Source organism: Limnohabitans sp. TEGF005, assembly GCF_055394835.1.
The window spans coordinates 514,550-572,220 of sequence record NZ_AP029226.1 but is presented as its reverse complement, the minus strand read 5'-3'; the positions used below and the strand labels follow the sequence as shown (position 1 = coordinate 572,220).

The 57,671-nt window shown below is 58.5% G+C and carries 49 protein-coding genes (2 of these 49 running past the window's edge); 8 read left to right on the top strand and 41 right to left on the bottom strand.

Annotated features, from left to right (window positions below; genetic code table 11):
* Both ACZ5RG_RS02725 and galU read left to right on the top strand, forming a co-directional pair.
* Positions 1–2,445, top strand: the 3' portion of a protein-coding gene (locus ACZ5RG_RS02725) for a valine--tRNA ligase (RefSeq protein ID WP_464447721.1). The gene continues 588 nt to the left of window position 1, outside the view; 2,445 of the gene's 3,033 nt are visible here — the last part of the coding sequence; its start codon lies beyond the left edge, outside the window; it ends in the stop codon at positions 2,443–2,445.
* A gap of 25 nt (positions 2,446–2,470) precedes the next feature.
* Positions 2,471–3,355, top strand: a complete 885-nt coding sequence (gene galU / locus ACZ5RG_RS02720) for a UTP--glucose-1-phosphate uridylyltransferase GalU (RefSeq protein WP_312259594.1) — start codon at positions 2,471–2,473, stop codon at positions 3,353–3,355.
* Here the strand turns inward: galU and ACZ5RG_RS02715 are convergent, their stop codons facing one another.
* From ACZ5RG_RS02715 to cysM, 3 genes are read right to left on the bottom strand one after another with little or no spacing between them, the layout of a single operon-like run.
* Positions 3,356–3,583, bottom strand: coding sequence for a sulfurtransferase TusA family protein (locus ACZ5RG_RS02715; RefSeq protein WP_315234808.1), 228 nt, complete (start codon positions 3,581–3,583; stop codon positions 3,356–3,358).
* The gene (locus ACZ5RG_RS02710) at positions 3,583–4,140 is read right to left on the bottom strand and encodes an NUDIX hydrolase (protein ID WP_019431314.1); all 558 of its coding nucleotides are present in this window, start codon (positions 4,138–4,140) and stop codon (positions 3,583–3,585) included. Before ACZ5RG_RS02710 ends, ACZ5RG_RS02715 begins: the two co-directional genes overlap by 1 nt.
* Before the next feature lie 14 nt (positions 4,141–4,154).
* The gene (cysM, locus tag ACZ5RG_RS02705) at positions 4,155–5,057 is read right to left on the bottom strand and encodes a cysteine synthase CysM (RefSeq protein WP_298600695.1); all 903 of its coding nucleotides are present in this window, start codon (positions 5,055–5,057) and stop codon (positions 4,155–4,157) included.
* A gap of 489 nt (positions 5,058–5,546) precedes the next feature.
* Here cysM and ACZ5RG_RS02700 point away from each other — a divergent pair, with 489 nt between their 5' ends.
* A complete protein-coding gene (locus ACZ5RG_RS02700; RefSeq protein ID WP_464447720.1) occupies positions 5,547–6,824 on the top strand; it encodes an O-antigen ligase family protein in 1,278 nt (425 codons plus the stop codon).
* A gap of 204 nt (positions 6,825–7,028) precedes the next feature.
* Here the strand turns inward: ACZ5RG_RS02700 and ACZ5RG_RS02695 are convergent, their stop codons facing one another.
* The 13 genes from ACZ5RG_RS02695 to ACZ5RG_RS02635 form a co-directional block, all read right to left on the bottom strand.
* Entirely contained in the window at positions 7,029–7,871 is an 843-nt protein-coding gene (locus ACZ5RG_RS02695) for a GSU2403 family nucleotidyltransferase fold protein (RefSeq protein ID WP_464447719.1), read from the bottom strand.
* 132 nt (positions 7,872–8,003) lie between these two features.
* Positions 8,004–8,774 (bottom strand): YdcF family protein, encoded by a 771-nt coding sequence (locus ACZ5RG_RS02690; protein ID WP_464447718.1) that lies wholly within the window; start codon positions 8,772–8,774, stop codon positions 8,004–8,006.
* 241 nt (positions 8,775–9,015) lie between these two features.
* Positions 9,016–9,492: a WbuC family cupin fold metalloprotein gene (locus ACZ5RG_RS02685; protein ID WP_464447717.1), complete on the bottom strand. Its 477-nt coding sequence runs from the start codon at positions 9,490–9,492 to the stop codon at positions 9,016–9,018.
* Positions 9,493–9,504: 12 nt separating this feature from the next.
* The gene (locus tag ACZ5RG_RS02680; protein ID WP_464447716.1) at positions 9,505–10,074 is read right to left on the bottom strand and encodes a hypothetical protein; all 570 of its coding nucleotides are present in this window, start codon (positions 10,072–10,074) and stop codon (positions 9,505–9,507) included.
* A gap of 58 nt (positions 10,075–10,132) precedes the next feature.
* A complete protein-coding gene (locus tag ACZ5RG_RS02675) occupies positions 10,133–10,789 on the bottom strand; it encodes a hypothetical protein (RefSeq protein ID WP_464447715.1) in 657 nt (218 codons plus the stop codon).
* Positions 10,723–10,986, bottom strand: coding sequence for a Wzz/FepE/Etk N-terminal domain-containing protein (locus tag ACZ5RG_RS02670; RefSeq protein ID WP_464447714.1), 264 nt, complete (start codon positions 10,984–10,986; stop codon positions 10,723–10,725). The genes ACZ5RG_RS02675 and ACZ5RG_RS02670 overlap by 67 nt, the downstream gene beginning before the upstream one ends.
* 17 nt (positions 10,987–11,003) lie before the next feature.
* On the bottom strand, positions 11,004–11,552 hold the full coding sequence (rfbC, locus tag ACZ5RG_RS02665; protein ID WP_464447713.1) for a dTDP-4-dehydrorhamnose 3,5-epimerase: 549 nt from the start codon (positions 11,550–11,552) through the stop codon (positions 11,004–11,006).
* Between the two features lie 124 nt (positions 11,553–11,676).
* Complete coding sequence (gene rfbA / locus ACZ5RG_RS02660) at positions 11,677–12,549, bottom strand: glucose-1-phosphate thymidylyltransferase RfbA (protein WP_464447712.1); 873 nt, start codon at positions 12,547–12,549, stop codon at positions 11,677–11,679.
* Between the two features lie 268 nt (positions 12,550–12,817).
* Complete coding sequence (gene uppS, locus ACZ5RG_RS02655) at positions 12,818–13,540, bottom strand: polyprenyl diphosphate synthase (RefSeq protein ID WP_464447711.1); 723 nt, start codon at positions 13,538–13,540, stop codon at positions 12,818–12,820.
* A 491-nt stretch (positions 13,541–14,031) separates the two neighbouring features.
* A complete protein-coding gene (nusG, locus tag ACZ5RG_RS02650) occupies positions 14,032–14,583 on the bottom strand; it encodes a transcription termination/antitermination protein NusG (protein WP_298599974.1) in 552 nt (183 codons plus the stop codon).
* 199 nt (positions 14,584–14,782) lie between these two features.
* Positions 14,783–15,082 carry an H-NS histone family protein gene (locus ACZ5RG_RS02645; protein WP_464447710.1) on the bottom strand — a complete coding sequence of 100 codons (300 nt, stop codon included), beginning with the start codon at positions 15,080–15,082 and terminating at the stop codon, positions 14,783–14,785.
* A gap of 585 nt (positions 15,083–15,667) precedes the next feature.
* Positions 15,668–15,952: a GIY-YIG nuclease family protein gene (locus ACZ5RG_RS02640; protein ID WP_464447709.1), complete on the bottom strand. Its 285-nt coding sequence runs from the start codon at positions 15,950–15,952 to the stop codon at positions 15,668–15,670.
* Between the two features lie 456 nt (positions 15,953–16,408).
* Positions 16,409–17,713 carry a hemolysin family protein gene (locus tag ACZ5RG_RS02635; protein ID WP_298599968.1) on the bottom strand — a complete coding sequence of 435 codons (1,305 nt, stop codon included), beginning with the start codon at positions 17,711–17,713 and terminating at the stop codon, positions 16,409–16,411.
* A 440-nt stretch (positions 17,714–18,153) separates the two neighbouring features.
* Between ACZ5RG_RS02635 and ACZ5RG_RS02630 the strand changes: the two genes are divergently transcribed.
* Positions 18,154–18,981, top strand: coding sequence for a symmetrical bis(5'-nucleosyl)-tetraphosphatase (locus ACZ5RG_RS02630; protein WP_464447708.1), 828 nt, complete (start codon positions 18,154–18,156; stop codon positions 18,979–18,981).
* Positions 18,982–19,078: 97 nt separating this feature from the next.
* Here ACZ5RG_RS02630 and ACZ5RG_RS02625 read toward each other — a convergent pair whose 3' ends face one another.
* From ACZ5RG_RS02625 to ACZ5RG_RS02510, 24 genes are all read right to left on the bottom strand, one after another.
* Complete coding sequence (locus ACZ5RG_RS02625) at positions 19,079–19,717, bottom strand: Smr/MutS family protein (protein ID WP_298599964.1); 639 nt, start codon at positions 19,715–19,717, stop codon at positions 19,079–19,081.
* Between the two features lie 92 nt (positions 19,718–19,809).
* Positions 19,810–20,214: a group II truncated hemoglobin gene (locus tag ACZ5RG_RS02620; protein ID WP_298599962.1), complete on the bottom strand. Its 405-nt coding sequence runs from the start codon at positions 20,212–20,214 to the stop codon at positions 19,810–19,812.
* A gap of 205 nt (positions 20,215–20,419) precedes the next feature.
* The gene (locus ACZ5RG_RS02615) at positions 20,420–22,942 is read right to left on the bottom strand and encodes an ABC transporter permease (protein WP_464447707.1); all 2,523 of its coding nucleotides are present in this window, start codon (positions 22,940–22,942) and stop codon (positions 20,420–20,422) included.
* A 67-nt stretch (positions 22,943–23,009) separates the two neighbouring features.
* Positions 23,010–23,888: a formate dehydrogenase accessory sulfurtransferase FdhD gene (locus ACZ5RG_RS02610; protein WP_464447706.1), complete on the bottom strand. Its 879-nt coding sequence runs from the start codon at positions 23,886–23,888 to the stop codon at positions 23,010–23,012.
* Positions 23,889–23,971: 83 nt separating this feature from the next.
* Complete coding sequence (locus ACZ5RG_RS02605) at positions 23,972–24,331, bottom strand: hypothetical protein (RefSeq protein WP_464447705.1); 360 nt, start codon at positions 24,329–24,331, stop codon at positions 23,972–23,974.
* Between the two features lie 14 nt (positions 24,332–24,345).
* Positions 24,346–25,542, bottom strand: coding sequence for a formate dehydrogenase subunit gamma (locus ACZ5RG_RS02600; protein WP_298599954.1), 1,197 nt, complete (start codon positions 25,540–25,542; stop codon positions 24,346–24,348).
* Between the two features lie 17 nt (positions 25,543–25,559).
* Positions 25,560–25,784 carry a hypothetical protein gene (locus ACZ5RG_RS02595; RefSeq protein WP_298599952.1) on the bottom strand — a complete coding sequence of 75 codons (225 nt, stop codon included), beginning with the start codon at positions 25,782–25,784 and terminating at the stop codon, positions 25,560–25,562.
* Positions 25,785–25,786: 2 nt separating this feature from the next.
* Positions 25,787–26,389 (bottom strand): formate dehydrogenase FDH3 subunit beta, encoded by a 603-nt coding sequence (gene fdh3B / locus ACZ5RG_RS02590; protein WP_298599950.1) that lies wholly within the window; start codon positions 26,387–26,389, stop codon positions 25,787–25,789.
* Positions 26,390–26,399: 10 nt separating this feature from the next.
* Entirely contained in the window at positions 26,400–29,360 is a 2,961-nt protein-coding gene (locus ACZ5RG_RS02585) for a formate dehydrogenase subunit alpha (RefSeq protein WP_312259613.1), read from the bottom strand.
* 46 nt (positions 29,361–29,406) lie between these two features.
* Complete coding sequence (locus tag ACZ5RG_RS02580) at positions 29,407–29,613, bottom strand: formate dehydrogenase (RefSeq protein ID WP_464447704.1); 207 nt, start codon at positions 29,611–29,613, stop codon at positions 29,407–29,409.
* Between the two features lie 214 nt (positions 29,614–29,827).
* A complete protein-coding gene (locus tag ACZ5RG_RS02575) occupies positions 29,828–31,783 on the bottom strand; it encodes a TRAP transporter large permease (RefSeq protein WP_464447703.1) in 1,956 nt (651 codons plus the stop codon).
* Complete coding sequence (locus ACZ5RG_RS02570; protein ID WP_312261897.1) at positions 31,780–32,406, bottom strand: TRAP transporter small permease subunit; 627 nt, start codon at positions 32,404–32,406, stop codon at positions 31,780–31,782. Before ACZ5RG_RS02570 ends, ACZ5RG_RS02575 begins: the two co-directional genes overlap by 4 nt.
* A 74-nt stretch (positions 32,407–32,480) precedes the next feature.
* Positions 32,481–33,599 carry a TRAP transporter substrate-binding protein gene (locus ACZ5RG_RS02565; RefSeq protein ID WP_312261898.1) on the bottom strand — a complete coding sequence of 373 codons (1,119 nt, stop codon included), beginning with the start codon at positions 33,597–33,599 and terminating at the stop codon, positions 32,481–32,483.
* A 146-nt stretch (positions 33,600–33,745) separates the two neighbouring features.
* Entirely contained in the window at positions 33,746–34,372 is a 627-nt protein-coding gene (locus ACZ5RG_RS02560; protein ID WP_298597170.1) for a TorD/DmsD family molecular chaperone, read from the bottom strand.
* 10 nt (positions 34,373–34,382) lie between these two features.
* Positions 34,383–36,533 carry a 4Fe-4S binding protein gene (locus ACZ5RG_RS02555; RefSeq protein WP_464447702.1) on the bottom strand — a complete coding sequence of 717 codons (2,151 nt, stop codon included), beginning with the start codon at positions 36,531–36,533 and terminating at the stop codon, positions 34,383–34,385.
* Entirely contained in the window at positions 36,460–37,152 is a 693-nt protein-coding gene (locus ACZ5RG_RS02550) for a DUF3306 domain-containing protein (RefSeq protein WP_298597167.1), read from the bottom strand. The genes ACZ5RG_RS02555 and ACZ5RG_RS02550 overlap by 74 nt, the downstream gene beginning before the upstream one ends.
* Entirely contained in the window at positions 37,149–37,706 is a 558-nt protein-coding gene (locus ACZ5RG_RS02545; protein ID WP_312261902.1) for a DUF3305 domain-containing protein, read from the bottom strand. The genes ACZ5RG_RS02550 and ACZ5RG_RS02545 overlap by 4 nt, the downstream gene beginning before the upstream one ends.
* A gap of 30 nt (positions 37,707–37,736) precedes the next feature.
* Complete coding sequence (locus ACZ5RG_RS02540; protein WP_464447701.1) at positions 37,737–39,221, bottom strand: sensor histidine kinase; 1,485 nt, start codon at positions 39,219–39,221, stop codon at positions 37,737–37,739.
* A gap of 75 nt (positions 39,222–39,296) precedes the next feature.
* Positions 39,297–42,083 carry a formate dehydrogenase subunit alpha gene (gene fdhF, locus ACZ5RG_RS02535; protein ID WP_464447700.1) on the bottom strand — a complete coding sequence of 929 codons (2,787 nt, stop codon included), beginning with the start codon at positions 42,081–42,083 and terminating at the stop codon, positions 39,297–39,299.
* Positions 42,080–43,804 (bottom strand): NADH-ubiquinone oxidoreductase-F iron-sulfur binding region domain-containing protein, encoded by a 1,725-nt coding sequence (locus ACZ5RG_RS02530; protein ID WP_464447699.1) that lies wholly within the window; start codon positions 43,802–43,804, stop codon positions 42,080–42,082. Before ACZ5RG_RS02530 ends, fdhF begins: the two co-directional genes overlap by 4 nt.
* Before the next feature lie 122 nt (positions 43,805–43,926).
* A complete protein-coding gene (gene boxA, locus ACZ5RG_RS02525) occupies positions 43,927–45,219 on the bottom strand; it encodes a benzoyl-CoA 2,3-epoxidase subunit BoxA (RefSeq protein ID WP_464447698.1) in 1,293 nt (430 codons plus the stop codon).
* 337 nt (positions 45,220–45,556) lie between these two features.
* Entirely contained in the window at positions 45,557–46,984 is a 1,428-nt protein-coding gene (gene boxB, locus ACZ5RG_RS02520; RefSeq protein WP_298600789.1) for a benzoyl-CoA 2,3-epoxidase subunit BoxB, read from the bottom strand.
* A gap of 88 nt (positions 46,985–47,072) precedes the next feature.
* On the bottom strand, positions 47,073–48,740 hold the full coding sequence (gene boxC / locus ACZ5RG_RS02515; RefSeq protein WP_298600786.1) for a 2,3-epoxybenzoyl-CoA dihydrolase: 1,668 nt from the start codon (positions 48,738–48,740) through the stop codon (positions 47,073–47,075).
* Between the two features lie 158 nt (positions 48,741–48,898).
* The gene (locus ACZ5RG_RS02510; protein WP_298600783.1) at positions 48,899–49,813 is read right to left on the bottom strand and encodes a helix-turn-helix transcriptional regulator; all 915 of its coding nucleotides are present in this window, start codon (positions 49,811–49,813) and stop codon (positions 48,899–48,901) included.
* 208 nt (positions 49,814–50,021) lie between these two features.
* Between ACZ5RG_RS02510 and ACZ5RG_RS02505 the strand changes: the two genes are divergently transcribed.
* The 3 genes from ACZ5RG_RS02505 to ACZ5RG_RS02495 all read left to right on the top strand — a co-directional run bounded on the left by ACZ5RG_RS02505 (position 50,022) and on the right by ACZ5RG_RS02495 (position 55,443).
* Positions 50,022–51,593, top strand: a complete 1,572-nt coding sequence (locus ACZ5RG_RS02505) for a 3,4-dehydroadipyl-CoA semialdehyde dehydrogenase (protein ID WP_464447697.1) — start codon at positions 50,022–50,024, stop codon at positions 51,591–51,593.
* 80 nt (positions 51,594–51,673) lie between these two features.
* Positions 51,674–53,233 (top strand): benzoate-CoA ligase family protein, encoded by a 1,560-nt coding sequence (locus ACZ5RG_RS02500; RefSeq protein ID WP_298600777.1) that lies wholly within the window; start codon positions 51,674–51,676, stop codon positions 53,231–53,233.
* A 209-nt stretch (positions 53,234–53,442) separates the two neighbouring features.
* A complete protein-coding gene (locus tag ACZ5RG_RS02495; protein ID WP_298600774.1) occupies positions 53,443–55,443 on the top strand; it encodes a methyl-accepting chemotaxis protein in 2,001 nt (666 codons plus the stop codon).
* 120 nt (positions 55,444–55,563) lie between these two features.
* On the opposite strand, the gene apbC is transcribed toward ACZ5RG_RS02495, so the two are convergent.
* On the bottom strand, positions 55,564–56,652 hold the full coding sequence (apbC, locus tag ACZ5RG_RS02490) for an iron-sulfur cluster carrier protein ApbC (RefSeq protein ID WP_464447696.1): 1,089 nt from the start codon (positions 56,650–56,652) through the stop codon (positions 55,564–55,566).
* An 83-nt stretch (positions 56,653–56,735) separates the two neighbouring features.
* Between apbC and ACZ5RG_RS02485 the strand changes: the two genes are divergently transcribed.
* Positions 56,736–57,671: the 5' portion of a patatin-like phospholipase family protein gene (locus tag ACZ5RG_RS02485; protein WP_464447695.1), read on the top strand. It continues 255 nt past the right edge of the window; the window shows 936 of its 1,191 coding nt (coding positions 1–936); it begins with the start codon at positions 56,736–56,738; the stop codon falls past the right edge of the window.

Genomic DNA, 57,671 nt, shown 5'->3' with positions numbered 1-57,671 from the left:
AAACGCCTGGTCAACTGGGATCCGGTGCTGCAAAGCGCGGTGTCTGATCTGGAAGTGGAAAGCGCCGAAGAAGACGGCTCGATGTGGCACATCCGCTACGACCTGGCCGATGGCTCTGGCAGCCTCACCGTGGCCACCACCCGACCCGAAACCCTGCTGGGCGACGTGGCCGTGATGGTGCACCCCGAAGACGAGCGCTACCAACATCTCATCGGCAAGCAAGTCAACCTGCCTTTGTGCGGTCGCACCATCCCGGTGATTGCCGACGACTACGTGGACAAGGCCTTTGGTACCGGCGTGGTCAAGGTCACGCCCGCGCATGACACCAACGACTACCAAGTCGGCCAGCGCCACAAGCTGGACATGATCTGCGTGCTCAACCTCGACGCGACGATCAACGACAACGCCCCCGAAAAATACCGAGGCCTGGACCGCTTTGTGGCCCGCAAAGCCGTGGTGGCCGATCTGGAAACCGCAGGCCATTTGGTCGAGGTCAAAAAGCACAAACTCATGGTGCCCCGCTGCGCCCGCACCGGCCAAGTGATCGAGCCCATGCTGACCGACCAGTGGTTCGTGGCCATGAACCAGGTCGGCAAAGGCGACGCCACCGGCAAGAGCATCGCGCAAAAGGCGATTGATGCCGTGCAATCGGGCGAAGTGAAATTCGTGCCCGAGAACTGGGTCAACACCTACAACCAGTGGATGAACAACATCACCGACTGGTGCATCAGCCGCCAACTCTGGTGGGGCCACCAGATCCCAGCTTGGTACGACGAAGACGGCAAGGTGTACGTGGCGCGTAACGAAGCCGAGGCGCAAGCCAAAGCTCCGGGCAAGACCCTCAAGCGCGACGAAGACGTGCTCGACACCTGGTATTCCAGCGCACTGGTCCCATTCAGCACACTAGGTTGGAGCAATGAAGAAAGAACCAACAACGCAGCTGACGAGCGTGCCGGACTCGGACGCAGCGACATTGCGAGCGAAGCGAGTATGAGCAAGACCGGTTCCGGCACGCTCGCCAGCGGAACAAACGTCAACGCACAAGCCAACAACAGCCAAAGCGATTACGACCTCTACCTCCCCAGCAGCGTGCTGGTCACCGGCTACGACATCATCTTCTTCTGGGTCGCCCGGATGATCATGATGACCACCCACTTCACAGGCAAAGTGCCCTTCAAACACGTCTACATCCACGGCCTGGTGCTTGATGCGCAGGGCAAAAAGATGAGCAAGTCCGAAGGCAACGTGCTCGACCCGGTCGACTTGATCGACGGCATCACGCTCGAACCCCTGCTCGACAAACGCACCCAAGGCCTGCGCAAACCCGAGACCGCGCCCAAAGTGCGCAAGCAAACCGAAAAAGAATTCCCCGAAGGCATCCCGGCCTACGGTGCCGACGCCCTGCGCTTCACCTTTGCGGCACTGGCCTCATTGGGCCGCAGCATCAACTTTGACTCCAAGCGTTGCGAGGGTTACCGCAACTTCTGCAACAAACTGTGGAACGCCACCCGCTTTGTGCTGATGAACTGTGAAGGCCAAGACTGCGGCCTGAAAGAACACACCAAAGTCGAATGCGAAGTGGGCGGCCCGGTGCACGGCTACCTGGCCTTCAGCCAAGCCGACCGCTGGATCAGCTCGCAACTGCAACGCGTAGAAGCCGACGTGGCCAAAGGCTTTGCAGAGTACCGCCTGGACAACGTGGCCAACACGATTTACGACTTTGTCTGGAACGAGTTTTGCGACTGGTACCTCGAAATCGCCAAGGTACAGATGAACACCGGCGACGATGCGCAAAAACGCGCCACGCGCCGCACCTTGATCCGCACGCTCGAAACCATCATGCGTTTGGCCCACCCGATCATCCCGTTCATCACCGAAGAACTTTGGCAAAAAGTGTCGGTGGTGGCAGGCCGTCCGGGCGAATCGGTCAGCATCGCGGCCTACCCCGTCAGCCAGCCCGAGCGCATCGACGCTCAAGCCGAAGCGCATGTGGCCAAGCTCAAGACCTTGGTGGACGCCTGCCGCAATCTGCGCGGCGAGATGAGTGTGTCCCCCGCCACCCGCATGCCCCTGTACGTGCTGGGCGACACCAGCTTCATGCAAAGCGCAGCGCCTGTACTGCAAGCGCTGGCCAAGCTCAGTGAAGTCAAGGTCTTCACCGACGAAGCCGAGTGGGCAGCCGCTGCACAAGCTGCGCCCGTGGCCGTGGTGGGCGAAGCCCGCTTGTGCCTGTTCATCGAAGTGGATGCGGCCGCAGAAAAAATTCGCCTGACCAAGGAAGCCGCTCGCCTGGAAGGTGAAATCACCAAAGCCAACGCCAAGCTGAGCAATGAAGCCTTTGTGGCCAAGGCACCCCCTGCCGTGATCGACGAAGCCAAGAAACGCGTGGCCGACTTCACAGCCACAGTCGAAAAAATCCACCAACAACTGCAACGTCTGGGCTGATCGCCTGCACAACAAGGACAACACCATGAGCCACAACATGATTCGCAAAGCCGTATTCCCGGTAGCCGGTTTGGGCACGCGCTTTTTGCCCGCTACCAAAGCCGCCCCCAAGGAAATGCTGCCGGTGGTCGACAAACCCTTGATCCAGTACGCCGTAGAAGAAGCCTACAGCGCGGGCGTGCGCCACATGATCTTTGTCACGGGCCGCAGCAAGCGGGCCATCGAAGACCACTTCGACACCGCCTACGAACTCGAGAGCGAACTCGAAGCCGCCCACAAAGACGAACTGCTGGCCTTGGTGCGCTCGGTGCAGCCCGACGACATGGTTTGCGCCTATGTGCGCCAACCGCGCTCGCTGGGCCTGGGCCATGCGGTGCTGTGCGCCGAAGCCATGGTGGGCAACGAGCCCTTTGCGGTGCTGCTGGCCGATGACCTGATGGTGGGCTTGCAAGGCGGGCCGTCGGTGCTGAGCCAAATGGTGGCGGCGCACACGCAGCAAGGCCGCTCAATTTTGGCGGTGCAGGAAGTGCCGCTGGAACACGTCAAACGCTATGGCATCGTGGCGGGCGAATCGGCAGGCAAGCAACTGATGCGTGTCGAAAAAATTGTGGAAAAGCCCACCCCCGACAAAGCCCCTTCGCGCATGGGCGTGGCGGGCCGCTACATCCTCACGCCCGGTATTTTTGAAGAAATCCGCAACCAGCCCACGGGTGTGGGTGGCGAGATTCAGCTGACCGATGCCATCGCTCGCTTGATGCAACGCGAAGCGGTCTATGCCTTCCAGTACGAAGGCAAACGCTACGACTGCGGCAGCAAAGAAGGTTTTCTAGAGGCCACAGTTGAACTGGCCTTGCAGCACCCGCAAGTGGGTGCATCGTTCCGCGAATACCTCAAAGGCCTGAGCCTCTGATCAGCGACGTTTGAGCGCAAACACAAACGCCGTCGCGGTCTTTTCCTGCATCAGCAAATCGTTGCCGGTCTGCCGCGCAAACGCCTCAAAATCGCGCCAGGCCCCAGGGTCGGTCGCGATCACCTTGAGCACCTGGCCGCTGGTCATGTCATTCAAGGCTTTCTTGGCCTTCAAGATGGGCAATGGGCAGTTCAGGCCGCTGGTGTCAATTTCTTTGTCGATGTGCATCATGTGTCCTGATTCGCTTCCTGACTTTGCGCAGCACGCTCTTCCCATGTCATGAAGGTGGGCTCGATGCCGATGGTGCGCAACCAATCCCCCAAGGCATAACCGGTCCCCGCAGGCCAGCAAATCAGGTCCTTGAAGTCAAACATCTTGTACTCGGCCAACTCGGGCGACAAACGCACATCGCCCTCGGCCACTGCGTGGTAAGCGATGATCACCTGGTTCATGCGCTGAAAGTCATACGCGCCAATCAACTTGAGCGCCGAAACCTTCAAATTGGTCTCCTCGGCGATCTCACGCGTGATGCCTTCTTCGGGCGTCTCACCTGCCTCCATAAAGCCGGTGATCAATGCAAACCGACGCCCCGGCCAGGCGGCATTGCGGGCCAGCAAAATCTGATCGCCCACTTGCACAATGCCCGCCAAAACCGGCGTGGGGTTGTTCCAGTGGGTAAAGTCGCACGCCGTGCAACGCAGACGCAAGGTCTCGCCGCCGTCTTCCATTTGCGAAATCCAAGCCAAGGGCGTGGCGCACTGCGGGCAAAAACGAAATTCAGCCATGGTGCATCCTGGGTTCAGGCGGGAAACACGCCCGTAGACAAATAGCGATCACCGCGATCGCACACGATGAACACGATGGTGGCGTTTTGCGCCGTCTTGGCCACTTGCTGCGCAACCCAGCAGGCACCGGCGGCCGAGATGCCGGCAAAAATGCCTTCGGTGCGGGCCATTTGACGGCAAGTTTCCTCAGCATCGCCCTGGCTCACATAAACCAACTCGTCCACCTGGGTGGGGTCGTAAATCTTGGGCAGATACTCTTCGGGCCATTTGCGAATGCCCGGAATGCGCGAGCCCTCGCTGGGCTGGGCACCAATGATGCGGATCGCAGGGTTCTTTTCTTTCAAAAACCGCGACACCCCCGTGATGGTGCCGGTGGTGCCCATGGCGCTCACAAAGTGGGTGATCTTGCCACCGGTCTGCTCCCAGATTTCGGGGCCGGTGGTCTCGTAATGGATGCGCGGGTTATCGGCGTTGGCGAACTGGTCGAGGATGCGACCCTTGCCCTGCGCGGCCATGTTGTCGGCCAGGTCGCGGGCGTATTCCATGCCGCCGCTTTTGGGCGTGAGTATCAACTCGGCACCAAACGCCTTCATGGTCTGTGCCCGCTCGATCGACAAGTCCTCCGGCATGATCAAAATCATGCGGTAACCCCTGATGGCTGCGGCCATGGCCAACGCGATACCCGTGTTGCCCGATGTCGCTTCAATCAGTGTGTCACCGGGCTTGATCTCACCGCGCTCTTCAGCCCGGCGGATCATCGACAAAGCAGGCCGGTCCTTGACTGAGCCCGCAGGGTTGTTGCCCTCCAGCTTGCCCAAAATCACATTGCTTCGCGCCGCCCTGTCGGCAGCCCCCAAACGCTGCAAAGCCACCAGCGGTGTCTTGCCAATCGCATCTTCAATGGTCGGATAAATCATGACCATACTTTGCCATAACTTGAATGCCCCAGTTCAACACCCCCAACCCCAACTTGTCACCCCCGAACCCCCAACTTGTCACCCTCGCCCCTCAACTTGTCACCCTCGCCCCTCAACTTGTCACCCCCGACTCGATCGGGGGTCCATGCCTGCTACCTTCGACCACCATGGATACCCGCATGCGCGGGTATGACAAACATTTGTCACCCCCGACTCCTACACTTGTCACCCCGAACCCTCAACTTGTCACCCCATCCCCTCAACTTGTCACCCCCGACTCGATCGGGGGTCCATGCCTTGTCTGCCTTCGTTCATCCTGGACAATAATCGGAATTTAGTTCAAATTAATTACTTTATTCATGAGCAGAGGCTCGCTACAACTAAAGACCAATGCAACAATCAATCCTCCTGCTCTGCGGGCGAATGCCTTTTAAAATTCTATTGCTCTGTACTGCTGCACGTCATTAATCAAACTCACGCCCTCGAAACATGTACGCAGCACTCCAGCATCGCGCCAATCAATCAGCACAAATCTTTCTGGTGGGCATTTTCTTTTGCTTCCCGATTTCCCTAGCCGCCACCAACATCCTGATGGCGCTCATGCTCGTCACATGGCTGCTAGCCGGTCAATTCAAAGCCCGGTGGCACAGCGTCAAAAGCAACCCCATCACCCTACCAGCGCTCTTGCTTTATGGACTAGTCATTGCGGGCACAACTTACAGCACGGCCAGCGGTGCCGAGATGCTGCAACACCTGAACAAATACAGCAAATTCCTGTTTGTTCTGCTTGCCATCACTTTGCTGCAAGACCCCGCATGGCGTCAGCGTTGCTGGCGAGCTTTCGGTGTGGCGATGCTTTTCACCCTGGTTTCGGTCTACGCCAACATCTGGTTTGACCTGCCTTGGTCGGTCACGCACAACCAAGGCTGGGGTGTGGACCACACCGTCTTCAAAGACTACATCGCGCAGGGCATCATGATGTCGCTGTTTGTCTTGTTTTGCATTCATCAATTCCTGCGAGTCTCCACACCTCTACAACGGATTTTGTGGGGCGCATTGGCACTGCTGGCGCTGGTCAGCATCACGCACCTCGCTGCAGGCCGCACGGCCTATTTGGCCTTGTTCCTCAGCCTATTAATTTACGGCATCACCCGAATCACCAGCCGCAAAAAATGGCTGTTCATGGGCCTGGCTGGTGTCCTGGTCGCATTGCTGGTCAGCTCATCGGCCACGTTGTCAAACCGCGTGCAATTGGTGGTTACAGAGACACAAGCTTTTTTGTCAGGCCCCAAGGACGGGTCGGTACAGCACATGAAGACATCCACCGGAGCACGCCTGGCCATGTGGCAACTGTCTGCCGAGCAAATCAACCAGCGGCCACTCATCGGATCGGGCACGGGTTCTTACCGCCACATCGCCAAGCAAGCCTTTCCTGACTCCGCGCTGTGTAGCATTGCCTGCGTGCACCCTCACAACCAATTTTTGTTTTTTGGGGTCGAATACGGCTTGCTGGGAATTGCCGCATATTTGTTTTACTTTTATCGCCCCTACCGCTTTGCCAGTGCCTTAGGCACACCTCACAAAGCATTGCTGTTGGGCTTTTTGGGTATCTTTTTTGTCGACAGCATGGTTCATGGTGCACTATGGCTTGCCGTAGAAAGCCATTTCTTCACATTCATGATGGCGCTTTTCATGGCGACTGCTACTGCGTCCAAACCAACAGCGACACAGTCGCCACAAGCGGCCTGCTCCATGCCCTGCGGCTGAACGGTGGCTCACCCTCCCTGTGGCCGAATGTGTGCAGTGGTTCCAGCCCTCATTCGCGAGCAGGGGCTCGCTCCCACAAACACAGCAAACCAAGACCTCAATAAGAGCCCGAAAACGACAAAAGAGCCGTAAGGCTCTTTTGTACGCAAACAATTGGGATCTAACGCCGATTCATTTCAATTGCGCCATCGCCAGTGCGACGGCTTAAATATCAAGCAAAGGGCACAATTTGCGAGCATCCCCATGCAGTGAGGTCAGTGTGGTTTCGAACGACAGATGCGGCATTTCAGCCTGAACAAGCTTGGCTACAGCTTGTGCCTGTTCTAGGTCACGTGGCTTTTTTATGGGCTCCCGCTCAGGAAGCCCCGAAAGCCAAACTTTATGCATGGCAAAAGCGCGCGGGTCTGGCACCCGCATGGGTACCGGCCAGCCGTCCTCATCGATCGCGACCGCATCGAGCTTGGGCAAGTTCAACAACCACTGAAGCCCCGGCACTTCGGTTGCCACCAAATCTGACTCAGCGAAGGTGATGTTTTCTGAGTCCTGCATGCCACGAGGTGCAACCACCAAATCCACCATGAACTGGCCCGCATTTGCAGCGCGATAGCCATTTTCACGAACACATTCAAACGTCTTATCGGCTTTTTTCAGCAAACCCAGCAAGCCTTCTCCATCCAATTTATCCGACACGACCGTCATTTTTTGCCTCGCATCGTAGCGCAAGTCGACATCCCCAGAGGCCAATAATTCCAACACAAAGTGCGCGCCACCCGCCGCTTCGTAGGCGTACAACGCCTGAGTTCCAATCACCGTAAAACTGTCATGAAGACCCGCGCGATCGAGTTCACGTAACACCCGAGCCACGACGCGCGGAACGCGATTCAAACGCAAGGCCTTGTTCAACCTGGCCTGCTCTTGTATTTTTTCCGTGATCAATTTCAGGCGCTCTTGTGCCGCAACTCGCCCCTCAGAAAACGCGGCCAACAGCGCCTCTGTTTCCGGCCAATAGCCTTCACGCGAAGTTTTGCCGGAAACAACCAAATGCATTCGCGAGTAGGGGCTCGCTCCCACGTCATTCGCAACCCCCGCCCCCCCGCATTCGTCACCCCCAACTCTTGTATTCGTCACCCCCAACTCCTGTATTCGTCACCCCCGACTCGATCGGGGGTCCATGTCTGCTCACCGCGTCACCCGATAACCCCCCAACCCCAACCACTCATGCAAAGCCGTTTGCCACAGCAGCAAACTGCGCGCCAATGAATACTCAGCCCACAGCGTGGCATCGCCTGTTCTGAAGTCCACCGGATACGGCGTCACCTGACACCCCACCGCCTCAAACTCGGGCACAGACCGGGGCATGTGCCAGGCCGAAGTCACCAACAGCCAAGGCTCTTGGCAACGTTTGCCCAGCAACGCGGCCACCTGTAGAGCGTTTTCTCGGGTGGTGCGCGAGCCGCTTTCCAGAATGACTCGGCGCATGTCCACGCCCTGCTGCACATAAAAAGCCTTGGCCAATTCGGCCTCGCTCACGCCCTTAGCCAGCAAGCGCCCCTCACCGCCAGAAAAAACCAATTGCAATTGAGAATGCTGCCGCATCAGCCCCACCGGCACAGACATGCGCTCAGCCGCTTGGCCCAAAGGCACCTGGCCATGCGCCATATAAATGCCAGGGTGCTCAGTGGCACCGCCCAGCACGATCACACCGACATGACGACCGACAGCCTCTGGCGTCGGCACAGGGTATCGGTTTTCCAGCGGGCGCAGCAGCGCATGCGGCAAAGCCTCGAAACCCAAGAGCCCCAACACCACCAAACCGCTCCACAGCATGCGAACAGCAGCCCGCCGCCAACGCGCGGCACCACTCAGCAAGCCCAGCGCCACAAACCACCACACAGCCAGCCAAAACATGGGCTGCGTGATGGCCGACATCAACTGGGAAAAAACAAACATCTGGACCATTTCAAAGCGCTTAAACGACGAAAGAGCCTTTCGGCTCTTTTGTCGTCATTCTCCCCCTGCACCCGTCACCCCCGACTCGATCGGGGGTCCATGTCTGCCGCCTTCGACCACCATGGATACCCGCATTCGCAGGCATAACAAAAAAGGCCGTGGGTATAAAAAAAAGGGATCCGGGCACAACAAACATTTTTTAAGCCACTCCACGTTTACCGCCCACACTCAACAGAGTTACCTAAACCAATGTGCGCAAATGCTGCAGATAAGTTGCCGCCGCAGCCGTGCCGGCAACAGGCGCCCAAGAGGCCATGTCTTTTGGCTGTGATGGATCGAATGGCCCAGCCTTTATCTCTAGCAAAACAGCCCCAGGAACCAGTGCAACGACGGTGTGCCAAGTACTCGATGAAACCTCTACCGCTGCAGTCACATCGGCGCCATAGGCCTCTGAGCCAAAACGCTGCACAAAAGTGATCTGCCCCACATCATCAAAAGTAATCAGCGCCATCAGCCCACGTACAGCCATTAACAACTCTTCACGCGGTACAGATGCATGTCTGTGCGGCTGAATATAGCTGTCAGGTTCAATGGCGTTGAACAACCGTTGGCACGCATCTAGGTAGCTAGTGTGGATATTTCGGTGCTGCCGCAAACGTCCAGAGACCTTCGCGTCTTGCACCAGCCCATCCAGATAAAGCGCATCGAATATTTTCATCAGAAATCTTTATCAAGCACTCAAGGCCGTCACGATTTGCCGCACTGCTTGCTCAGACGAAAACTGTCGGTTAAACAATTGAACGCACCGCCCACTCATCTGTGTATCTACTTCCACTGCATCTAGCAAAGCCAGTGAGCGCGATTCCAATTCGTCCAATTGGTAAGATTCACACACTTGGCCCACACGCTCAGTACGAATCAACTCAGCCAAATCGTTGCCTGCATTTACGTTAGCCAGTACAGGTATCACGCCAACACGTTTGGTGATGTCTTCGGCCACGCCAAACAGGAATGCTGGCATGCCTGCAAACAGGATGGGGGTGAGCATTTCTTTCACGTCTGGGGGTGTTTTGGCCCAAGCCACGATGAGGCCCAACACGATGGGCACACCGCCTACGCGGGGGGTGGGCGCGGTATGGAACTTTTGTACGCCGTCGGTGAAGTCCATGGTCAGGGCACCGTGCCAGCGCTTGGTAATGACCAGAAGAACGCACAGCAGGAATGTGCTGACAAGGCCCCAGGCTGCGGCGTGCAAAGTGGGGGATTGGAAGACGCCTTGGAGGGCGTTGAGGGGGTTCATGGGTTTAAGTCATGAATACCCGCGTTCGCGGGTATGACAGTTATGTGAAGGATGACAGTTACTGGGCTTTACCCAAAGCTTTGCGCCAAGATGCTTGCAGGGCGTTGATCTTTTGGGCTGACTCTTCGTTTTGGCTCGCGCTGCGCAGGGCTTGGCAGATGAAGACGAACAAAAGCAGGGCAAAGCCTGCAGCCAATGCGGAGATGATGGCGACGAGGCTGCGTTTGGGGGTGGCGTGTTTGGTGGGAAGCGTGGCTTCTTGGACCAAGGCGCTGGCGTCAAGTCCTTGGAGTTGTCGTTCAATTTCAATTTGAGCGTTTTGGCTTTCTTTCACCACACCGATCATTTGGGCATAGCCTTGCGCCACTTCTGATGCACCAGTACTGCCTGCAGTATCGAGCTTGCGGCCCAAAAGTTGGGCGGTTTGGGTCGCTTCTTTTTCGCGAACTTGCGCTTGGATCAATTGCTTTTGCAGGCGCAACTTTTCACTGTCGCGAGGCTGGCTTTGGGTATAGGTTTGTTGCAACACGGCTTGGGCCAGGGCTTGGGCGGCTTGGGGTGTGTTGGCTTGTGCCGTCAAAGTCAGAAGCTTGTCTTTGACGTTGATGTTCGCTTTGACTTGCTCTTTGAGCTTTGCGCGGGCATCGTCTATCGGTATTTGAGGGGTATAGCCCAAACTGTTGGCAATCGGGTCGAGCACGGCGGCGCTGAGCATGATGCTGGCAGTGATGGGTCGGCCTTGAGGATGGCGGTGCTTTCGTAGGTTTTGGGCCAGAAAGATGCAGCAGCCAGGGCCAGCAGGCCGGCCACGATGGGGCCGATGACGAGCAGGCGCAGGTTGTCGACGATGGTTTGCAACAGGTCGAGCAAGCTGATTTCGTCATCTTCGGAGAAATGGGGGGCGTCGGTCATTTTTATTGGGATAACGGTTAGAAAAGTTCTGCTTCGGCCAATGGTTTGGCCGCTTGGTCTTTGGCAGACAGCTGCGGTTGCAAGCCCGGGGGCCAGGTGATGCCGATGGCAGGGTCGTTCCAGGCGATGCAGCGTTCGTGCTGGGGGGCGTAGTAGTCGGTTGTTTTGTACAAAAAGTCTGCGCTGTCTGACAAGACCACAAAGCCATGCGCAAAGCCGGGGGGCACCCAGACTTGTTTGTGGTTGTCTTCGGTCAGCTCGATCCCGGCCCATTGGCCAAAAGTGGGGGAGTTTTGGCGGATGTCGACCGCCACATCAAACACCGCGCCGCGCACCACGCGCACCAGTTTGCCTTGGGGTTGCTGCAGTTGGTAGTGCAGGCCACGCAGCACGCCTTGGGCGCTGCGGCTGTGGTTGTCTTGCACAAATTGCACGTCCAGGCCCGTGGCTTGGTTGAAGTCTTGCTGGTTGAAGCTTTCAAAGAAGAAACCCCGCGCATCGCCAAAGACCTTGGGCTCGAGGATGAGCAGATCGGGGATGTGGGTGGGGGTGACGGTGTAGGGCATTAGAGAAAATGGTCATGCCCGACTTGATCGGGCATCCATGGTTTTAAAGGCATAGATACCCGCATTCGCGGGTATGACAGGAAGAGGCGGGTATGACTGGGAGAGGCGAGTATGACGGTAAAAATTATTTGAGCAGGCTCAGCAAATATTGCCCATAGCCGTTTTTGGCCAGGGGCTGGGCCAGCTTTTGCAGGCTCTCAGCGCTGATCCACTTTTGGTGGAAGGCGATTTCTTCGGGGCAGGCGACCATGAGGCCTTGGCGTTTTTGCAAGGTGGCGATGAAGCCAGCAGCATCCAGCAAGCTGTCATGGGTTCCGGTGTCGAGCCACGCGTAGCCACGGCCCATGATTTCGACATTCAACTGGTTTTGCGCCAAATAGCGTTTGTTGATGTCGGTGATTTCAAGTTCACCCCGAGCAGAGGGCTGGATATCTGCAGCGATGCCGCAGACTTGGCTGTCGTAAAAGTACAGGCCCGTGACGGCGTAGTTGCTTTTGGGGGCCTTGGGCTTTTCTTCGATGCTGAGAGCCCGTTGCTGGTCGTCAAAGTCGACCACGCCGTAGCGCTCTGGGTCTTGCACATGGTAGGCAAACACGCTGGCACCAGTGCTGCGCTGGTTGGCGTTGTTGAGCAACCCCACCAGGTCGTGACCATAAAAGAGGTTGTCACCCAACACGAGGGCACTGGGTTCGTTGCCCACAAAGTCTTTACCGATGATGAAGGCTTGAGCCAAGCCATCGGGGCTGGGTTGCACCGCATATTGGATGTTCATGCCCCATTGGCTACCGTCACCCAACAGGTCGGCAAAGCGCGGGGTGTCTTGCTGTGTGCTGATGAGCAGCACATCTTTGATGCCCGCCAGCATGAGCGTGGTCAGCGGGTAATAGACCATGGGCTTGTCGTACACCGGCATGAGCTGCTTGCTGACAGCTTGCGTCACGGGGTACAGGCGAGTGCCGGAACCGCCAGCGAGGATGATGCCTTTGCGATGGGTCATGGTGGGTATGTTGAGGGGGGCAGGCAGGCTACCGCAGTCCGGCAAGGTGTTTTGCAGACTTTGTCCTGTGCAATTGGCTTGAGCTTAGGCGCAGTTACTGACGCGAAGCTTGGCAAATTGGGGGTTTTAGACAGCCTTCGATTGTATTCTTAAGAACAATAGAGACTCGCTGGAAAATACTCAAAAAGAATGTATTGATGGAAAATTTTCGGGGACTTCAGGCGTTTTTTAACGGGTTAACCCGTAGCAGTCCTGACCCGTACCGGCTTCAAAGCGGTGCAGACGAGCCGAAGCGGCGGTCACGGTTGGCGAACCAAGCGATGGCTTCTTTCAGACGCGCTGGCGAGAAGTCTGGCCATAGGTCGTCTGTGAAAAACATTTCGGCGTAGGCGGCTTGCCACAGCATGAAGTTGCTGATGCGCGATTCGCCGCCTGTGCGGATGAGCAAATCGACTTCGGGGGCGTAGGCCGTGCTGAGGTAAGGGGCCAAGGTGTCTTCGGTCATGGCTTGCAGGTTTTGACCGGGGTGGGCTTGCTGCCAGGCTTGGGCGGCTTGAACCATGTCCCATCTGCCGCCGTAGTTGGCGCAGACCGTGAGGGTGATGCGGGTGTTATCGGCGGTTTGCTGCTCAGCACGATCAATGAGGTCTTGCAATGCGGGCGCAAAACGACTTTTGTCGCCCACCACTTTGAGGCGAACACCGCTGTCGTTCATGCTGTTGACTTCTTTTTGCAAGTAAGACATGAACAGGCCCATGAGGCTGGAGACCTCTTCTTCAGGGCGTTTCCAGTTTTCGGTACTGAAGGCGAACAGGCTCAAGTGGTCCACTCCCATTTCGGCGCAGATTTTGACGATATCGCGCACTTGCTTGGCCCCAGCAGCATGCCCAAGAGCAGCAGGCATAAAGCGCCTTTTGGCCCAGCGGCGGTTGCCATCCATGATGATGGCGATGTGCTGCGGAAGGGGGTTGTGCAAAGCGGAGTTGGTCAAAGCGTGGGACGGATTTGGACGATTGCAGATTTTATAGGCATAAGCCCAGCCATTGGCGAAATGGTTAGCAGGTTCGACAACTCTGCTTTGTCACGCCCGACTTGATCGGGGAAACAGTGGCCAAGTACAACAACTCTACTTTGTCAGCCCCAACTTGATCGGGGGATGATAACTACGTAAAACAACTCTGCTTTGTCACGCCCGACTTGATCGGGGGTCTATGTCTTCGGCTGCCATGGATACCCGCATTCGCGGGTATGACAGTTAGGTGCGGTATGACAGTTAGGTGCGGTTTGACAGTTTGGTGCGGTATGACAGTTAGGAGCGGTATGACAGTTGGGAACGTTTATGAAAATGAGCGCACGATCCAAACAACACCGCTGTCATTCCCGCGTAGGCGGGAATCCATGCAAAACCGCCGTCATTCCCGCGCAGGCGGGAATCCATGCAAAACCGCCGTCATTCCCGCGCAGGCGGGAATCCATGACCTGTCAGGTGTTGACTTCGACCTGGTGGTGCTCAAGTTGGACGACCGTGGGTCGGCCCAAAATTTCCAGCAAGACAGCGACGCGTTTGCTGGAGACGCTTTGAATCAGGCCTTCGACGCCGCCAAGGGCGGTGTGTTTGAGGCGCACAGTTTGGCCGGCTTTGAGGTTGCTGAGCTCTTGCAGAGTGGCATGGTGACGGTCTTGTTCGAGTTGACGAATGCGTTGCACGAGGTCGTCTTGAAGCATGGCAGGCTCAAAGCCGAAACGCACGATGGTGGCGATGCCTTTGGTGCTGCGCACCGCCGAGATGCTTTGCTCGGGTTTGCTGGGCCTGAACAGGATGTAGCGCGGGAACATGGGTTCAAACAACGCGACCGGCCCTTGTTCTGTTTTTTTGAACTTTTTGTAGAGTGGCAAATAGGCCTCAAAGGCTTGCTGCTCAAGGTTGACTTGGGCGATTTGCTCTTGGCGGGGTTTGGTGTAGGCGAGATACCAACGATCGGATGGCGGGGCGTCGCCAAACAGCGTGTCTGGGGTGAGCGGGTTCTGGGTCATTGGTGTTTTCTGACTGTCTGTAATTTGAATTTTGAGTATCGGAACACTCTACCCCGAATGAATGCGATAAAAAAACAAAGCCCCGCATGTGCGGGGCTTTTGTGCATAAACCAGCAAGAACAGCGATTGAACCAATCGAGGGGCTGATTCGCCTGCTTATATGGCCAGCCGATAACTGGTCAGCAGCTTGTCTTGGGTATCAGGCAATGACAAATGGGGTGCGGTCTTTGCCGTCGATCCATTTAGGGGCTTTGCCACGGCCTGTCCAGGTTTGGCCTGTTGCAGGGTCGCGGTATTTTGCGGCGACTTTGCTGACGGTTTTGGCTGCACCCGATTTGGTAGTACGGCCAGGAAAGACGTCTTGAACGGTCAGACCGAATTCAGCCACCAGTTCGCGCACCTTGGCAACGGCGCTGGAGATTTCGCTTTGGCGAGCTTGGGCAATGGCTTGCTCCAAGGCTTCACGTTGAGCCAGTAATTCTTTGTAGCTTGCAGTCATGGTACATCCTGATTTAAGTATAAGAGTTGTGAATATACACCAAAGATCGTGTTGGTAATATTGAATTTAGATATACACACATTTCTTTAATTTCATGGACATGCTTGCCTGAATTTTCAATGTGGTCATTGTTTTGAGTTGATGGTTAATTTCATTTTTTATGAGTGACATGAGCAATAAATCACTTTTGTTGTGCGCTGCGCTTGGCGGGCATGGATACCCGGTCAAGCCGGGTATGACGAATTAAGAGCCAAGCATGAAAAACTAAGCGCCGGGTATGACGAATTAAAAGTCGGGTATGACACATCAAGGGGTGAGCATGACAAACGAAGTGCCGGTCTAAAGCCTCTCTTTTGTCACCCCCGACTGGATCGGGGGTCCATGCCTTCTGATGTTATGGATACCCGGTCAAGCCGGGTATGACGAATTAAAAGTCGGGTATGACACATCAAGGGGTGAGCATGACAAACGAAGTGCCGGTCTAAAGCCTCTCTTTTGTCACCCCCGACTGGATCGGGGGTCTACTTCTTTTTGTTCGTCACCCTCGACATGATCGGCGGTCTAGGCTGTTCACTTGGTTATTAATTACAAAATGGATTCATAAAGATCGACCCAATGGGCATTTTCTTTTTCGATCAGGGCAATCTTCCATTCGCGCTTCCAGTGTTTCAAGCGTTTTTCGTAAGCGATCGCTTCTTGAACGCTGTCGGTTTGATCAAACCAAACCAGATTAGTCACACCATAACGCTCAGTGAATCCATCGACGGTATGTTGCTTGTGTTCATGAGTCCGGCGAATCAAATCATTCGTGACACCCACATACAAAGTGCCATTTTTTTGACTTGCAAGAATGTAAACAAAATAAGCCATGCCTCAGCGTATTTTAAATTTGAGCGATACACAAGAGATGGATACCCGGTCAAGCCGGGTATGACACATTAAGCGCCGGGTATGACATACAAACAACCGACTATGACAAACGAAGCGCCGAGATGATGCCCCGCTTTTGTCACCCCCGACCTGATCGGGGGTCCATGCCTTCGGCTGTTATGGATACCCGGTCAAGCCGGGTATGACAAATTACGTGCCGGGCATGACAAATTAATGACCGGGTATGACATATAAACAACCGACTATGACAAACGAAGCGCCGAGATGATGCCCCGCTTTTGTCACCCCCGACCTGATCGGGGGTCCATGCCTTCGGCTGTTATGGATACCCGGTCAAGCCGGGTATGACAAATTACGTGCCGGGTATGACAAATCAAGAGCAAGGGATGACTTATCAAAAGGTGTCAACCTCTGGCAGGACGGGTCAGCGACAACTTATGAAGCGAGGGACTCGGGTTTTTGTGAGGCGGCTATTTTGTCGATTCGGCGGCCGTCGAGGGTGACGACTTCAAAGCGCCAGTCGGCCAGTTCGATGACCTGTCCTTGGCTGGGCAGTTGGCCCAGGGCGTACATGAGCAGGCCGGCAAGGGTGTTGTAGCGGTTTTTGTCTTCCGCCGGCAGTTCTTTGATGTCCAGGCGAGCTTTGAGTTCGTTGACGGGCATGATGCCGTCGAGCAGCCAGCTGCCGTCTTCGTTTTGGGTGGCCCAGGCGTCGGTTTGGGTGTCGGGCTTGAGCTCTCCCGTGATGGCTTCTAGCAAGTCAAGCGGGGTGAGCAGGCCTTGCACTTCGCCGTATTCGTCGACCACAAAGAGCATTCGACTCGATTGGTCGCGCATTTGTTCGAGCAGCTCCATGCCGGTCAGGGTTTCGGGCACAAAGTGGGCGGTTTGGGCATGGTTTTCGAGCGGGCGTTCGTCCCCATGCGGCAGCGCCAGCAGGTGTGAGAGGCTGATGACGCCAATGATGTGGCCCAACCCGTCGCGGCAAACGGGATACCAGGAGTGGTTGCCTTCATCGCGCATTTGGTTGATGCGGTCCATGGCTTGTTGCGGTGTGAGGCTGGCTTCGAGCCACTGGATGTCGCTGCGCGGCGTCATCATGGAGGTGAGCGCACGGTCATCGAGGTGGAACACGTTGCGCACCATTTGGTGTTCGTGTTCTTCGATGAGTCCGGCATCCACGCCTTCGACCAGGCTGGCCGTGATTTCTTCTTCGGTCACGGCGCGACTGCCTTTGCTGTCGATGCGCATGAGTTTGAGCATGCCTTGCGTGGACAGCGAGAGCAATTTGACAAAGGGGCCAGCTGCTTTGGCCAGCCAAGCCATGGGCCGCGCCACCAAGCGGGCCACGGCTTCGGGGTAAAGCTGGCCGATGCGCTTGGGCACCAGTTCGCCAAAGATGATGGTGGTGAAGGTGATGAGGGTCACGACAATGGCGGTGGCCGTGATGGCAGCGACCGGTTCAGTCAGGCCCCACTGCACGAGGTTGAGGGCCAGGCCGGCACTGAATGCGGCCTCACCCACGATGCCGTTGAGTACCCCGATAGAGGTGATGCCCACTTGTACGGTGGACAAAAACTGGGTGGGTTCTTCGAGCAGTTTGAGGGCAGCGTGTGCGCCTTTGTCACCCGCCTCCTCCATGGCAGCCAGGCGGGCCTTGCGGCTGGAGGCTAAAGCCAGTTCTGACATGGCAAACACCCCGTTGAGCAGGGTGAGGAAAGCGATCAATAAAAAATCCATAACCGCCATTGTGCCAAGAGTGGCGAAGGCCATTTGTGGCTCCGACTGGATCGGGGGTCTGTGGCTTCGGCTGTTGTGGATACCCGCATTCGCGGGCATGACAAATATCTCGTCACCCCCGACTGGATCGGGGGTCTATGGCTTCGGCTGTTGTGGATACCCGCATTCGCGGGCATGACAAATATCTCGTCACCCCCGACTGGATCGGGGGTCTGTGGCTTCGGCTGTTGTGGATACCCGCATTCGCGGGCATGACAAATATCTCGTCACCCCCGACCTGATCGGGGGTCTGTGGCTTCGGCTGTTGTGGATACCCGCATTCGCGGGCATGACATGTGGGCGGGTATGACAGTGACTTGTGTCACCCCCGACTCGATCGGGGGTCCATGTCCGCTAACTGTATGGCGAATGATTTGGGACAATCCACCAAAGAGGTACTTATGTCAGTTTATTGGGTAGGTGATGTTCAGGGCTGTGATGCGCCTTTGGGGCGGTTGCTGGACGAGATTGATTTCTCGCCAAGCCGTGATGCCTTGTATGTTTTGGGCGATCTGGTGAACCGAGGACCTGCGTCGGCCCAGGTGTTGCGGCGCTTGATGGCGATGGGCAGCTCGGTGCAATGTGTTCTGGGCAACCACGACTTGCATTTGTTGGCCGTGGCCGCTGGGGCTGGGCGGCTCAAGCCGATGGACACGCTGGAGGGTATCTTGCAGGCAGACGACCGCCCTGCCCTGCTGGACTGGCTGCGCCACCAACGCCTTGCCATTTGGGAGCACGACGTGCTGATGGTGCACGCAGGGGTTTTGCCGACATGGACAGTAGCGCAAACATTGGCTTTGGCGGGCGAGGTCGAGTCGGTTTTGCGTGGGCCTGATTTGAGCGATTTTTTGCACCAGATGTATGGCAACGAGCCTGCGGCTTGGCGCGATGACTTGGTGGGCGTGGCACGTTTGCGGGTGGTCGTGAACGCACTGACACGGCTGCGCTTTTGCTCGGCCGATGGTGTGATGGAGTTCGCGGCCAAAGAAGGGGCCAATGCGGCGCCCGCAGGCTTTATGCCTTGGTTTGACGTGCCCGGCAGGCAAACGGCCCATGTCACGGTGGCCTTTGGGCATTGGTCGACCTTGGGCCAATTGCAGCGCAGCGATGTGTGGGCGCTGGACACCGGTTGCGTGTGGGGCGGCTGCCTGAGCGCGATGCGACTCGGTGCTAACGGGCAGACTGAGTTGATTCAGGTGAAGTGCGAACAGGCGCAAAAGCCAGGGTGAATGAACAGGAACGAACAAATGGCGACTGACAAATGGGGTCTAACCCCAATTCTTCACTGTCATTGCTGCGCGGGCGGAAATGACGATCGTGCCGCAGTCAGCCACCTGGTTTGAGCAACACCAGCAAGGCACCCGCACCACCTTCTGCGGGTTTGGCCTGAACAAAGGCCATGACCTGGTTCTTTTGAATCAGCCAGCTGTGCACCTTGGGCTTGAGGACCGAGGTTTTGCCGGGCGAGCCCAGACCTTTGCCATGCACCACGCGCAGGCAACGCAAACCTTGACGGTGGGCAATGCGGATGAATTCGGCCAATGCCACGCGGGCTTCGTCGCTGCGCAGGCCGTGCAAATCAATCTCACGCTGAATGGACCAGCCACCTTTGCGCAACTTTTGGGTCACGTCGATGCCGATGCCAGGACGCCGAAAGCTCAAGGCATCGTCGGTGTCGAGCAAGGTACTGACGTCAAAACCGTCACTCAAGGCATCGCGCAAAACGGCGGCTTCGTCCTTTTGCCGCTGAGTCGCCACAGGGGCTGGCGCTGGCGGGCTGATGCTGGCTTGGTCATGCAAGGGCATGCGCTGGACCACCCCGACTGCACGCGCAAACAGGTTGGCCTCGGCTTCGCGCTGACGCGCTGCGGCAATGCGAGCGGCCTCTTCAGCTTGGGCTTTTTGGTGGGCCTCAGCCAGCGTTTTCTGGACTTTTTTGAGGTCTTGCAGGGAGTTGATTTTCACCCGCTGATCGTGCCACAAAAGGATGTTGTTTGACGGGCGTCGTGCCCTTTCACACCTCCGGCCGCAGGGGCGGCTTTCAATATCAACCTGCTTCAAACGCCTCGGTTGCGCATCCAGTCAGCGGTTTTGAAGAAGCTGGCGTTCAGGCGTTCGCGCAGCACGGGATCGACCTGGGTTTCCTGCATGGCTTGGTCCATGCAGGCGAGCCATTGGTCGCGCTCAAGAACGCCAATCGAAAACGGCATGTGGCGCATGCGCAGGCGCGGGTGACCAAAGCGTTCGGTGTAATGCTCTGGGCCGCCAAGCCAGCCGCACAAGAACCAGAACAATTTGTCTCGCGCGTCTTGCAAGGTACTGCCGTGGGCGGCACGCAGTTCTTTGTAGCCGGGCTCGAGGTCCATCAGGTCGTAAAAGCGGTCGACCAAGGCCCGAACTGGGGGCTCTCCGCCAATCCACTCGAATGGGGTGTCGAACGGGGGTTTGTCTTCAATTTGCATGGTTTGTATTTTGCCGGAAGAGGTCTGCCAAGTTGGAAGTACGTGCGAGCACTCTGAGTGCGAAGGGTGGCCACAGCCCGTTCGCAAATTCGGCCGCAGAGCAAGCCCCCACAAAGACCATCGATCACCAAAACAATTGGGATCTGACCCCAATAAATAGGGGGTGACAGTCAGTGTCATGCCCGCGCAAGCGGGTATCCAGACATTACTCTGCCGCTTGCCGCAGAGTTTGCATGACAGGTTGTCGCAGCACGCCCGACAAGCTCAGGCTGCCCGCTGTCCACGCCAGCAAAGCGCCCAAGGCACCGCCCGCCAAGGGTGCCCACAAGGGCGGTTGCCAAGCAAACTCGAAAGCAAAACGGGCCAGCGCCCACCCCACCACCAAGGCCATGCTGCTGGCCATGAAGCCAGCCAACCAGCCCAGGCCCAACAGCTCGGTGCGTTGCACTTGCGCCAACAAAGAGCGCCCTGCCCCGAGCGCCCGCATGATGGCGTATTCGCGCTCGCGTGCCTGGCGGCTGGCGCCCACGGCGGCCAAGAGCACCATCAGACCTGCGGCCAGCGTGAAGGCGAACAAATACTCCACCGCCCGGATCACCTGGTCCATGACGCGCTGCACCTGGGCCAAGGTGCTGCGCATGTCGACACTGGTGATGTTGGGAAACTGGTTGACCAGCGCGTTGTCAAAACCCGCCGCACTGGCTGGCGAACGGAAGGCGGCCATGTAGGTCATGGGCAGGTCGGGCATTTGCGAGACGGGGAACATCATGAAAAAGTTGGCGCGCATCGACGTCCAATCCACTTTCCGCAAGCTGGTGATGCGGGCCTCACGCGGCTGGCCAGCAATGTCAAAGCGCAACTGGTCGCCCAATTTCAGGCCCAGCGTGTCGGCAATGCCTTGCTCCACACTCACGCCGTCGGCTTCTTCGGGCACCCATTGGCCTGCCGTCAGGGGGTTGTGGGCGGGCAAGGTGGCCGAGTGAGACAGGTTGATCTCGCGGTCGATCAAGCGTTTGGCGCGGTCGGCTTCAAAGTCGTTGGGGCCAACCTCGCGGCCATTGATGGCCACCAAGCGACCCCGGATCATGGGAAACCAGTCAGGCGATTGCACCCCGGCTTTGTTCAAGCTGGCCAAAAAGTCGCTGGCTTGCTCGGGCTGCACGTTGATCACAAAACGGTCGGGCGCGTTGGCCGGCGTGGCTTGCCGCCAGCTGGCGATCAGGTCGGTGCGCAGTAACACCAGCAAAGCCAAAGCCAGCAAGCCCACCGACAAAGCACTCACCTGCACCACTGCGAACACCGGGCGCGCCGCCACCTGACGCGTGGCCAGGCGCAACCAGCGCGGCGCTTGTTCGCCCGGCACGGTGCGCCGCAGAAGCCACAAAGCGGCGGCAGCCAGACCGGCAAACACGAGCAAAGCGAACGCAAAACCACCCACGGTGATCAAGCCCAAAGTCAGGTTGCGGCTGACCATGAGCAAGGTCAAAGCGAAGCCCACCAAGCCCATGAACAAAACCAAACCCGAACGCACTTGCAAGCCCCCGAGGTCGCGGCGGATGACGCGCAAGGGCGGCACCTGCGCCAACTGCAACACAGGCGGCAAACCAAAGGCGACCAGCAAAGTCAGGCCCATGGCCATGCCCATCAAGGCCGGTTGCGCTGTGGCGGCGGGCAGTTGGGCATCGACCAAGCCCGCCAACAAGACCACAAACCCCAGGTGCACGGCGTAGCCCGCCAGCACGCCTACGGCACTGGCCAGCAAGCCTGCGCCCAAAAACTCCAAGCCGTAACTCAATGTGAGTGTGCGCTGGCTTTGCCCTAAAACCCTGAGCAAGGCACAGGCATCGAGCTGCCTTTCGGCAAAGCTGCGGGCCGCCAAGGCCACGGCCACGGCACACAGCAAGGCGGCCAGCAGGGCCACCAAATTCAAAAACTGCGAAGCGCGGTCCAGCGTCTGGCGCATTTCGGGGCGGCCACTGTCGAGCGATTCGATCTGCACGCCGCGCACATGCGCGCGTTCGACCTCGGGCTTGGCCCATTGCACAAAGCGCTCGGCGGCGGCCGCATCGCCCGCCACCGCCATGCGCCACGTCACGCGGCTGGCCGGTTGCACCAATCCGGTCGAGGCCAGATCGGCCGCGTTCATCATGACGCGGGGGGCAAAAGTCATGAAGCCTGCGCCCCGGTCGGGTTCGCGTTCAATGACGGCAGAAATGCGAAAACGGCGGTCACCCAGTGCCAGCCATTGCCCTGTTTGCAGTTGCAGGTTGTCGAGCAAGGCCGGATCGACCCAGACCTCTCCTGCAGGGGGAATGGCTGAGGGCTTGGCCGCTGGCTTGGCCAGTAGCAGCTGGCCGCGCAAGGGGTAGCCCGGCTCTACGGCTTTGAGGGCCACCAAACGGCTGGCCCCGCCTTGTTCGGCCATGGCACGGGCCATGGTTGGAAAGCTAACATTGGTGTTGGTTTGCAAACCCAAGCTATGGGCTTGTTGCACAAAGGCCGCCGGGGTGTTTTGGTCGCTGACGACCACCGCGTCACCGCCCAGCAGTTGCCGCGCATCGCGCCACAAACCTGACTGCATGCGGTCGGCCAAAAAACCCACCGCCGTGAGTGCGGCCACCGCCAATGACACCGACAGCATGAGCAGCCGCAACTCGCCCGCACGCAAATCACGCCACAAATTGCGCCCACCCAGCCGCAGGCCGTGCATCCATCCTTGTTGTTTCATGTCATCACCTTACCGCACAAGCTATTCACGGCGGCGGCCAAGGCATTTTTTAAGACCGCGCAGGGGGTCAGGCCAATTCAGCTTGCCAGACCAGACGCTCAGGGCCGCTGAAACACAAGAAGCGCTTGTTGGTGGCGCGACCGATGGCACACAAGCCCAGGCGCTTGGCAACGTCGAGGCCCATTTGAGTGATGCCGCTGCGCGAAACGACCACGGGCACCCCCATCTGGGCGGACTTGATGACCATCTCGCTGGTCAATCGGCCTGTCGTGTAAAAGACCTTGTCTTGCCCATCGATGTCGTTCATCCACATCCAGCCGGCGATGGTGTCGACCGCGTTGTGACGCCCCACGTCTTCGACGAACATGAGCATTTGATCGCCCTGAAACAACGCACAGCCGTGTACCGAGCCGGACGATTTGTAGGTGGTTTCCTGCACGCGGATGGCATTGACCAAGCCATAGAGTTGGCCTTGTGTGATCTTTGCGGCGGGCAATTCGATCTCATCAATGTGGGCCATCAAATCGCCGAACACACTGCCCTGGCCGCAGCCGGTGGTCACCACACGGTCGGCGCTGCGCTCAATCACCACTTGGGCGTTCTCACGGGTTTTGACAGCGGCAACGCCAGGCTCACCCATTTCGCCCTCACCAATCGTCCAGTCCACCGTGATGGATTCGATCTGGTCGACCGAATCGATCAAACGCTGGTTGCGCAAAAAGCCGAGGACCAGCCATTCGGGCTCTGCACCCAAGGTCATCAAGGTCACCAGCTCTTTTTTGTCCAAATAAATGGTGAGCGCCCGCTCGGCGGGGATTTGCGTCTCGGATGTTTCGCCGAACTCATTGCACACGGACACGGTGCGCGTAAGGGGCGCACGCGCTCGGGTGATGTGGGGCTTGGGCAGGACCGGTGTGGCCACAGAGGCGTTTAGAACAGCAGACATGGCTTGAGCCTAACGTAAAAATCCCCCGCCGTTGCCGACGGGGGATTTTCAGGACGTACGAAAAAAATCAGCCTTGAAAGCGATCAGCTTTTCTTGGCAGGTGCAGCGGCGGGCTTGGCTACAGCAGGGGCTGCGGCCGGCGCAGGCGCAGGGGCCGCAGCAGGTGCCGCAGCCACGGGCGGCGCTGGTTTGTAAGCACCTGGGTCCACGCAGGCAGGCGTTGCGGTGGGTGATGCTTTGCCCTTGCCTTGCGTTTTGAGGTAGTGTGCAGCCGCTTTTTCGCGTGACTTGCACAGTTGGTAGTCGGCTACTTTGTTGCCGTGCGCCGTTTTGGCGGCGGCTTCGGCCGCTTTGGCTTTGGCTTCTTCGCTGGGCGCAGGCAGTTTAGCCACAGCCCCGAAGCTGATGGCCAATGCAGAGATGACAAGCAGGTGTTTTTTCATGGTGTTCTCCTGGCTCAAACCGAAGCCGTAGATGCAGCAGATGCGGTGGCAACGGGTGCCGATGGCGCTGGCACAGAGCGCTGAGCCGGAATCTTGCCGGCCTTGACGTCGTCGTACCAAAGTTCGTGGTGCTCTTTAGCCCAAGTCTCGTCGACGTAGCCTTCGCGCATGGCTTTGTAGGCGCCGCGCATGCCGATGGTGCCCATGTAGATGTGGCCGATGAACATGGCCATCATGAACAAAGTGGCGACACCGTGAACCATGTTGGCGATCTGCATGGTGCTTCGCTCATAAATGAGGCCGGGGATCAACTTGTCCAGCACCAAGCCCGACGCCACCACGATGGCCCCAAGGAACAGCACGCCGCCCCAAAACACCACCTTCTCACCGGCATTGAAGCGGTGCGAAGGCACTTCGGTGTTCGAGAACAAGCCGCCCCCCTTGAGCAACCAGACCAGGTCGTCTTTGCTGGGCAAGTTGTCTTTGAGAAAGGTCACAAACACCACAACCAGAGACACCGCAAACAAGGGGCCTGCAAAGTTGTGCAGGTTTTTCAAGGCATAGGTCAGCCAGCCAAACAAAGTGCCGCCGATGATGGGCAGCAAGAAGAATTTGCCATAAGCCATGACCACGCCAGAGATGGCCAAAGTCACAAATGCAATGGCGTTGGCCCAGTGCGCCGAGCGTTCGAACGGGGTGAAGCGTTCGATCTTGCGGCCGGTCTCTTGGCCATGCAGCTCGATCGTGCCTTTGCCCCAATAAAACAACGCCATCGCCCCAACAGCGATCAGCAACAGTGCCGCGCCATAAGGAATGATGATGTTGTTGCGCACCTGGCGCCAAGACTCACCCGCCGAAGCCAAGCGAGAACCGGGGTATTGCACAAAGGGCTGGATCAGGTTGCCGGCTTCTGGCGCCTCGCTTTTTGGCAAGCTGCTGTAACCCGTCACGCCCTGCCCCACGGCGCGCCACATGGGCGCGTTGTTGCCGGGCTGAACCTGCCCACGCTCGGCGTTGGTCTGGTCCTTGTACTTCGGATCGGCGTCGGCGCCCGGGGCCAATTGAAAGACATTGGCGCTTTTCACACCAAGGCTGGTTTCAGCCTGAGCAGCGGGTGCAGACGTGGTTGCAGACCCCGCCGGAGCAGCCGTTTGGGCAGAGACCCCTAACGCTGCCAAGGCCAGCCCAACAGTCAATAACATGCGACGCATGAACTTCTCCTTGGCGCTCACTTGGGTGCGCGGACGTGGTCGTTCATGCCGTAAGTGGCACGGGCCTTGAGGTGGTTTGCCCACCCGTCTTTGTCACCGGCTTTCCAGCCAGATTCGGTGAAAGAGGCGACACCAGTGCCTTGGTAGGGCGGCAGGTCGGTTCTCACGCCTTTGACTTCTTGCGGTTTTTCGCCACAAGCGGCCAGCAAGGCAGCGGCGCAGACGATGAAAGCTGCTTTCATGTTCAGGCTCCTTGTTTGGCTTGGTTACCGTATGCGGTGCCCCAGCCCCAGACTTCGGCACCCTTGCCTCGGCTGATCACGCGGCCGCGCAGGATGTCGGTGATGACATCGCCGTCACCGGCGAGCAGCGCTTTGGTCGAGCACATTTCGGCACAGGCCGGCAGCTTGCCTTCGGCCAAGCGGTTGCGGCCGTATTTCTCGAACTCGGACTGGCTGCCATGCTCTTCAGGGCCACCGGCGCAGAAGGTGCACTTGTCCATCTTGCCGCGCACACCAAAAGTGCCTTGGCTTGGGAACTGGGGGGCACCAAACGGGCAGGCATACGAGCAGTAGCCACAGCCAATGCAGATGTCCTTGTCGTGCAGAACCACGCCTTCGTCGGTTTTGTAGAAGCAGTTGACCGGGCAGACCGCCATGCAAGGTGCGTCAGAGCAGTGCATGCAGGCGACCGAGATCGACTTTTCACCGGGAACGCCGTCGTTCAGGGTGACCACGCGACGGCGGTTCACACCCCACGGGACTTCGTGTTCGTTTTTACAAGCGGTGACGCAGCCGTTGCATTCGATGCAGCGCTCTGCATCGCAGATGAATTTCATTCGTGCCATCGTGTTCTCCTCAAGCCTTCTCGATGTTGCAGATGGTGGTCTTGGTCTCTTGCATCATGGTGACGCTGTCATAACCATAGGTGGTGGCGGTGTTGACCGCTTCGCCGCGCACGATGGGCGCTGCCCCTTTGGGGTAGTGCGCCAACATGTCGGCACCTTGCCAACGACCGGAGAAGTGGAAAGGCATCCACACCGTGCCGGTGTCCACGCGTTCGGTGACTAAAGCCTGCACGTTCAGACGTGCGCCGGTAGCACCCAGCAGCCAGACGCGGTCGCCATTGCGAATGCCACGGTCAGCGGCTGTCTTGGGGTTGATCTCGACAAAAGCTTCTTGTTGCAACTCGGCCAGCCAAGGGTTGGAGCGGGTTTCTTCGCCGCCGCCTTCGTACTCAACCAAGCGACCAGAAGTCAGGATGAGCGGGTACTTTTCGTGCGCCTTGTCGGCGATGTTTTTGTCCTGCACGGTTTTGTACAGGGTAGGCAGACGCCAGAAAGCTTTTTTGTCCTCGTGCGTCGGGTACTTGGCCATCATGTCTGGACGGGTGCCGTACAAAGGCTCACGGTGCTGCGGAATTGGATCGGGGAAGTTCCAGACCACAGCACGCGCTTTGGCGTTGCCGAATGGATGGCAGCCGTGTTCTTTCATGAACACGCGCATCATGCCGCCCGATGAATCGGTCTTCCAGTTCTTGCCTTCAGCCGCTGTTTTTTCGGCTTCGGTCAATTCGTCCCACCAGCCCAGCTTTTTCAGCAGGATGTGGTCCAGCTCAGGGTAGCCGGTGGTGATGTCAGCGCCCATGGAATGCGAGCCGTCTTCGGCCAGCAGGCTCTTGCCTTCACGCTCCACGCCGAAGTTGGCGCGGAAGTTTCCGCCGCCATCCATGACGTGTTTGGAGGTGTCGTACAAATTGGGGGAGCCAGGGTGCTTGAGCTCGGGCGTGCCGTAGCAAGGCCAAGGCAGGCCGAAGTAATCACCCGTGAAGTCGTAGCCGGTTTCCTTGTCTTTGCCGCCTTTGGCCTTCAAGGTTTTCACGTCGAACACATTCATGTTCTTCATGTGGGCCTTCAGGCGTTCAGGGCTCTGACCGGTGTAGCCGATGGTCCAGACGCACTTGTTGATTTCGCGCAAGATGTCTTCGGGCATGGGCTCGTCCATGCCCTTGACCTTTTGCATCTTGTAGTTCTTGGACAGCTCTTTGCCAAAGCCCAGTTTGTCGGCGAACTGCTGCATGATCATGTGATCACTGCGGCTTTCCCACAAAGGATCAATGACCTTCTCGCGCCACTGCAAAGAGCGGTTGGACGCAGTGCACGAACCACTGGTTTCAAACTGTGTGGCTGCTGGCAGCAGGTACACGGCGCGGTTGGGGTTCAGGTCTTCGGCCTTGCCCGGCATCGCGGCCATGGCGGCTGTGGCCGATGGATAAGGATCAACCACCACCAACAAGTCAAGCTTGTCCATGGCCCGCTTCATGTCCAGACCTCGGGTCTGCGAGTTGGGGGCATGGCCCCAATAGAAGACGCCGCGCAGGTTGCTGTCTTGGTCGATCAGCTCGTTGTTCTCGAGCACACCGTCGATCCAGCGGGACACAGTGATGCCGTTTTTGCCCATCATGGCGGGGCTGGCGAACTGCTTTTTGATCCACTCAAAATCAACGCCCCAAGCCTTGGCGAAATGCTTCCACGAGCCTTCGGCCAAGCCGTAGTAACCGGGCAGTGAGTCAGGGTTGGGGCCGACATCGGTTGCGCCTTGCACGTTGTCGTGGCCACGGAAAATGTTGGTGCCGCCGCCGGACTTGCCGACGTTGCCCAAAGCCAGCTGCAAGATGCATGAAGCACGCACGATGGCATTGCCAATGGTGTGTTGGGTCTGGCCCATGCACCAAACGATGGTGCCGGGATTGTTCTCGTGCAGCATCTTGGCGATCTTGAAGACTTGGTCTTCTTTGACGCCACAGGCCTCTTCCACCTTATCGGGTGTCCATTTGGCCAGCACCTCGGCTTTGATCGCGTCCATGCCGAAAACACGGTCGTTGATGTATTTTTTGTCTTCCCAGCCGTTCTTGAAGATGTGAAACAACACACCAAAGAGGAAAGGGATGTCGGTGCCAGAGCGGATGCGCACATACTCATCGGCCTTGGCTGCCGTGCGGGTGAAACGTGGGTCGACCACGATCATCTTGCAGCCGTTTTCTTTGGCGTGCAGCATGTGCAACATGGACACAGGGTGCGCTTCGGCCGCATTGGAGCCAATGTACAAAGCGACCTTGCTGTTTTGCATGTCGTTGTACGAGTTGGTCATGGCGCCATAACCCCAAGTGTTGGCAACACCGGCCACTGTGGTGGAGTGGCAAATGCGGGCCTGGTGGTCGCAGTTGTTGGTGCCCCAGAAGCTGACAAACTTGCGCAGCAAATAGGCCTGCTCGTTGTTGTGCTTGGAAGAACCAATGAAGTACACGCTGTCTGGGCCGCTGGCTTTGCGCAGCTCCAACATCTTGGCGCTGATTTCGGTCAGGGCTGTGTCCCAGCTGATGCGCTCGTACTTGCCGTTGACCAGCTTCATGGGGTAGCGCAGGCGGTATTCGCCATGGCCGTGCTCGCGCAGGGCTGCACCTTTGGCGCAGTGGGCACCGAGGTTGATTGGCGAGTCAAAGACCGCCTCTTGGCGGACCCAGACACCGTTTTCGACAACCGCATCGACCGCGCAACCCACCGAGCAGTGTGTGCAGATGGTGCGTTTGACTTCAACCTTGCCAGCCCCGAGGATGGCTGCGCCAGTCGCGGCCTGGGCTTTTTGCACGAGGCTCAGCTGAGATGCGGCCAGGCCCACGCCAACACCCAAACCAGAACGGCGCAAAAAGCTGCGGCGATCCAATGTGGGCAAAGCTTGCGACAAACCACGGCGCAAGCTGTGGATGAATGGGGAAGATGCGACACCGGCCGTGCCGGTTTGTTTTTTGGTCAGCAACATGGAGGGCTCCAGTTGGAAATGAACAGGAAGGAAAGCGAAGGAAGAATCAGACGCGGGTGGTCTTGTAGTACTGCTGAACGTGTTCGCTCAGCGTGTAACCACCACCGCGTGTGGGTTTTGGCAAGGCCGCAGCCACGGGGGCTGCCTGCTTGACAACACCCGGCAAAACAGCGGAGACAGCGGCCACAGCGCCTACGGTGACAGCACCCGAAAACAGGCTGCGACGCGAAAGAGGAGAAGTTTTGGAAGACATCGAAGAATCCTCGGATTTATTGAACCAATTGCCTATGGACATATGCAATTTTTTTCATGGGTGATTTTAACGAATTCCAAGCCCGACTCGAAGGTAATAACCCTTGGTTCAGCTTGACCTTCGTCAAGCAATTGAGCCACAAAGAATTCAATGCTTCAAAAAAAATCAACGCACACAGAAACAAGGCTCTGTGTGCGTTGACTCTCGATGCCTTTTACTTGTACAGAACTTCAGGCAACCACATGCCAATGGCCGGAAAGATGTACAGCAACACAATCGCAAACACCTGGATTGCCATGAAGGGCAGCATGCCTGCAAAGATCTGATTCAAGGTGACGTGTGGTGGGCTGACACCTTTGAGGTAGAACGCGGCCATGGCCACCGGTGGGCTGAGGAATGCGGTCTGCAGGTTCAAGGCGACCAACAAGCCAAAGAACAGCGGATCGATGCCAAAGTGCGGCAACAAGGGGATGAAGATCGGCATGAAAATCACGATGATCTCGGTCCACTCGAGCGGCCAGCCCAGCAAAAAGATAACCACTTGCGCCAGGATCATGAACTGCACCGGCGTCAGGTCCATGCCCAGCACCCAGGTATTGATGATCTCTTGCCCACCCAGCAACGCGAACGCCGCAGAGAAGATGCTGGAGCCCACGAACAACCAGCACACCATGGCACTGGTTTTAGCCGTCAGGTAGACGGACTCGCGCAGCACCACATAGTTCAAGCGTCGATAAGCCGCCGCCAACAGCAAGCCGCCCAAAGAGCCCATGGCTGCCGCTTCGGTCGGTGTGGCCAAGCCAAACACAATGGTGCCCAGCACGGCCAGGATCATCAAGGCCAATGGGAAGAACGAGCCGAGCAGCATCTTGAAGATTTCAAGTCGCGCAAAACTGAAGTAGGCATAAAAGAGGGCCAACGCCACGGCGCAACTGGCCAAACCAATCCAGAAGGCCGTTGGCGCGGGCTGTCGCTCGGCGACGGCCTCAGGGCTTTCGGCAGCGGCACTGACCGCAGCCGGTGCCTCTGCTTTGGCAGGCTCAGTGGCGGGTGCAGCAGCTGGTGCCGCATTGGCCACCTCACTCGAACCGGGAGGCGTTTGCAAACCATCGGCTTCGGGCTCAGACAAACCACTGACGCTGCCTGCTTCTTCGATCTCGGCAGAATCGGCCAGTTCGCCGCCCATCGCCACAACGCCTTCCACCACCTCGGGAGGCAATGGTGCCGTGACCTTCAAATAAATGGCCCCCATCAGCAATGCCACGGCCAATGCAGGCAACAAGGCAATGCCCAAATGGTTGAGCAACTCACGCATGGGCACAGCCGCATTGCGCTTGCCTTTGAGAGCACCGATCAAGCCGGGCAACACGGTGTTGCTGATGTCTTTGGACACCACTTGCGCAAAAGCTGGCAAGGGCACGATGCGGTCTTCGGCCGACATGGGGGGGGCCATGTGGGGTTTGATTTTGGCGATGACGACCACGTAAATCACGTACAAAGTGGCCAGCATCAAGCCAGGGAAAAAGGCTCCGGCATACAACTTGACCACCGACACACCGGCGGTGGCACCGTACACGATCAGCATGACCGAAGGCGGAATCAAAATGCCCAAACAGCCGCCTGCGGTGATCGCACCGGCCGACAACTGCACGCTGTAACCCGCACGCAGCATGGCAGGCAAGGCCAACAAGCCCATGAGCGTGACCACCGCACCCACAATACCTGTGGCGGTCGCAAAAATGGCGCAGGTCACGATGGTGGCCACCGCCAATGAGCCGGGCACACGGGCCATGGCCAGGTGCATGCTCTTGAACAGTTTTTCAATCAGGTTGGCACGTTCAATGAGGTAGCCCATGAACACAAACAACGGAATGGAGATCAGCACGTCGTTCGACATGACCGAATACGCGCGCTGAACCATCAAGTCCAGCGTTTGCTGAATCGCCAAATCGGGGTTTTGGCTTTTGTAGGCGATCCACGCGAAGATCATGCCCATGCCCATGAGGGTGAACGCGGTCGGGAAACCCAACATGATCGCCACCACCACCAGCGCCAGCATCAACAAGCCCAAATGACCATTGGTCATCTCGGAAGGCGATGGCAACAAGATAAAGGCCGACAACACGACCAAGGCCATGATCGTCAGGCCAAACCAGACTTCTTTTTTCATTTGTGAGTTCCCTTACCAGCCGTCACCAGCACATCGAGCTTGGCGATGTCTTCGTCCTTGACGTTGACCATTTCCTTGAGTTTTTCGACATCGACCTCGTCCACGTCATCGCCGCGCTTGGGCCATTCGCCTTGCTGAATGCACACAATGCAACGCACGATTTCGACCAAGCCTTGGGCAAACAAAAATGCGCCTGCGATCGGCAAGATGGTCTTGAAGGGGTACACCGGCGGCCCGTTGGCCGTGATGTTGGAATGTTCATTGATGGCCCATGATTCGGCCGCAAAACCGTACCCCGCCCAAGCCAGCGCGAACACACCCGGAATAAAAAACAAGATGTAGAGCGCCAAGTCCAGCCAGGCTTGCAGGCGCGGCGGAAAAAAGCCGTAAAGCACATCGCCGCGCACATGGCCGTTTTTGGACAGCGTGTATGCACCAGCCATCATGAACAACGAGCCATACATCATGCTCATCACGTCAAACGCCCACGGGTGGGGGTCGTCAAGGGCATACCGCGAGAAGACCTCCCAGGAGATCATGAGCGTCAACGCCACGATGAGCCAAGAAAATACTTGGCCTATCCAGGTGCTGATTTTGTCGATCGACAACAAGAGTTTTTGCATATTAAGGGTCACATAAATGAATCAGCCATCCGTTTTAGAGCGGATGGCTGATGGGGGGGGCTCAACTCAAACGATCAGGCCTTTTTGGCACCAAAGAAATGGTTCACAGCCATGCGACGGCTGACGTTGGTGTCTTGGTCCCACTTCACAGCACGGGCTGCGAAAGCCTTTTGCGAAGCCACGATTTCCTTGAACAAGGGGTTTTCAGCTGATTTTTTCTCGACAATTTCGGTCCAGATTTTCAGCTGTTCTTGCAAGATGGCATCGGGTGTCTTGTAGAACTTGACTTTGTCCTTGGCCTGCAACTCGATGTAGTCTTTGGAATAGCGGTCAATGGCTTTCCAGGACATGTCGGCCGATGCGGCTTCTGTGGCACCCGAAATAACGGCCTTCAGCTTGGCTGGCAGCGCGTCGTACTTGGTCTTGTTGAACATGATCTCAAAGGTCTCGGCGCTCTGGTGGTAGCTTTGCAGCATGCAAACCTTGGAGACGTCAGGGAAGCCCAAAATGCGGTCAGAGGTGGCGTTGTTGAACTCAGCCCCATCGAGCAAACCACGGTCCATCGCAGGCACGATTTCGCCGCCTGGCAAAGCGTTCACGGCAGCACCCATGGCGGTGAAAAGGTCAATGGCCAGGCCGTTGGTGCGGAACTTCAAACCCTTGAAGTCCGACGACTTGGTGATCGGCTTCTTGAACCAGCCCAGCGGCTGAGTGGCCATAGGCCCGTACAGGAAGGACTGCACATTGCCACCAATGGAGGCGTACAGCTTGGCCAGCAGCTCGGCACCACCGCCGTACTTGTGCCAAGCCAAAATCATGTTGGCGTCCATGCCAAAAGCCGGGCCTGAGTTCCACAGGGCCAGGGCGTTTTGCTTGCCGTAGTGGTAGCCCAACACACCATGACCACCGTCCAGGGTGCCCTTGGAGACGGCTTCGAGCAAACCAAACGCAGGCACCACGGCACCAGCAGGCAGCACTTCGATCTTCAGATCGCCACCGGTCATGTCGTTGACTTTTTTGGCGTAGTCCAGGGCGTACTCGTGGAAGATGTCCTTGGCAGGCCATGTGCTTTGCCAGCGCATCGAGATCGGGCCCGTTTGGGCCGTGGCGATCATGGGTGCAGAGATGGCACCTGCGGCAATGGCTGCACCTTTGAGAAGGTTGCGACGACGTGGGGTTGTGTTGTCTGTCAAGGGAAGTCTCCAATCGTTGTTGAACTTACAAGCGTATAAAAGAACCGCTTGGTCATTCATTATGCGATTGCCACTTCCGATGGCTTTAAGTGAAAACCCGCGCCTGCCTCGTCATTTTTTTCAAGTCAAAACACAAATTTTTTCAATCACGCGACCAAGTCGAATCCTTGTGACTCCACGCTGATGAAGGCTTCGGTGAAAGCGGCCAGCCGCGCATAAAAAACCGCCCGAGGCTGGGATTGCAGGGTCTGGCACATCGCGGGCAACCAAGATTGGACATGCTGGGTAAAAAACGCCTGCTGGCGGGTCAGGTTGGACACGGCTACGTCATCGCCCGCGATCAGGAAGCGCATGACCTCAAACACATAAGCCACATGGTCTTCGGTTTCAAACATGTCTTCGCTGCGGGCCAAACCCAGATCGGCCAAGTCATCGCGCAAACGCACCAGTGGTTTTTCATTCAGAAAACCGCTCAGGTAATGCGACCCAAACAGGTACACCTCGGGCTTGCCCACGCCGCCAAAGAGGCTGGTAAATTCTGCGGCAATCTGAGATTGGCTCAGACTGCGGGCACTGGACACCAGCTCGCGCCAAGGCTCCTCCAAAAAGCCGCCGGCATCGGGTGCTTCGGTCACGGCCACTTGCAACTGGCCCAGCAGCTCGGCGCTGGGCGCTTGGTAATACAGCTGCGACAGCAGGCCATAGACTTCGGCGCGGGCGGTCTCTTCGTCGAGTGCGTGGCTGCTGGTGGACAGGTTCAGGTCTTGGCTCATGTCAAAAAACTCATTGGGGTTTGGAAGGCGACTGGGTGCCGCTGATGTGTACCTGGTTGGTGTCGGTGAACATGTCCACGACGCGGCAGTCACCACACATTTTGAGGCGCTCGAGGGCCGCGCCCTGGAACATGCTGTGCCCGGCCAGTCGGCCCAGCATGGTCTCGATGCCCTTGAGCGTGCCAAAGGGTTTGCTGCAACGAATGCAGGCATAGGGCGGGCTGCCGTGCAGCACACGCGGCTGCTGGCGCTCGGGCACCAGAGACAGCCGAGACTGCAGCGTGATCGCGTCTTCAGGACAGGTCTTGGCACACAAACCGCATTGCACACAGTTCTTCTCGACAAACCGGATCTCGGGCTGTAGCGGGTTGTCTTGCAGGGCTGACGATGGGCAAGCGCCTACGCAGCTCATGCACAGCGTGCATTTGCTGCCGTCGACCGCGATGGTGCCCAGTGGCGACCCCGCGGCGGGCAAGTCGAGTGCTTTGGGGCGGGTGGTTTCGTCCAGCGCCATCACGGGGGACTGGGCCATCAAATGGTCGATGACCAGCTCCAGGTTGCTGCGCTTTTCGGCTTGCACCGCATGGCGGGCGGCGATGGCAGGGCCTGTGGGCATAGCAGAAGCCTTGAGGCTGCGGGCACACAGTCGCTGCAAATCCCCGTCCAAAGAAGATGCGGTTTTTGCCTCGATCAACTGGAAATGCACGCCGGTGTAGCCCAGGCCGTTCAGCAGGCTTTGGGCCACGGCCATTTGTTCCATCAGCGCCGCGCGGTACTGCGGCGCTTCTTCGTGCGTGAGCAAGACCATGACTTGCCGTGCGCCATAGGCCACAGCCGACAGCCAAAGCTCCATGCCCACGCTGGCCGTGTGCCACAAGGCCACAGGCATCACGCGGGCGGGCACGCCTTGCATGACGCCCAGCTGCGCACCCCGGCCCAGCTCGTCGATCAATGCCTGGCCACGGTCCTGGCTGTGCAAGAGCAAAGCGGCATCGCGCCCGCCTGCGGCCTGGTAGGTGCCCAGCAGGCTTCGGATCTTGGCGCCCTGCTCTGCCGGGCGCGGGTAAGCATAGGTGAGTGCGCCTGTGGGGCAAGCCGTGGTGCAGGCACCGCAGCCCACGCACAGGTTGGGGTTGACCACGATTTGCTGGCGGCTTTTGTCAGAGCGCACGGCTTCGGCCGAGCAGATGTCGATGCACGCATTGCAGCCGACTTGCTCGTTGCGGCTGTGAGCGCAGAGCTTTTGTTTGTACGCAAAGAAGCGGGGTTTTTCAAACTCGCCAACCAGTTCACGCACTTTCAGCAAAGTTTTCAAGTCTTGGCCATCCCAGCGGAAATAGCCTTGGGGCAAAGCGTGCGCGCTGAAAGTAGGCGAGGCTTGGTCACCCCGCAAGTCCAGCACCACATCGAAGCGCTCGGTTTGGGGACGGGCATCGCGGGTGAAATCGATGGCGCCTGCGGCCTCGCACACCTTGACGCAGTCGCGGTGCGAGCTGCAGCGCGACAAGTCAATCTGGTAGTCAAGGCCAATGGCCTGTTCTGGGCAAGCGGCGACGCAAGCGTTGCAGCGGGTGCACAGGTCCAGGTCAATCGGGTTGCTGGCGTCCCACGACACGTCAAACGCGCCCAGCCAGCCCTTCAGGCTTTGCAAACGCCCGGCCAACACCGGAAAGCGCCGCTCCTGGCTGCCGCCGGCCTTGCCTGGGCCCTGGGTGAATACGGTGACTTGCATTGCATCCGACAAGAAGCCAGCCGCGTGCTCAGCGGCATCCATGGCACCGATGATGAGCACGCGCCCTTCGCTTTTGTAAGTGACAGTAGGTACCGGCTCGGGCTCGGGCAGACGGGCTGCGGCCAGCAAGGCGGCCATTTTGGGCATAGCGTGTTCGGCTTCGCGGCCCCAACCACCGGTTTCGCGGATGTTGATAAAGCGAATGGGGGAGATCGCGCCCTCGGTCTGCTCGGCCAGTTCACTGAAAAGGCGTTTTTCCTGGGTGCAGGCCACCACCACGGCCTCACCGGTTTTCACGGCTTTCTGGAATTGTCCAGCCTCACGGCGGCACAAGGTCGTGTGCAGCGTCAGGTCTTCACCCAGTGCTTTGCCCAGGGCTTGGGCTTGCAGGGGCATGGTTTGGTTGCAGTTGCAAATCAGGGTGGTCATGTTCTATCGGTTCGGATGCCTGCAGCGCCGGAGTGGGCTGCAGTGCCTGGGTCATTGGGGATGGCGGCGACTGTGCCACAAGTGGCGAGCCTTCCGGCGCGTCAGGACTTTGATCAGGGTTTTCCTGTACGTCGGTCGCAGCAGTCTGAGGCGCGTCAACCTGGGTCTTTTTAGGGAACAGATTCAACAACTCGGCGCCGACCATTTTTTCGAGCATGCCCGCAGGCAAAGGGTCTGGCGTGTTGTAGTCGCCGATGTAGATGTCGAGTCCATCCATCACATTGAAGTGCGGATCGGTGAAAAGTTTTTTCATGGCCGCGTTGCGCACCTCACCAGGCACGCCTTGGCGCATGAACGTCTGAAAGTCAGAGGATGGCGTCAGGCCTTGCACGTCTTCCATGGTGGGCACTGGCGCTTGCGGCCCATCGGCAGGTGCAGTGGATGCGACCGAGGCCGATCTCGCTGCGGTGCTTGGCTGTGGCTGTTCTTTAGCCCGAACCTGGGGCAAAACAGCTGCCGGAACAGTCTGAAGCGGGGTGGCGGGCTCGGTCTTTGGCGTCTCGTTTGTATCAAGGCCCTGCTTGCGACGCGACCAACGACTTAAAAAGTTATCGCTCATGGGACCGGCCTTGCGCCTTTGCGTTTGCTGTCGGTACTGACCGAGACAGGTTGGCCAAAACGGTCGGTCAGGCGCTGAAAACTCTGCGGGCGTTGGCGCTTTTTTTCTTCGGGTACAAAGTGCTGCTCGGCGAAGGCACGCATCCACTCAACCACGTCGGGAGAGGCCACTGCGGTTTCTACGGTTTCCTGTGCGTCCAGCCAACGGCCTGCGTCGTGGTAACTCAGGCTCACGGCTTGTGGCACGGCCAGCGGCTCGCTGCCGTCTTCGGCGTCGATGACTCGCCACATCACGAAATAGCAGGGCGTGGGCGAGGTGGCATTGAGCCAATAGCCTTCGGCATCGTCGGTGAAAAGCGTCACCGACCAGCCAGGATGAAGCCAAAGCGACTCGGTCTCAGCTTGGCGCAGCTTGCGGGGGTCTGCGCCAAAGCCGGCTTCGTTGGGCACCACATCGGCCAGCACCCAGCGCCAAGCTTGCCAACGCGCCATGGGCCCTTGCACCGCCTCTCGGCGCATCAAAACAGCCACGTCAATTTGCGGACGAGAAGACATGAACAACTAAACCCCTGGAGAAATGGAACATCAAGATGCCAACACATAGTCGCGTGTGGGCAGGCTCAACAAGAATACCGTACCTTGGCCTGGCTCGCTCTCGAAGCTCAAATGACCGCCATGAGACGCCACAATCGACTGGCTGAGCCACAAACCCACTCCCATCCCTTTTGATTTGGATGTTTTGAACAGGGCAAATACGTCCTGTTTTTGAGCGTCATCGATACCGCAACCGTTGTCCGCAATGCGCAGATCGATCCAGTCAGGGCGGACCTGCCCGGAAATTGAAATGCGAGAGGGTTGCACCGGCTTTTCGACCAGTGCATCGATGGCATTGTTCAGCAAGTTGAGCACCACTTGCTGCAACTGGGTGGCGTCCCCCGTCAACAGCAAAGGCTCATTCAGGTTGATGTTGATTTCGATGCCGCAACGCGTGGCATGGGTGCGCGCGATGTTGACCACGTCTCGCACCTTTTGGGCCAAGTCAATGCGGACATATTCACCCTTGCCGGTGGCAAACATGCTGCGCAAGGTGCGAATGATGGCGGCGGCTTGGCGTGTGTCTTCCCGAATAAGATCGGCCAGTTTGTGGGCTTCGGCCAATGCGGCTTGCGGGTCACGGTTGCGCTGAAGGTGTGACTCGATCAGCTCGGTCTTGAGCACGATGGTGGTCAGGGGTTGGTTCAGCTCATGGGCGATGCTGGCCACCAGCGCCCCCATGCCCGCGCTTTTGTTAGACAGTGTCAGCTGTCGGATGATTTCTTCGCGTTCACTGAGAAGCACCGACAAATCTTCTGAGTGTTGCAGCAACAAAGCCGAGCGTTCCTGCTCTCGCGCCAGACCCTGCTCAGCCTGAATTTGACCTTTGTGAATCTGGTCCACAAATATTTGCATGAAGCCCACACTGAGCATGGTGACGGCGACAAACTGGCCCCCAAACACCACCGCTTGGTCCCAGGACATTTCGTACAAATCCACAGCACCCCAACCGCCCAGCAATGCCAAGGTCTTGATGCCCAGACTACCCACCAGCAACCACCCGGCCAACTGCACGGCCCTGGAACCAAAAGGATCATGCGTGACGCCAATGCGCCGTCCTGACACCACATATTCCAGGCAATTGAGGGTGTAAAACCCGTAAAAAAGAAGAATCACACCGGCCTCGGAACCACCCGAAAAATAAAAGCCGTACGTGGCCAGCAGGTACACCCCGTAGAACGAACCCATGCCCCATAGCCAGCGGCGGTCGGCAGGACCATTCAGAGAACGCAATGCGGCCTGCCGCCCGAAATTGCCCAAGGCCATGAACAACACGCCCCAGAAGACCACCACATCGGTAGGCAAGAGGCCCCGGCACCCCAACACCCAAACCCCCAGCGCACTGAAGATGCCCGAGACACTCCACAACGTGACCAGCCCACTGCGGTAGCGCGACATGCCATACCAGATGGCCGCGTGCAGCACCAGGTAAAGAAAAGCATCCATCCAGAAAATGGTTTGCACGTCGATGTTCAAGCGAAATCCCCCCGGTGGTCTGGATGAAGCCCATGTGCTGCAAGGCATGCAGCACAAGAGGTGGGCAGCGCCGGATTATGAGGGCTGGAGCGCTGAGACCCGCACCGCGCAGTATTTGAACTCCGGGATCTTGCCAAACGGATCAAGTGCCGCATTGGTCAGCTCGTTGGCTGCCGCCTCGACATAGGCAAACGGAATGAACACCGCGCCCAGAGGCGTGCCATCATCGCAGCGGACTTGCAGCTCAACTTCGCCCCGGCGTGACGCAATGCGCACGCGTTGCCCGGCTTGCAGGCCCAGTCGGGCCAAGTCGGCGCTGCACATCGACACGGTGGCCGCAGGTTCGAGCGCATCGAGCACCGTGGCCCGGCGCGTCATGCTGCCGGTGTGCCAGTGCTCCAGTTGCCGCCCGGTGATGAGCACCATGGGGTAGTCGGCATCGGGCTGCTCATTGGCCGGGATCACCTCGACGGGCACCAGCCAAACACGGCCATCTTGGGTGGGGAAATGGTCATGGAAGACGATGGGCTGACCGGGATCGTCGGCACTCACACAGGGGTAAGTGACCGAGCCCGCGTTCAGCCGCGCCCAGTCAATGCCGCCAATCGCCGGGGCCATGGCCTGGCGCATTTCGTCATACACCGCTGCCACGCCATCGTGTTCACCAGCGTAGGGCCAGCTCAGGCCCATGCGTTCGGCGATCTGCTGAATGATCCACAAATCGGGCTTCGCGTCGCCTGGCGGCAGCACCGCCTGACGGCCCATTTGCACCGTACGGTCGGTGTTGCTGACGGTGCCGGTTTTTTCGGGCCAGGCGCTGGCGGGCAGCACCACATCGGCCAGCCAAGCGGTTTCTGTCAAAAAGATGTCTTGCACCACAAGATGCTCAAGACTGGCCAGCGCATGGCGGGCGTGGTTCAGGTCAGGGTCACTCATGGCCGGGTTCTCGCCCATGATGTACATGCCGCGCACCTTGTGTGGGTCGCTCTCAGGCGCAAGCGCCTTGTGCATGATTTCGACCACCGTGTAACCGGGCTGGTCGTCCAGTTTTGTGTTCCAAAATTTCTCGAACCAGTCGTGCGCCGACTTGTCATTCACGCGCTGGTAGTTGGGGTACATCATCGGGATCAAACCCGCGTCGCTCGCACCCTGCACGTTGTTCTGACCACGCAGTGGGTGCAGGCCCGTGCCGGGGCGACCAATCTGGCCGGTGATGCTGGCCAAAGCGATCAGGCAGCGCACGTTGTCGGTGCCGTGCACATGCTGGCTCACGCCCATGCCCCACAAAATCATGGCGGCCTTGGCGCTGGCATAGGCCCGCGCCACTTCGCGGATCGTCTCGGCAGGGATGCCGCAAACCAGGCTCATGGCCTCGGGCGTGAAGCCCTGCACATGGGCCTTGAGTTCGGCCACGTTGTCGGCACGTTGGCTCAAAAACTTTTCATCGCACAGGTTTTCGGTGACGATGACGTGCAGCATGGCGTTGAGCAAGGCCACATCGGTGTCGGCCTTGAACTGCAGCGTGCGCCAAGTGTGGCGACCAATGTCGGTGATGCGCGGGTCGGCCAGCACGATGCGGGTGCCGCGCTGGGCGGCGTTCTTCATCCAGGTGGCTGCCACCGGGTGGTTGGCCGTCGGGTTGGAGCCGATCACGATGATGAGGTCTGAATGTTCGACATCGCGCACTGGGTTGCTGACCGCACCCGAGCCCACGCCTTCAAGCAAGGCCGCCACGCTGGAGGCGTGGCACAGGCGGGTGCAGTGGTCCACGTTGTTGCTGCCAAAGCCGGTGCGCACCAACTTCTGGAACAAGTAGGCCTCTTCGTTGCTGCCCTTGGCCGAGCCGAAACCGGCCAGCGATTTAGGGCCATATTGGGTGCGCAGGGTGTTGAGCGGCTGGGCAGCCAGATCAAGCGCTTCTTGCCAGGTCGCTTCGCGGAAGACCTCGCGCCAATCGGTGTGGCCGTCAATCAGATTCAGGTCCTTGGCCACACCGCTTTTTCGGATCAGGGGTTTTGTGATCCGGTCAGGGCTGTGGATGTAGTCCATGCCAAAGCGGCCCTTGACGCACAAGCGCCCTTCGTTGGCCGGGCCTTCGCGACCTTGGACGCTGATGATTTTGTCGTCCTTGACTTGGTAAGTGACCAGGCAACCCACCCCACAAAACGGGCAGACCGAGTCAACTTCACGGTCCACCTTTTGCGGGCCGATGTGGCTCTTGGGCATCAGCGCACCCGTCGGGCACGCCTGCACGCATTCCCCGCAGCCCACACAACTGCTGCCGCCCATCGGGTCGGCCAAGTCGAACACCACCTGCGTGTGCGCGCCCCGAAATGCGAGACCAATCACATCGTTGACCTGCAGGTCGCGGCAAGCGCGTTCGCAGCGGTTGCACTGAATGCAGGCATCCAGATTGACGGCCATGGCGGGGTGTGACAGGTCGGCAGGCACGGCTTCACGGCGCAGCTCGGCCAAGGCGGGGCGTACCTGCACGCCATGGTGCTCAGCCCAGTGGCTCAGCTCACCATGCGGGGCTTCGGCACGGTCATCGAGCCATTTGTAGCCTTGCTCAGGCAGATCGGCCAGCAACATCTCAAGCACCATCTTCTGGCTTTTGACGGCACGTTCGCTGTCTGTGCGCACCGACATGCCGGGTGTGGCAGTGCGGCAGCAGCTGGGCGCGAGCGTGCGCTCACCGGCCACCTCGACCACGCAGGCGCGGCAATTGCCGTCGGGCGTCAAGCCCTCCTTGTGGCACAAATGCGGGATGGACAGCCCCAAGTCTTTGGCGATGTTGAAAATGCTTTTGCCAACCGGTGCCTCAACCGCTTGGCCATTGAGCGTGAATTGAACGGTGCTCATGCGCGGCCCCCCACTTCATGCTGAAAGTAATCCAGCACACATCGGATCGGGTTGGGCGCGGCTTGGCCCAGGCCACAAATGGAGGCATCGCCCATGACCTGCGCCAGGTCTTGCAGAGTGTCAGCATCCCACGCTTGGGCGGCCATGAGTTGCGCCGCTTTGTCGGTGCCCACGCGGCAGGGGGTGCACTGGCCACAGCTTTCGTGGGCAAAGAACTTCATCACGTTCAAAGCCGCTTCGCGGGCACTGTCGTCTTGGCCCAGCACCATCACAGCGGCCGAGCCGATGAAGCAGCCATGCGGCTGCAGGGTGTCGAAGTCCAGCGGCACATCGGCCAGGCGGGCAGGCAAAATGCCGCCACTGGCCCCTCCGGGCAAATAGGCATACAGCGTTTGCCCCTCGGCCATGCCACCGCAGTATTCGTCCACCAGTTCGCGCAGCGTGATGCCCGCAGGCGCGAGCTTGACACCCGGCTGGCCCACACGCCCGCTCACGCTGAAGCGGCGCAGGCCTTGGCGATCATGACGCCCATGAGCGGCAAAGCTGTCAGCACCCTGCTCCAGTAGTTCACGAATCCAGAAAAGCGTCTCAAAGTTGTGCTCCAACGTCGGGCGACCAAACAGGCCCACCTCGGCGATGTAGGGCGGACGCAGCCGTGGCTCGCCGCGCTTGCCCTCAATGCTTTCGATCATGGCGGATTCTTCGCCGCAGATGTAAGCCCCAGCTCCCCGGCGCAACTCGATGCGCGGCAAAGCGCAAGGCGGGTTCAGTTTGAGCGCGGCCAGTTCTTCGGTCAATAAAACACGCGCTTCGTGGTACTCGTCACGCAGGTAGATGTAGACCGCTTCGCAGCCCACGACGCTGGCAGCAATCAGCACGCCCTCCAAAAAACGATGCGGGTCGGCCTCTAGACAGGTGCGGTCCTTGAAGGTGCCGGGCTCGCCTTCGTCGATGTTCACGGCCATCAGGCGCGGCCCAGGCTGGCTGCGCACGATGCGCCATTTGCGCCCAGCCGGAAAACCCGCGCCGCCTAAACCGCGCAGGCCCGAGGACTCCAGGCATTGGATGACCGATTCATGGTGTTTCAAACCCGCCGCCACCTGCAAAGCCAACTGGTAACCACCAGCCCGTTGGTAAGCGTCGAAGCGAATGGCCTCTGGCAAGGGATTCGGTGCTGTCTGCTGTGCGGTCACACGCTGGGTCACCGCCGCCACCGTGGCTTGCGCCACAGCCTGCTGGCCCACTTGCACAGCAGGTGCCTGCTCGCAACGACCCAGGCAAGGCACCGGCACCACCTTCACATTCAGCAACTCGTTTTGCAATTGGCGCAACAAGGCGTTGCTGCCTGCCAGGGTGCAGCTCAGGCTGTCGCACACGCGCACGGTGATGCTCGGGGCGACTTCGTCGTCTTTCAGGATGTCAAAGTGGTGGTAGAACGAAGCGACCTCGAACACCTCGACCACGGGCAAACGCATCTCGGCAGCCAGCGCCACGATGTGGCGCTCGAACAGGCCATGAAAATGGTCGTTGAGCACATGCAAGTGTTCGATCAGCAAATCACGGCGGTGGCCGTCTAAAGGCGGCAAACCGATCAGGCCCTGCACCTCGGCGCGTGCCGCGGGCGTGGTCTGACGGCCTTTGAGTTGCGACCGGGGCTTGCGCAGTTGGTCGCGCAGCGCATTCAGTCCGATACGGGTTTCAGAAATGGAATCGGTCTGCATGCGAAATTGTCACATCCGTTTGAGAAATTCATGGCTGCCATGAACAAGCGCTGAAAGAGACCTTCGCCTGGCATACCCACAGGTCGGGGCCTTCAGGTACGTCATGGGGCGATGCGCTTGGATCAGTACGTCTCGAGGTGCAGACGACCCTCTTTTTTGAGCGTGCCACCGATGGCGTCCCAGTCAAGACCCGCGTTTTGCGCGATGTCGCGCAAGGCCATGACCACGCCCTCTTCCATGCTTTTAAGGCCACACACGTAAAAACAGGTGTTGCCGTCTTTGAGCAAAGCCGCCACATCGGCAGCACGGTCTCGCAGGGCATCCTGCACGTAACGCTTGGTCTTGCCCTCTTCGCGGGAGAAGGCGAATTCGGTGTCAATAAAATCTTTGGGCAGGTTGTTCAAAGGGCCAAAGTAAGGCAACTCAGCAGGCGTGCGGGCACCAAAGAACAGCATCAACTTGCCGCCCTCGAACTTGCCGCTGGCCCGCAGGCGACGACGCCATTCGGTCATGGCCCGCATGGGCGCAGAGCCTGTGCCGGTACAGATCATGACGATGTTGCTCTTGGGGTGGTTGGGCATGAGGAAGCTCGCGCCAAACGGCCCGATCACCTGCACCTTGTCACCCACATTCAAATCGCACATGTAGTTGGAGGCGACACCGCGCACGGGTTTGCCATCGTGGTCTTCGAGCACGCGCTTGATGGTGAGCGAGAGGTTGTTGTGACCCGGGCGCTCGCCATTGCGGGGGCTGGCAATCGAGTATTGGCGAGCGTGGTGTGCCTTGCCTTTGGCGTCTTCGCCTGGGGGCAAGATGCCGATCGACTGGCCTTCGAGCACCGGGAAAGGCAGGTTGCCAAAATCCAGCACGATGTGGTGGGTGTCATATTCCTTGCCAACTTCGGTCACCCGCAGGTTGCCGGTCACGGTGGCGGTGATGGATTTATCGGCGGCCTTGGGGCCATAGAGGTTGGTGTAAGCGTGGGCGGCAGACCAAGGGGGGATCGTCGCACCAAACTGGGCCGAGTTGAAACCCGAAGCGGTGGCGGTGCTGACCACGGAGGCGGCCGAGGCGGCATCGGCGGCACTGTCTTGCGTTGGCGCAGCGTCACCGGATTCACCACCGGCAGCCGCCAGCTCTGCGGCACTGAGCTCGGCGGGCAGTTCGTCCCACTTGAGTTGTTCTTCGATGCTGTAGGCCTTGGCCTTGGGCATCATGCGCCAGTTGTCAATCGAGCCTGTGGGGCATGGCGAAATGCAGTCCATGCACGAGTTGCAGATGTCGGCCTTGACCACGTAGTTGAGCGAGTCATGGGTGATGGCCCCCACTGGACAAATCGCTTCGCAGGTGTTGCAGCGGATGCAGATCTCGGGGTCGATGACGTGCTGTTTGATCAGAATGGATTCAGTGGTCATGGCATGCTTCCTCAGGCTTTTTGTGTTTTGTTCTGCGGTTTGTCTGTGTTGACTGCCGGTGTCTTGCTTTGCGCGTTCCGCAAGGGCATGGCTGGGGGCCGGGCACCTCATACGGGGTACCGGAAAATCGGTGCCCGGCCCCCAGCCATGCCCTTGCTATGTGGCGGTTTTTCCGTTCGCAGTCTACCGGCGTTTGCGAGCGAAACACACACCATGCAGTTGACAGAGGAAGGGGCGGGTGACGATTTTCCGGTACCCCGTAAGAGGAACCCGCCCCTTCCTCTGTCAACTGCCGCCCCCCCAAAAGGAGGCAGCAGTCGATCAAAAGCTCAACGCATCAATTGAAGCGGACGTAATCAAAGTCCACTGGCTGACGGTTGATGCCCATGACGGGTGGCGCGATCCAGTTGGCAAACTTGCCTGGCTCAACGACACGGCCCATCAGGCTGGCCACGTAAGCGCGGTCTTCGTTGGTAGGCAACCACTCACCCACCTGCGCCATCCACTGCTCATCGGTCACCACACGGCCATCGGGCGTGATCTTGGAACCGGACAAAGAACCAATGTTGCGGTGGAAAGCCTTGTGTGGCGCGGTCAATGTGAAAGGAATGCCTGCCTTGGAGATCACACGGTTCCAGCGCTCGATGCCGCCTTTGGAATCGGTGATGTAGTCGTCGCGCAGCACTTCATTCAAAGCGTTGAGCATCGGCACTTCTTTTTCGATCAACTTGCCGTCTTCGACCGACAGGATCTTGTAGCTGTTGCCCTTCAGGACGTGGTCATCACCACGCTTGCCTTCTTCGTAACGGCCCTTCAAGCCAGAGCTGTAGAAGGTGGCGGCGTTGGACGACTCGTCGGCACCGAACAGATCGATGGTCACCGAGAAGTGGAAGTTGATGTAACGCTGGATGGTCGGCAGATCGATCACACCGGCAGCGCGCAGCTTGGCGACGTCGTCGGTTTTGAGCTGGTTCATCACATCGACTGTGCGCTGGATGGTGCGGCTCACGCCGGACTCGCCCACAAACATGTGGTGCGCTTCTTCGGTCAACATGAACTTGGTGGTGCGGGCCAATGGGTCGAATGCCGACTCGGCCAATGCGCACAACTGGAACTTACCGTCACGGTCGGTGAAGTAAGTGAACATGAAGAACGACAACCAGTCAGGCGTCTTCTCGTTGAACGCTTGCAAGATGCGTGGGTTGTCTTCGTTGCCGCTGTTGCGTTGCAACAAGGCATCGGCTTCTTCGCGGCCATCTTTGCCGAAGTATTTGTGCAGCAGATAGACCATGGCCCACAGGTGGCGGCCTTCTTCGACGTTGATCTGGAACAGGTTGCGCAAGTCGTACATGCTGGGCGCGGTCAGGCCCAAGTGGCGTTGCTGCTCAACAGACGCTGGCTCGGTGTCGCCCTGGGTCACGATGATGCGGCGCAGGTTGGCGCGGTGTTCGCCAGGCACGTCTTGCCAGGCTTTTTCGCCGATGTTGTCGCCGAAGTGAATCTTGCGGTCTTGTTCACCGGGGTTCAGAAAAACGCCCCAACGGTAATCGCGCATCTTGACGTGGCCGAACTGGGCCCAGCCTTGTGGGTCCACGCTCACGGCGGTACGCAGGTACACATCCATGTCGGTTGAGCCTTCGGGGCCCATGTCGTCCCACCAGTTGATGAAGTTGGGCTGCCACTGCTCGAGCGCACGCTGCAAGGTACGGTCTTCCGACAGATTGACGTTGTTGGGGATTTTTTCGCTGTAGTTGATACCGGACATGAGAGTCTCCAGAAATTAAAGCAACGGTGGGGTCAAATTTCGGTTGCAGCAGGCACCACCGGGAAGCCCGCTGCACAACGCAAAAACATCAGACGCGGTTCATGTCGAACTGAACTTTTTCGCCTTTGCCGTAAACCTTCAAGGCCCCTTTTTCGCCCACGGCGTTGGGGCGCTGGAAGATCCAGTTTTGCCAAGCAGTCAGGCGACCAAAAATGCGGGTGGCCATGTTTTCTTTTTGGGCAAAACGCAGGTTGGCTTCCAGGCCGGTCAATGCATCGGGCGACATGGAGGTGCGCTCTTCCAGAGCCAGGCGAATTTCGTCGGCCCAGTCGATGTCGTCAGGTGCCGCTGTCACCAAGCCCAAGGCCAGAGCCGCATCGGCATCCAACGGGGTGCCGATGGCACCGCGTGCAGCTTCCATCGCAGGCACTTCTTCGTAAAAGCGGCGCTGCAGACGAGTCTGGTCGTTGACCATGGGGAAGAAACCGAAGTTCATTTCGTTCAACTGGATCTTGGGGGCCTTGGCGGCATCGTCGGGCAAAGCCAGCATGTAAGCGCGGTCGGCGCAGAAAGCCAGCTCGGCCAGTGTGCCGACAAAACATGTCCCTTCTTCGACCAAGGCGAACAGGCTGCGCGAGGTCACGTCCATGCGGGCCAGGGTACGACGCAGGTGACCGATGGTTTCACGCACGAACCAATGGTCTTTGTTCGCCAGCATGGTCGCGTCGGACGCCAACACAGCGGCGGCATCACCCGACGTCTTGATGACCCAAGTACCCATTTCGAGTTCGTTGGTACGCATGTGCAGGATGGCGTCGTCGAGTTCACGCACCATTTGCAGCGGCCACCAGTTCACACCTGCGGCTTGAATGCCGGCGATGTCGGTGGGTTGCGCTGTGGCCGGGGCCTTGACGGTGAAGGTGGCGATGCGCTTGGCGCGGTCGATCTCCACAGTCACATGGGTGTAGCTCAGGCTGTCGGCCGCGATGGTGCGGTTCAGCGGGGTCAAGGTCACGCCCTGTACGCCAGCACCAGGTGCTGGGCGGTTGCTGCCAGCAGCCAGCTTGGTGGCTCGGGCCTGAACAGCCTCTTTGAACAAGGCCGGCTTGGCCACCGCGTCCACCAGACGCCAGTCCACTGCTTTTTGGCCGCGAACGCCTTCGACGCTGGTGCAGAAAATGTCGGCCAGGTCGTGGCGCACATGGCGCTTGTCAGTGACGCGGGTCAAGCCGCCTGTGCCAGGCAACACGCCGAGCAAGGGCACTTCAGGCAAGGACACGGCGCTGGAACGGTCGTCCACCAACACGATTTCATCGCAAGCCAAGGCCAGCTCGTAGCCACCACCAGCGCAAGCGCCGTTCAGGGCGGCGACAAATTTCAGGCCATCGTGCTTGCTGGAGTCTTCGATGCCGTTGCGGGTTTCGTTGGTGAACTTGCAGAAGTTCACTTTCCAGCCGTGGGTGGAGACGCCCAACATGAAGATGTTGGCACCGGAACAGAACACGCGGTCTTTCAGGCTGGTCACCACCACCGAGCGCACTTCTGGGTGCTCAAAACGGATGCGCTGCAAAGCGTCGTGCAATTCGATGTCCACGCCGAGGTCATAGCTGTTGAGCTTGAGTTTGTAACCAGGGCGGATGCCAGCGTCTTCGTTGATGTTGATCGACAGGGTGGCGATCTCGCCATCAAAGGCCAGGTTGATGTGCTTGTATTGGGAAGGGTTGGTTTGGTAGTCAACCTGTGGCGCTGCGGTCATGGATGTCTCCGTTAGAGGGTGGTGGATTTGATTTCTGTCAAAAAATGCATTTCACTGCATGTTGAGCTGAAGTTTAGTGCAGACACCCCGGAACAGCAACATGCACTTTACTGCATTTACTAAGTGTTTTCCCTAGGAAATGAAATATCACCGCGGCATCAAGCCGGCAATTGCAAATGTTGGCGAACCGAAGTACGCAAGGCGTCAAATGCCTGGTCTTCGGAACGCGCACTGGTATTGATAGCGAGATCGGCTTTGGAATAAAAGGCCGAGCGCCCTTCCAGAATGCGCTTGAGGTCTTCCATCGCCTCGCGGCTGGCGGCCATGGGGCGCATGTCGCCTTGCGCGGCCACACGGCCCATGTGGTCGACCGCATCGGCTTGCAACCAGACGGTGGTGCAGTGCGAGAGCAGCAAGTTGAAGTTGGCCGAATCGGAGACCAGACCGCCGGGGGTGGCGATCACCACTTCGGGGTAGATCTGGATGGCTTCTTCAAGGGCGCGACGCTCGTAACGGCGGTAAGCGTTGGCGCCGTACAGGTTGTGGATCTCACTGATCTGGCAACCCGCAAACTGCTCGATTTCGCGGCTGAGCTCTATGAAGGGAAAGCCCATGTCATTGGCCAGGCGCTGCCCCAGCGAGGTTTTACCCGCGCCACGCAGGCCAATCAAGGCGATGCGGTTTTTGCGCTCTTGTGCGTTACCGCCCTCGCCAAACATGTCGCTCAACTGCACGCGCACGCGGCGCAAATCGGCCTCGCTGCGTTTGGAGAGCAATTCACGGATCAGCAACCATTCGGGCGAGAGGGTGGTCACGTCACCCAGCAACTCGGCCAGTGAGCATTGCAGGGCATTGGCCACTTGCAACAACACCAACACCGACACGTTGCCGGTGCCGTATTCGAGGTTGGCCAAGTGGCGCTCAGACACGTCGGCCGCCACCGCCACGGCGCGGCGCGTCATGCCCTTGCGCGAACGCAAGGTGCGCACCCGATCACCCAGCGCTTCCAGAAACGGACTGCGCTTGGTCTCGGGCTCGGACGGCTCCATCAACGTGGACTCTTGAGATGTCATGCTCAACCTTTGATTACAGACAAGGGAAAACCCTTAAATTTCAACAACCCCAAAACATGCACTTTAATGCATACTCACAGGCAAGCACAATAGTGCATCAGCTGCTGTTTATACCGCCAACTGAACAGCAAGAACAGTTTTTTGTTGCATGCCAGTGCATGCTCACCCGAAACGGTCGTCTTCAATCGACCCTCTGAAAGCCAAGCACATGACCACCTCTTTGCTCCCCAACTTCATCGCAGGCCGCTGGCAAACCGGCACGGGCGAAGGCACGCCCCTGTTTGACCCCGTGCTGGGCACCGAGCTGGCCCGCGTCTCGAGTGCAGGCATCGACCTGGCCGAAGGCTTTGCGTTTGCACGCGAACAAGGTGGCGCGGCACTGCGCGCAATGAGCTACGGCCAGCGTGCCACCTTGCTGAGCAAAATCACCGACGTGCTGCAAGCCCACCGTGACGCTTATTACGAGATCGCCACCGCCAACAGCGGCACCGTGGCCAAGGACTCGGGTGTGGACATTGATGGCGCCATCTTCACGCTGGGTTATTACGCCAAACAGGGCGCAGCTCTGGGCGAAGCCAAGCTGCTGCTGGACGGCCAGCGCATCCGCATGGCCAAAGACCCGGCCTTCCAGACTCAGCACATCCAGGTGCCCACCCATGGCGTGGCTTTGTTCATCAACGCCTTCAACTTCCCCAGCTGGGGCCTTTGGGAAAAAGCCGCCCCGGCTCTGCTGTCGGGCGTGCCCGTCATCATCAAGCCCGCCACCGCCACCGCGTGGTTGACCCAGCGCATGGTCAAAGACGTGGTGGATGCGGGCGTGTTGCCAGCCGGCGCGTTGTCGGTCATTTGCGGCTCGTCAGCGGGCCTCATGGACCAGCTCAAATCGTTTGATGTGGTGTCGTTCACCGGCTCTGCCGAGACCGGCAAGATCATCCGCAGCCACCGCGCCGTGACCGAGCTGTCGGTGCGCTGCAACATCGAGGCAGACAGCCTGAATTCGGCCCTGCTCTCACCCGCAGCCACGGCCGACAGCGAGGCTTTCAAGCTGTTGGTGAACGAAGTCAGCCGTGAGATGACTGTCAAATCCGGTCAAAAATGCACCGCCATCCGCCGCATCTTTGTGCCTCGCGCTTTGTACAAGGCCGCGGCTGAGGCCATTAGCGCGAAACTCGCCAAAACCACCGTGGGCAACCCTCGCAACGACACCGTGCGCATGGGTGCCTTGGTCAGCCAGGAACAAAAAGCCAGCGTACTGGCTGGTTTGGTTCAGCTCAAGACAGAAGCCACCGTGCTGTTTGATGGCAGCGCCACCGCACTGGTGGAGGCCGACGTGTCGAGTGCCTGCGTCGCCCCGGTGCTGCTGGGCACCGAAACGCCCATGACTGCCCAAGTGCTGCACGCGGTCGAGGTGTTCGGCCCGGTGTCCACCCTGATGCCTTACGACAGCATTGAAGAGGCTTACACCATGATCCGTCGGGGCGAGGGTTCGTTGGTGTGCTCGGTCTACAGCGAAGACCCGGTTTTCATGGCCCAGGCTTCGGTCGAATTGGCCAGCAGCCACGGGCGTGTGCATGCGATTTCGCCCGATGTAGCGGCCCTGCACAGTGGCCACGGCAACGTGATGCCCATGAGCCTGCACGGTGGCCCCGGCCGAGCCGGTGGCGGCGAAGAACTGGGTGGCCTCAGGGCGCTCAATTTCTACCACCGCCGAAGCGCCGTTCAAGGCAGCTCGCTGGCCCTGGACCAACTGGCGACACAAGGCATGGCACTGCCCCTGTGAAGCAGCAGCGTGCCCCGTTAAATCCCCTATGGCCAGAACAAAAAATCTGGCCAACATAACAAACACCCGAGAAGACAAACATGACCCGCACCGTGAATGCACCATCTGCAGACTTCAACTTTGCACAGCACCTGATCGCCAACAACGCCTCACGACCGAACAAAACCGCCTTGATCGACGATGTGGGTTCGGTGACCTATGGCGAGTTGACCGAACAGATTCGTCGGTTTGCAGGCGGCCTCAAGGCCATGGGCCTCAAACGCGAAGAGCGCGTGCTGCTGCTCATGCATGACAGCAGCGACTGGGTCGTGGCCTTTTTGGGCTCGCTTTATGCGGGTGTGGTCCCCGTGGCAGTCAACACCTTGCTCACAGCCGAAGACTATGCCTTCATGTTGACCAACAGCCGAGCCCAGGCGGCACTGGTGTCAGGCGCTTTGCTGCCCACCTTGCAAGCCGCGATGAGCCTCGTCAAAACCGAGGTGCAGCATGTGGTGATTTCGCACCCCACCGCGGCCCTTTCGCAAGGCCAATTCGACATGGCCGATTTCGTCCGGCAAAGCAACCCCGCCTTGCCCGCGCCCACGCTGGCCGATGAACCGGCTTTCTGGCTGTATTCATCCGGCTCCACGGGCAAACCTAAAGGCACCGTACACAGCCAGGGCAACCTTTACTGGACGGCCGAGTTGTATGGCAAAGACGTGCTCGCACTGCGCGAAAGTGATGTGGTGTTTTCGGCGGCCAAGCTGTTTTTCGCCTACGGGCTGGGCAATGCCCTGACCTTCCCCTTGAGCGTGGGTGCGAGCGTGGTGTTGATGGCCGAGCGCCCCACCCCCTTGGCCACATTCAAGCGCATGGTCGATCACCAGCCCACCGTGTTTTATGGTGCGCCCACAGGCTACGGCGGCATGCTGGCCAGCCCTGACTTACCCGCAAAGAACCTGGTCGCTCTGCGCCTGTGCTCGTCTGCGGGTGAAGCCCTGCCACGTGACATCGGCGAGCGCTGGACCGCCCACTTTGGCTGCGAAATCATTGACGGGATCGGATCGACCGAAATGCTGCACGTCTTCCTGTCCAACCGCCCCGGCGACGTGCGCTACGGCACCACCGGCAAAGCCGTATCTGGCTACGAGGTGGAATTGCGCAACGAAGACGGCAGCGTGGTCACCGGCCACAACGAAATCGGCGACCTCTACATCCAAGGTCCCAGCAGTGCGCTCATGTACTGGAACAACCGCGAAAAAACCCGCGACACCTTCCAGGGTGTCTGGACCAAGAGCGGTGACAAGTACACCCGCGACCCCGATGGCTACTACACCTATGCGGGCCGCAACGACGACATGCTCAAGGTCAGCGGCATCTATGTCTCGCCTTTTGAAGTCGAGGCCACCTTGGTACAGCACCCGGCCATTCTGGAAGCGGCCGTGATCGGCAAGGAAGACACCGACGGTCTGACCAAGACCAAGGCCTTCATCGTGCTCAAACAGGGCCAAACCCTGACGCAAGACGAAGTCAAGGCTTTCGTCAAAGAACGCCTGGCACCCTACAAATACCCACGATTCATTGAATTTGTGGCGGAATTGCCCAAAACAGCCACGGGCAAGATCCAGCGGTTCCGATTGCGGGATCTGGAAAAGAACTGAAGCGCGGTGGGCGGCGTGAACACCCCGCCCACCGAACGGCAACAACAGTGCAGCGCAACGGGCACTGCCGTCCGCTTTCGGTCGCTTTGAATTTTTTTAAAAACCACAGATGCGGTTTAAATAATTTAAAAGTGATAAATATGATTCCAATACGTACAAACCCTTAAAATCACCATCATTGGCGCATTGAGCGCTTACGAAGGTGATTCATGCAAGTAAAAACAAGGTTGATGCTGGGCGGGCTGGTGGCTTTTCTCGGTCTTTTGGCCGTCACGGCCATGGCGCTTTTCCTGGAAAAGTCGACCATGATGGACGACAAAAAACTCAAAACACGGCATCTGGTGGAATCGGCTCACACCGTGCTGGTGCATTTCCATGAGTTGGAAAAATCAGGCGCAATGACCAAGGACGCAGCACAGACGGCCGCCGTTGCCGCTGTGCAAGCCTTGCGCTATGAGCAAAAAGAATATTTTTGGCTGAATGACCTGACGAGCCCGATTCCCAAAATGGTCATGCACCCCACGGTGCCTGCCCTCAACGGCAAAGTGCTGGACGGCGCCAATTTCAACTGTGCGACCACCTTGCAAGCTGGCTCAGATGGCCCTGTGGTTCACACCGATGGCAAGAAAAACCTGTTTGTGGCCTTCAACGAAGTGGCCCAAAAATCAGGCCACGGTTTTGTGACCTACAACTGGCCCAAACCCAAGCTGGGTGGCGGCACGACCGAAGAGTTGTTTGAAAAACTTTCTTACGTCAAAAAATTCGAGCCATGGGGCTGGGTGATTGGTTCAGGCATCTACATCGACGATGTGGATCGTAAATTCTGGGACTTGGCGCTTCAGTTTGGCGGCATGGTGCTGGTGGTGATGCTGATCCTGGCTGGCATGATCCGCTGGCAAGTGCTGGGTATCACGCGCCCACTGGATGAACTGCGTGCCATGGTGGTGTCAATCGAAAGCTCTTCCGACTTTTCGCGTCGCTTAACCATTGAAAGCCAGGACGAGGTGGGGCAAACCGCCATGGCCTTCAACCAACTGATGTCTGCACAGCAAGTGGCCATTGGCGAAGTCAACGCCGTCGTCGAAGCCATTGCCGCAGGCGACTTCAACAAACGGGTCAACGCCGACCTCAAAGGTGATCTGGGCATCATGAAAGCGGCCGTCAATGCCAGTGCGCAAAGTGTTGACTCGACCATGACCGCTTTGCAAGATGTGATGCAGGCACTGTCCAACGGCAACTTCAGCAAACGCATGTCCAGCGATGTGAAAGGCGATTTGCGCACTGCAGTGGACAGCGCCATGCAAGCCATGGAAACGCTGCTCAATGACGTGGGCTTGGTCATGAACGGCGTGGCTCAGGGCGATCTTCGGGGTCGCATTCAGGCCCAAGGCCGTGGCGATCTGGCCACCCTCAAGGACAACATCAACCGCTCACTCGAAGCTTTGGGCAACAGCATGGTGGCCATCAACAGCAACACACGCCAAGTGGCTGCGGCGGCCAACGAGACCAGCCAAGCCATCAACCAAATCAGTGACGGCGCACAAAACCAGATGCATGCCATCGGTCAATTGGCCAATGCGGTGCGCGAAACCGCGGTGTCGGTCACAGACGTGTCCCGGAACACCGAAACAGCCAGCGCACGCTCGCATGAATCAATGGCCATCGTGCGGGCGGGCAAAGACAAAATGTCCACCATGGTTGAAGTGGTCAACGGCATCGCTGCCAACTCGGAAAAAATCAACAAGATCACCGAAGTGATTGAAAGCATTGCCAACAAGACCAACTTGTTGTCGCTGAACGCGGCCATTGAAGCAGCACGGGCAGGTGAACATGGCAAAGGCTTTTCGGTGGTGGCCGAAGAGGTGGGCAAGCTGGCGTCCAGCAGCGCCGAAAGCACCCAAGAAATCTCGCAGTTGGTTCAGCAAGCTGTCGCCCAAGCCCGGCACGCCGTGGCCACGGTCCAGGAAGTCAGCCGCGACATGGAACGCATTGAAACGGGTGCCCATGAAGCCAACGGCATGATGCAGCGGATTTCAGCCGCTCTGGAACAGCAAAGCTCAGCAGTTCAGGAAATCAACGCCAACGTGGCCAACCTGAACAAGATCGCAGAATCCAACGCGGCCGCGAGTGAAGAGATCGCCGCCACCGTGATCGAGCTGTCCAAAATCGCCGATGGCACACGCCAGGAAGTGGACAAGTTCAAAGTTTGAGCGCGAAAAAGCGCTCGGTGACTGACCGATCCAGAGCCGCTTGTGCGTTTGATGCGATAACGCATCGTCGGCCAACGCGGCTCAGGATAAGCTCGGCGAGCTTGCGGTTGGCGCTTCGCCTCAGGTGTCCTTGCTGACCTTGATGGTCGGGAACTTGGACGAAAAGTCCTTGGCCTTGGCCGCGATCTTGACCGCCACCTGACGCGCCACAGCCTTGTAAATCTGGGCCACCTCGCCATCGGGATCAGACACCACCGTGGGCTTGCCGTTGTCGGCCTGCAGGCGAATTTGCATGTCCAGGGGCAACGCGCCCAGGTAGTCCATGCCGTACTCGGCGGCCATTTTCTTGCCGCCATCGGCGCCAAAAATGTGCTCCACATGGCCGCAATTTGTGCAGACGTGCACCGCCATGTTTTCAACCAAGCCCAAAATCGGCACGCCGACTTTCTCGAACATCTTCACGCCCTTTTTGGCATCCAGCAGGGCGATGTCTTGTGGCGTGGTCACGATCACCGCGCCCGTCATGGGCACGCGCTGCGACAAGGTCAACTGGATATCGCCCGTGCCGGGTGGCATGTCCACGATCAAATAATCGAGTTCTTTCCAGTTGGTCTGACGCAGCAGCTGCTCCAGCGCCTGGGTGGCCATGGGGCCGCGCCAGATCATGGCCTCGTCTTGGCTGACCAAAAAACCGATCGACATGACCTGCACGCCGTAGTTCTCCATGGGATCCATGGTCTGGCCGTCTTCGCTCTCGGGGCGGCCCTCAATGCCCATCATCATGGGTTGGCTCGGGCCGTAAATGTCGGCATCCAGCAAGCCCACTTTGGCACCCTCGGCCGCCAGCGCCAGCGCCAGGTTGACGGCGGTGGTGCTTTTGCCCACGCCACCCTTGCCCGAAGCCACGGCCACGATGTTTTTGACCTGTGGCAGCAGCGCCACGCCGCGCTGGGCCGAGTGGGCGGCGATCTTGCTGATCACGTTGGCCGACACATTGGCCACGCCCGCCACGCTCTTGGCAGCGGCAATCAGCGCCTGGCGCAGCGCCGGGATCTGGCTCTTGGCGGGATAGCCGAGTTCCACATCAAAGGACACATCGCCACCATCGACCACCAAATTCTTGAGGGCTTTGGTAGACACAAAGTCCTTTGCGGTGTTCGGATCGATCACGGTTTGCAGGGCTTGGAGCAATTGTTCTGAGCTGGCCATCGGAATTCATTCACAAAAAAAGGTACCGAAGTCTACCCAAGCGCGGGTGTCCCCTGATTTCTCATGGTTGAAACGCCGCTAGGATGGACTCAATGAGCAACACAACAGGATTGATACTTTCAGGCGGCGGGGCCCGTGCCGCGTACCAAGTTGGCGTGCTCGCCGCCATCGCTCGCATGCGACGAGAAGCCGGCGCAGCCCATGGCAATCCTTTTCCGGTGATATCGGGCACTTCGGCCGGCGCCATCAACGCCGCTTTTTTAGCCTGCAGTGCCGATAATTTTGACCAGGCCATGGAAGACCTCGTCCATGTTTGGAGCCACTTTCAAGTCGAACAAGTCTACCGATCTGACGTCCTGGACATGCTCCGTTCAGGGGCACGCTGGATGTCTCTGCTGTCGCTGGGCTGGCTGATCACGCAAAAACGAATTCGCCCCAAATCGCTGCTGAACAATGACCCTTTGAGCGATTTGTTGCAAGAACGCATTGACCTGGAACGACTGCCAGGCTTGCTTCGGGATGGGCATTTACAGGCACTCGCCATCACGGCGTCCAGCTACAGCACGGGTGAACACGTCACCTTTTATGAAAGCTGTCGCGCGGTCACCCCCTGGGTCCGGAACCAGCGATTGGCTCAGCATGGCCGCCTGACGCACCAACATTTACTGGCCAGTTCTGCGATTCCGTTCATTTTTCCAGCCATGCGGCTTGAGGGTCCTCAGGGAACAGCCTATTTTGGTGATGGCTCAATGCGGCAGACGGCCCCGATTTCACCGGCTATCCACTTGGGTGCCAGCAAAATCCTGGTGATTGGGGCTGGCCGCATGCTGGAGCCTCGGCAGGTGACAACGCAAGAACCGACGTACCCGTCTTTGGCCCACATCGCCGGCCACGCTCTGTCCAGCATCTTTCTGGATTCATTGGCGGTTGACGTCGAACGCATGCAACGCATCAACCAAACCTTGCAACTGATACCGATTGAAAAACGCCTGGATACCCACCTGCGCCCCGTTGAACTG

Excerpts from the sequence above, each read along its gene's own strand:
- galU (WP_312259594.1), top strand. The coding sequence starts at position 2,471 with ATGAGCCACAACATGATTCGCAAAGCCGTATTCCCGGTAGCCGGTTTG.
- ACZ5RG_RS02715 (WP_315234808.1), bottom strand. The coding sequence starts at position 3,583 with ATGCACATCGACAAAGAAATTGACACCAGCGGCCTGAACTGCCCATTG.
- ACZ5RG_RS02710 (WP_019431314.1), bottom strand. The coding sequence starts at position 4,140 with ATGGCTGAATTTCGTTTTTGCCCGCAGTGCGCCACGCCCTTGGCTTGG.
- cysM (WP_298600695.1), bottom strand. The coding sequence starts at position 5,057 with ATGATTTATCCGACCATTGAAGATGCGATTGGCAAGACACCGCTGGTG.
- ACZ5RG_RS02700 (WP_464447720.1), top strand. The coding sequence starts at position 5,547 with ATGTACGCAGCACTCCAGCATCGCGCCAATCAATCAGCACAAATCTTT.
- ACZ5RG_RS02695 (WP_464447719.1), bottom strand. The coding sequence starts at position 7,871 with ATGCATTTGGTTGTTTCCGGCAAAACTTCGCGTGAAGGCTATTGGCCG.
- ACZ5RG_RS02690 (WP_464447718.1), bottom strand. The coding sequence starts at position 8,774 with ATGTTTGTTTTTTCCCAGTTGATGTCGGCCATCACGCAGCCCATGTTT.
- ACZ5RG_RS02685 (WP_464447717.1), bottom strand. The coding sequence starts at position 9,492 with ATGAAAATATTCGATGCGCTTTATCTGGATGGGCTGGTGCAAGACGCG.
- ACZ5RG_RS02680 (WP_464447716.1), bottom strand. The coding sequence starts at position 10,074 with ATGAACCCCCTCAACGCCCTCCAAGGCGTCTTCCAATCCCCCACTTTG.
- ACZ5RG_RS02675 (WP_464447715.1), bottom strand. The coding sequence starts at position 10,789 with ATGCTCAGCGCCGCCGTGCTCGACCCGATTGCCAACAGTTTGGGCTAT.
- ACZ5RG_RS02670 (WP_464447714.1), bottom strand. The coding sequence starts at position 10,986 with ATGACCGACGCCCCCCATTTCTCCGAAGATGACGAAATCAGCTTGCTC.
- rfbC (WP_464447713.1), bottom strand. The coding sequence starts at position 11,552 with ATGCCCTACACCGTCACCCCCACCCACATCCCCGATCTGCTCATCCTC.
- rfbA (WP_464447712.1), bottom strand. The coding sequence starts at position 12,549 with ATGACCCATCGCAAAGGCATCATCCTCGCTGGCGGTTCCGGCACTCGC.
- nusG (WP_298599974.1), bottom strand. The coding sequence starts at position 14,583 with ATGACCCAGAACCCGCTCACCCCAGACACGCTGTTTGGCGACGCCCCG.
- ACZ5RG_RS02645 (WP_464447710.1), bottom strand. The coding sequence starts at position 15,082 with ATGACTGCAAGCTACAAAGAATTACTGGCTCAACGTGAAGCCTTGGAG.
- ACZ5RG_RS02640 (WP_464447709.1), bottom strand. The coding sequence starts at position 15,952 with ATGGCTTATTTTGTTTACATTCTTGCAAGTCAAAAAAATGGCACTTTG.
- ACZ5RG_RS02635 (WP_298599968.1), bottom strand. The coding sequence starts at position 17,713 with ATGGATTTTTTATTGATCGCTTTCCTCACCCTGCTCAACGGGGTGTTT.
- ACZ5RG_RS02630 (WP_464447708.1), top strand. The coding sequence starts at position 18,154 with ATGTCAGTTTATTGGGTAGGTGATGTTCAGGGCTGTGATGCGCCTTTG.
- ACZ5RG_RS02620 (WP_298599962.1), bottom strand. The coding sequence starts at position 20,214 with ATGCAAATTGAAGACAAACCCCCGTTCGACACCCCATTCGAGTGGATT.
- ACZ5RG_RS02615 (WP_464447707.1), bottom strand. The coding sequence starts at position 22,942 with ATGAAACAACAAGGATGGATGCACGGCCTGCGGCTGGGTGGGCGCAAT.
- ACZ5RG_RS02610 (WP_464447706.1), bottom strand. The coding sequence starts at position 23,888 with ATGTCTGCTGTTCTAAACGCCTCTGTGGCCACACCGGTCCTGCCCAAG.
- ACZ5RG_RS02605 (WP_464447705.1), bottom strand. The coding sequence starts at position 24,331 with ATGAAAAAACACCTGCTTGTCATCTCTGCATTGGCCATCAGCTTCGGG.
- ACZ5RG_RS02600 (WP_298599954.1), bottom strand. The coding sequence starts at position 25,542 with ATGCGTCGCATGTTATTGACTGTTGGGCTGGCCTTGGCAGCGTTAGGG.
- ACZ5RG_RS02595 (WP_298599952.1), bottom strand. The coding sequence starts at position 25,784 with ATGAAAGCAGCTTTCATCGTCTGCGCCGCTGCCTTGCTGGCCGCTTGT.
- fdh3B (WP_298599950.1), bottom strand. The coding sequence starts at position 26,389 with ATGGCACGAATGAAATTCATCTGCGATGCAGAGCGCTGCATCGAATGC.
- ACZ5RG_RS02585 (WP_312259613.1), bottom strand. The coding sequence starts at position 29,360 with ATGTTGCTGACCAAAAAACAAACCGGCACGGCCGGTGTCGCATCTTCC.
- ACZ5RG_RS02580 (WP_464447704.1), bottom strand. The coding sequence starts at position 29,613 with ATGTCTTCCAAAACTTCTCCTCTTTCGCGTCGCAGCCTGTTTTCGGGT.
- ACZ5RG_RS02575 (WP_464447703.1), bottom strand. The coding sequence starts at position 31,783 with ATGAAAAAAGAAGTCTGGTTTGGCCTGACGATCATGGCCTTGGTCGTG.
- ACZ5RG_RS02570 (WP_312261897.1), bottom strand. The coding sequence starts at position 32,406 with ATGCAAAAACTCTTGTTGTCGATCGACAAAATCAGCACCTGGATAGGC.
- ACZ5RG_RS02560 (WP_298597170.1), bottom strand. The coding sequence starts at position 34,372 with ATGAGCCAAGACCTGAACCTGTCCACCAGCAGCCACGCACTCGACGAA.
- ACZ5RG_RS02555 (WP_464447702.1), bottom strand. The coding sequence starts at position 36,533 with ATGACCACCCTGATTTGCAACTGCAACCAAACCATGCCCCTGCAAGCC.
- ACZ5RG_RS02550 (WP_298597167.1), bottom strand. The coding sequence starts at position 37,152 with ATGAGCGATAACTTTTTAAGTCGTTGGTCGCGTCGCAAGCAGGGCCTT.
- ACZ5RG_RS02545 (WP_312261902.1), bottom strand. The coding sequence starts at position 37,706 with ATGTCTTCTCGTCCGCAAATTGACGTGGCTGTTTTGATGCGCCGAGAG.
- fdhF (WP_464447700.1), bottom strand. The coding sequence starts at position 42,083 with ATGAGCACCGTTCAATTCACGCTCAATGGCCAAGCGGTTGAGGCACCG.
- ACZ5RG_RS02530 (WP_464447699.1), bottom strand. The coding sequence starts at position 43,804 with ATGCAGACCGATTCCATTTCTGAAACCCGTATCGGACTGAATGCGCTG.
- boxA (WP_464447698.1), bottom strand. The coding sequence starts at position 45,219 with ATGACCACTGAATCCATTCTGATCAAACAGCACGTCATCGACCCCGAG.
- boxB (WP_298600789.1), bottom strand. The coding sequence starts at position 46,984 with ATGTCCGGTATCAACTACAGCGAAAAAATCCCCAACAACGTCAATCTG.
- boxC (WP_298600786.1), bottom strand. The coding sequence starts at position 48,740 with ATGACCGCAGCGCCACAGGTTGACTACCAAACCAACCCTTCCCAATAC.
- ACZ5RG_RS02510 (WP_298600783.1), bottom strand. The coding sequence starts at position 49,813 with ATGACATCTCAAGAGTCCACGTTGATGGAGCCGTCCGAGCCCGAGACC.
- ACZ5RG_RS02505 (WP_464447697.1), top strand. The coding sequence starts at position 50,022 with ATGACCACCTCTTTGCTCCCCAACTTCATCGCAGGCCGCTGGCAAACC.
- ACZ5RG_RS02500 (WP_298600777.1), top strand. The coding sequence starts at position 51,674 with ATGACCCGCACCGTGAATGCACCATCTGCAGACTTCAACTTTGCACAG.
- ACZ5RG_RS02495 (WP_298600774.1), top strand. The coding sequence starts at position 53,443 with ATGCAAGTAAAAACAAGGTTGATGCTGGGCGGGCTGGTGGCTTTTCTC.
- apbC (WP_464447696.1), bottom strand. The coding sequence starts at position 56,652 with ATGGCCAGCTCAGAACAATTGCTCCAAGCCCTGCAAACCGTGATCGAT.